Origin of the sequence: Staphylococcus pseudintermedius, from assembly GCF_001792775.2 — a bacterium.
In the GTDB taxonomy this organism is placed as follows: domain Bacteria; phylum Bacillota; class Bacilli; order Staphylococcales; family Staphylococcaceae; genus Staphylococcus; species Staphylococcus pseudintermedius.
Genome location: NZ_MLGE02000011.1, coordinates 1 through 57,671 on the forward strand (window position 1 = coordinate 1; position 57,671 = coordinate 57,671).

Sequence of the window (57,671 nt, forward strand, 5' to 3'; positions counted from 1 at the left end):
CTCACCTTTTCTAATGAAAAATAATAAATAAATAGAGTTTTAAATGGTCCTATCTCTTTTTGTAGAGTGTAGGGCCGTTTTTTGCTGTTAAAAATGCTCACCTTTTTTTAAATATGCATTCTTTCTTTTATTTCAAAGTCAGTCATATACAATCAAATAGGGTAAAAACTTAAGAATGCGATTTTAAAATGACAAATTATTACTAAAATATTAAATATGATTAGATTTCTATTTTGTGGGTACAAATAAACGATAGGTAGAAAAGAATGGGGGTTTATTATGACTGAAAAAAATAATTATAAAGTGAGCGATATCATGCGCCTGGACCAACTGCAAAAAGAAGTTGAAGCCATTTTTGAAGAAATTGAGGGAAAATATCGTTTATCGAAAGAAGAGTTTTTGATTTTACTGACACTTTGGGATCAAGGTTCTATGACGTTAAAAGAAATGGATGACTACGTGAAAGTTAAGACTTATAAGCGTACAAGAACGTACAACAATTTGGTAGAAATGAAATGGATTGTTAAAGAGCGTCCGACAAACGATGAAAGAACCGTTATTATTCATTTTAATGAGGATAAAGAAGCGGACAAGCAAGATTTAATTAATTTTACATGTATGGAAATCGAAAAAAGAGATGCACATTTGAGAACATTATTAAATGACATTGTCAACGGCTGTGATATTTAAAGACCAATGCGACTCTCATTTGATATCAAGATTTAATCCACCCATTCTGAAAAAGCTAAAAAGAATTGAAGAGCTACAAAAGCCCGCAATTCTTGGCATCACCAAAGACGACATTGAATTAAAAAGAGAGTGCAAATGAAAATAAATTATTCATACTACCTATTATAAAACCAACGCTTCCCTAATGAGGATTGTCGTTGGTTTTTCTCGTAGTGAGCGATGAACGTAAATTTGAAATCAATACAAAAGCTTTAATTCACAGCATTCACATCTCTCTTAGTATTTTGAAAGAAGTAATATAGCAATGAATTTTTAAATTTACTTGAAGTAGGATATAAGAATGAAAACGATACGCCCACCTTTTGAAACGCATGACCAGATAGCTAAATATTGAGTGCTAAATCAAAAGGATTGGGGTATCGTTTTCCAATTTAAAATCTACAAAACTGAAACAAACTTAAAAATCTACACATCTTTTACAACGCTTTAACCTCATTTGACACTACGCTCTTTTTTCAATCGCAATCACATATGGTGGTCGATTTTGTTGATTAATAAACTCATACTTCAAAACATGAGCACGTTGTTGATCAAACGCTGCCAAATGCTTCATCAAAGTCATGCTTTCTTCCTTGCCTTCTTCATGACCAGGATAAACGACTAAAACGATGATGCCTTCTGGTTGTAATATATCAAAAATCGTCTGAACAGCAGCAAGTGTAGTCGTTGATTGTGTGACGATAGATTTGTCGCCTTTCGGTAAATAACCTAAATTAAAAATGGCAGCATGTACTTGAGTGAGATGTTCGTCTCTAATATATTGTGTAATCCATTCGTGCCCTGTATGAAAAAGAGAAACATTGTTGTAATCGTGAACACGTTGTTTTGTATTTTCAATGGCTTCTTGTTGGATGTCACAGCCATAAACATGACCATGAGGGACGAGGTCTGCTAAAAATTTTGTATCATGACCGTTACCACATGTTGCATCAATGACGACACTTTCTGATGTAGTATGGCTTCGAATTAATGATTTGGCAAAAGGTAAAATACGTTCGACTATCATATGTGCACCTGAGAACTATAAGATGCGCCTTGAACAGTTCCACGACGTTCAAGTTCTGCGTCAATCTCGTTTAATACTTCCCATTTATTGACACTCCACATGGGACCGACCATTAAATCAATAGGACCATCACCTGTAATACGGTGGACGATCATTTCTGGTGGCAATTGTTCGAGTTGATCACAGACGAGTTGAATGTACTGTTCTTTCGTCATAAATTCAAGTAAACCTTTATCATATTGTTTCATCATAGGTGTACCTTTTAATAGATGTAACAAATGAATTTTAATTCCTTGGACATCCATTTGAGCAACCGCTTTTGCAGTCTCTATCATCATGTCATAATCTTCACCAGGCAAGCCATTAATAATGTGTGAACATACTTTAATGTTGTGACGGCGTAATTTTGCGACGCCTTCGTAATAACAATCCATATCATGTGCACGGTTGATTAAGTCCGATGTTTCTTGATGAATGGTCTGTAAACCTAACTCTACCCATAAATATGTACGTTCATTTAATTCGGCGAGGTAGTCCACGACGTCATCTGGTAAACAATCTGGACGTGTCCCGATAGATAATCCGACAACACCCGGTTCTTTTAATGCAGCTTCAAATTTTTCTCGCAATACAGCAACGGGCGCATGTGTATTGGTAAAGGCTTGGAAATATGCAATGTATTGACCTTCGTGCCATTTCTCGTGCATTTTATTTTTAATCTCTTTAAATTGTACTTCGATAGCATCAGCACGGTTACCCGCAAAGTCACCACTCCCTGCTGCTGAACAAAAAGTACAACCGCCGTGCGCAACTGTACCGTCTCTATTAGGGCAATCAAAACCACCATCTAAAGCAACTTTAAATATTTTTTGTCCAAATTTATTTTTTAGATGATAATTTAAAGTATGATATCGTTTCTTCTCAAAAGCATATGGGAAATAAGTGCCCATCACAATCTTCCTTTCGACTTTCTATGTTTAAACTGTTTTTATCATATCGTATTCGTCATTTTTCTTAAACAGTATTTGAAGATTTTAACATATTTTCATTATAACGTGTTATAGTGTGTGCTAGAGACAAAAAGGAGTGAAACATCAGTGAATATGCCTAAAGAAATATGGTGGCTCGTCATTGGGATGGCGATTAATATCACAGGTGCGAGTTTTTTATGGCCGTTGAATACGATCTATATGAATGAGGAACTCGACAAATCATTAAGTACTGCTGGGCTCGTACTGATGGTCAATTCATTTGGAATGATTGTAGGAAATTTACTTGGTGGGACATTGTTCGATAAACTTGGAGGATATCGGACAATTATGTTAGGCACGATTGTGAGTTTGTGCGCTACCATTTTATTAAATTTCTTCCACGGTTGGCCTTGGTATGCGATTTGGCTCATTATGCTCGGTTTTGGCGGTGGGATGATTATCCCTGCTATTTATGCGATGGCTGGAGCAGTGTGGCCTCAAGGGGGAAGACAAACGTTTAATGCTATTTACTTAGCACAAAATATCGGTGTGGCATTAGGTGCAGCGCTAGGTGGTTTTGTTGCTGAACTAAGCTTTAATTATATTTTTATGGCGAATTTGGCGATGTATGTCATTTTCTTCTTTATCGCATTATTTCAATTTAATATGGACTATCAAGCGACGGTTAAACATCAAGAAACGTTGGAAAATGTGGCGCACATTCAAAACAAGAAACATTTCACAGCACTCATTTTATTATGTGTGATGTTTGCGCTATGTTGGATTGCATACGTTCAATGGCAAACAACTATTGCGTCATTTACACAAAGTATTGGTATTTCTATGAGTCAATATAGTTTGTTATGGACAGTGAACGGGGTGCTCATTTTAGTAGGACAACCTTTAATATTACCGATTATTCACCTCATTAAAGGGCAGCTGAAAAAGCAACTTTACTTTGGATTAGTCGTATTTATATTGTCGTTTTTCGTGACAAGTTTTGCGACATCATTTTCAATTTTTGTTGTAGGGATGGTCATTATGACATTTGCAGAAATGTTCGTTTGGCCTGCTGTACCAACGATTGCTAATAATTTAGCGCCTAAAGGTAGAGAAGGGGTCTATCAAGGCATTGTGAATTCTGCTTCAACAGTGGGGAAAGCTTTCGGTCCATTAGTTGGCGGGATACTCGTCGATGTGTTCAATATGCAAATCATGTTTTTATCAATGATAGGTTTACTCGTCGTCGCTATGGCATTCCTTACGATTTATGATAGAAAAGTTGATCCGAAAACGTTATATCGTTAATCACAGTAAATGACACTTGCATCTTCGTACCAAATTGCATAATATAGTAGATGATTACGAATTAAGCATGTGGTCGTACTGGACTGGAGTAGTAACTTAAAAGGGTTTCCACAGAGAGTTAGTGGTGGTGCGAACTAACGAAAAACTTTAAGTGAACTTGCCAATAAATAATGAAAAATAAATGACATCTCTTACTATTTAAAATGAAGTGCACTTCTAGGAGTGAATGAGGGTGGTACCGCGGCAAAAGTCGTCCCTTAGCATATATGAATAGTTTGAGGTGTCTTTTTATGAATGAGGAGGATTTAATTGTGAGTTACAATCATCAAGAAGTCGAAAAAAAGTGGCAAACGTATTGGCTAGAGAACAAAACGTTTAAAACAGAAGATAATATCGGGCAGAAGAAATTTTATGCATTAGATATGTTCCCTTATCCATCAGGTGCAGGGCTACATGTGGGGCATCCAGAAGGCTATACAGCAACTGACATATTGTCACGTTATAAGCGTATGCAAGGTTACAATGTATTACATCCAATGGGGTGGGACGCGTTTGGTTTACCTGCTGAACAGTATGCACTTGATACTGGAAACGACCCAGCCGAATTTACAAAACGTAACATTCAAACATTTAAGCGTCAAATTCAAGAGCTTGGTTTTAGTTATGACTGGGATCGTGAAGTCAGTACGACAGACCCTGAATATTATAAATGGACACAATGGATTTTTATTCAACTTTATAAAAAGGGATTAGCGTATATTGATGAAATTCCGGTAAACTGGTGTGAAGCGTTAGGCACAGTACTATCTAATGAAGAAGTGGTCGATGGTGTATCAGAACGTGGGGGCTACCCAGTGGTGCGACGCCCGATGAAACAATGGGTATTGAAAATCACAGAATATGCGGATCGTTTACTTGAAGACTTAGATACACTTGATTGGCCTGAATCGATTAAAGATATGCAACGTAACTGGATTGGTCGTTCTGAAGGGGCGAAAGTGAACTTTAAAGTCGAAAATATCAACACACCGATTGAAGTATTTACAACACGTCCAGATACGATTTACGGTGCAACATTTTTAGTGTTAAGTCCTGAACATACTTTAGTGAATCGTATTACGACACCACAACAATATGAAAAAGTGAAACATTATCAAGATGAAGCGGCGAAAAAATCTGACTTAGAACGTACAGATCTTGCAAAAGAAAAAACAGGTGTCTTCACAGGGGCTTATGCGATTCATCCGTTTACAGGAAAGCAAGTGCCTATTTGGATTGCTGATTATGTGTTAGCCTCATATGGGACAGGGGCTGTGATGGCTGTTCCAGCACATGATGAAAGAGACTACGAATTTGCGACAACATTTGATTTACCAGTTGTGACAGTTATTGAAAACGATGCAGAGACACCTTATTACACTGGTGACGGTGCACATGTTCAGTCTGGTGAATTAGACGGTCTGAACAATGAGGCGGCGATTGCAAAAGCGATTGAACTATTAGAAGCAAAAGGCCTTGGAGAAAAGAAAGTGAATTATAAACTCCGTGACTGGTTATTTAGTCGTCAACGTTACTGGGGTGAACCAATTCCAATTATTCATTGGGAAGATGGCTCAATGACAACAGTACCGGAAAACGAATTACCATTATTACTACCTAAAACGGATGAAATCAAGCCTTCAGGTACAGGGGAATCACCACTTGCGAATATTGATGATTTTGTGAATGTCGTTGATCCTGAAACCGGTATGAAAGGGCGTCGTGAAACAAACACAATGCCACAATGGGCGGGTAGTTGTTGGTATTACTTACGCTATATCGATCCTAAAAATGATCAAATGTTAGCAGACCCTGAAAAGCTTAAACATTGGTTGCCTGTTGACCTTTATATCGGTGGCGTTGAACATGCTGTATTACACTTATTATATGCACGTTTTTGGCATAAAGTGCTTTATGATCTTGGCGTTGTTCCTACGTCTGAGCCTTTCCAAAAATTATTCAACCAAGGTATGATTTTAGGTGAAGGTAACGAAAAAATGAGCAAATCAAAAGGTAATGTGGTGAATCCAGACGATATCGTTCGTTCACATGGTGCAGACACTTTACGTTTATATGAAATGTTTATGGGGCCATTAGAAGCTTCAATTGCGTGGAGTGAAAATGGTTTAGATGGTTCACGTCGCTTCTTAGATCGTGTATGGCGTTTATTTGTCACTGAAGACGGTCAACTCACAGATAAAGTGATTGAAGGTGACACACCAGCATTACAAACGGTTTACCATCAAACAGTTAAAAAGGTCACTGAAGACTTCGAATCATTAAGTTTTAATACGGCAATTAGTCAATTGATGGTCTTTATTAATGAATGTTATAAGGCTGACAACATTTCTAAAGCTTATGCAGAAGGTTTTGTGAAAATGCTAGCCCCTATTGCACCGCATGTCGGTGAGGAATTATGGTCTATTTTAGGACATGATACAACGATTACTTACCAACCATGGCCAAGTTTCGATCCATCGCTATTAGAAGAAGATGTGGTTGAAATTGTCGTTCAAGTGAATGGTAAAGTTCGTGCTAAAATCGAAATTCCTAAAGATATGAGTAAAGCAGATATGGAAGCGACAGCGTTAGCCAATGACAACATTAAAGCTGCAGTTGAGGGTAAAGATGTTAAGAAAGTTATTGCAGTTCCACAAAAATTGGTGAATATTGTCGCGAAATAAAGAAGAATGAGGGAGCGTAGAGGATAATGAAAGAAATTACTACAGATGAATTAAAAGAGATTGTTTTAAGTTCAGAACCAGTAAATATTGTCGATGTACGCGAAGATGAAGAAGTGGCAATGGGAATGATTCCTAATGCTGAACATATTCCGATGAATGACATTCCGGATCATGTGGATGATTTCAAAAAGGATACGACGTACTACATTGTTTGTGCTGGCGGTGTGAGAAGTGCGAAAGTGGTTGCGTTTTTGAATGATCACGGGATTGATGCGGTGAATGTTGAAGGTGGTATGCGTGCTTGGGGTGAAGAAGGATTAGAGTTTAAGCGTATTTAGAATATGATGATGCACTGTTATTGTTGTGTGGGAGACCATGCGATAATAGCAGTGTTTTTGTGTTGTTGTTTGGTGAACATTTCGATTACATTTGAGTGTGTTTGTAGGTTGTTGAACATTTCGAAAAGTTTAGTTTAATATTTCTTGATTGCAGCACTTGCCTTCCCTTTCCTAGGGGCTGATCCTTCAAGTAAATTCGGCTGGATTAAAGCATACACTTGATGGAGGCCGAATTGGATTTTGGGAGCAGTACAGAAATCTCATGTACAACAAAGATTTCGTCGTACTGCCCCCGCAAGGCTGACTCGACTTCTCACCGGCAAAAGCATTGAGAAGTCAGATAGCTACTGCGTTAAAAAGTAGCCACTCTCATAATTCAATGATTTGATTTTGCTTTCAACTTTCCTCTCAGGAGTCTTGCACGGTCTTGCAATATGTAGGGGGGTGGGGGGGACAAACAACAACACAAACTATCAAAAGCCACCACTCACCTTAACATAGCTCTTTGTACGCGTTGAGACGGCCAAATGCGGAGATTAATGATGTTAACATTTGAATGGATACAGCAATCAAAACCCCCAGCTCGTTATCAATTTGAGATGGGGGAATGTTGTGTGGCAGGGTTAATTTTTATTCTACAAAGCCAGCGAAGTAACCTGCGACGTAACCCGTAACAAGGGCGCTCGTAATGTTGTAACCCCCCGTATATCCATGAATATCCAATACTTCACCGCATAAATATAGGCCAGGTGTGATTTTAGATTCCATAGTCGTGGGTACGATTTCTTTGATGGAAACGCCGCCGCCGGTTACGAAAGCTTTTTCTAACGGTAATGTGCCGTAGACTTCGAAAGTAAATGCTTTGAATTGATGTGCGAGTGTGCTAAGTTGTTGTGCACTGATATGATGGTATGTCGTTTCAAACGGAATATCGGCGCTATCAATGATCAGTGTTAAGTAGCGTTCTTCAATCAACCCTTTGAGTGCATTTTTAATATGCTTATCGGGTTGTGATTTGAGCTGCTTCGTGATTTTTTGTTTAAGTGCTTCTTCATTGATTTCAGGAAAGGCATCAATTTGCATTTGAATGTTTTGTTGCTTCTGACTTTTTTGCTCGTGATAAATAAACTGACTACATCTCAGTGCGGCAGGGCCACTAATACCGAAATGTGTAAAGAGCATGTCCATTTGATGAGTAATGCGTTTTTTGCCATTTTTCTTTAAGACAGATAGACCGACGTTTTTTAGACTCAACCCTTTAAGTGATTGGTTTTTAATAAATGGTGCGTTTGATTTAATCGGAACTTCTGTAGGGAAAAGTTCTGTAATGTGATGACCTAGTGATTGTGCAAAGCGATAGCCATCGCCTGTTGACCCAGTTTGGGGTACACTTGTGCCACCAGTCGCAATAATGACTGTTTTTGCTTTATACGTATCACCATCTTGAAGTTGGACTTGGAAATGGTCTGAATCCACTTTTTTCACGTCCACTACAGTTTGTTCTTCTTTGACTGTAACCTTATTTTGTTTCAATTCACGAATCAATGCATCGAGTACATCTTGTGACTGATTTGATACAGGGAACATACGACCATGGTCTTCCTCTTTTAATGCAACACCACGCGATTCAAAAAATTCGATAATAGATTGGTTATCGAAAATTGAAAAAGGACTGTATAAGAATTTTCCATTTCCAGGAATGTGTTGAATAATTTCAGCATAGGGCAAGTTGTTCGTCACATTGCAACGACCCCCGCCGGATATTTTTAATTTTCGTCCTAAACCTTTCTTTTTTTCTAACAGGAGTACGGGTTGCCCGTTTTGACTTGATGAAATGGCAGCCATTAATCCGCTCGGCCCGCCACCGATCACAATTGTTTGATACATTTTATAAAAACCCCTTAAAATTGATATTTTGATTTTAACATATTCTCAATCAGTGTATAATATCCGTATTGTGTTATAATTAAATCTTGAAAAAATGTAGAGTAGGTAGGTTATCTATGAGTGAAAACAAGGAATTAGTAAGGGGAACATTTTTACTAACTTTAAGTATTTTAATTACAAAAGTTTTAGGCATTATTTACGTTATCCCGTTTTACCAAATCATAGGCGGTGCAGATAATCTTGCACCTTTTAACTATGCTTATGGACCTTACAATGTTGCGATAGCTGTTGCCACTGCAGGTGTACCTCTTGCGGCGTCGAAATACGTTGCGAAATACAATACATTAGGTGCATATCGTGTCAGTCAAAAACTGTACAAATCCAGCTTTATCGTGATGAGTATTACAGGTATATTAGGCTTTGTCATTTTATATCTCTTGTCTCCAATGATTGCGTCTGTCACGATTGCGCATAATATGGATAAAAATGCGGGTTGGACAGTCGATCAAATTACTGCTATTATTCGTACGATTAGCTTTGTCGTTATTTTTATTCCAGTGTTAGCCACTTGGCGAGGGGTCTTCCAAGGTTACAAATCGATGGGACCGACAGCATTATCCGAAGTTACAGAACAAATTGCACGTATCATTTTTATTTTAGTCGGTAGCTATCTCGTATTAAATGTCTTTGATGGCTCTGTATTATTAGCAAATGGTATCGCGACGTTCGGTGCTGCGATTGGTGCGATTGCAGGTATTTTAACACTTTGGTGGTATTGGATTAAGCGGCGTCGCGGTATACATGAAATGGTGGCTTCGGATATGACGGGGATTGATGTGTCATATTCAAAAATGTACAAAGAAATTCTCTCATACAGTATTCCATTCGTCATTGTAAGTCTTAACTTCCCATTGTTTATGATTGTGGACCAATTGACGCACAATAATGCATTATCCATTGCAGGCGTGGAAACGAGTTTACAAGGTACATTTTTTACGATGCTCAATATGACAACGAATAAAATTGTTATGATTCCAACGTCTTTAGCTGCTGGATTTGCGATTAGTTTAATTCCATTTATTACTAAAACATATGAAAAAGGCGATTATGTTGAAATGCATCGTCAAATTCGTACGTCATTAGGTGTTTTGATGTACATTACCGTGCCGGCAAGTTTAGGGATTATGGCCTTAGCTGTGCCACTTTATACGGTGTTTTATGAATACAGTATGGATGGCAGTCGTCTATTGTTCTACTATGCACCTGTCGCGATTTTGATTTCACTATTGAGTGTGACGGCATCGATGCTACAAGGGATTGATAAGCAAAAATTAACGGTGTTCGTCATTGTTGGTTCAGTCGTGTTGAAATTCATTTTAAACATGCCTTTAATTATTATGTTTGAAACAGCTGGTGCGATTTTAAGTACAGCGATTGCATTAACTTTTGCGATTGTATGTAACTTTTTCATTCTTAAAAAATATGCGCGTTTCAAATTTAACGAGACGATTATCGATGTATGTAAAATTTTATTATATAGCTTTATGATGATGATTATTGTTGAAATCATTTATTTTGGCTTGCAATTCGTGATTTCACCAGCAAGTCATGTCGGCGCATTTATTATTACAGTCATTTGTGCTATCGTCGGTGTTATTATTTATGCAGTATTAACGATGAAAACACGCTTGGCAGATAAGTTTTTAGGTGAGATTCCAAACAAAATTAGACGTAAAGTGAGCTTTTTATAATGCGTATTGATAAATTTTTAGCGCAAATGGGTGTCGGTACACGTACAGAAGTTAAAGCATTGTTGAAAAAAGGGCATGTATTGCATAATGGCGCGAAAATCAAGTCCTCTAAAACACAAATTGATCCAGAGCATGATGTGGTCGAAGTGAAGGGGCGTGTGATTGCTTACGAACCGTTTGTGTATTTGATGATGAATAAACCTCAAAACGTCATTTCTGCAACGGTAGATGATCAACATCAAACAGTGATTGACATAATTGAAGGCTACCGACATTTAGACTTATTTCCAGTAGGTCGGCTTGATAAAGATACAGAAGGGCTTTTGTTAATTACGAATGATGGTCAATTTAACCATGCGTTGATGAATCCAAATAAGCATGTATCGAAAACGTATTGGGTTAAAGCGAAGTATGCATTGAAAACAAATGATCCAAAACGTTTTGAAGAAGGTATCACATTAAAAGAGGGAAGGCTACAACCTGCACATCTTGAAATTTTGGATGATTCAATGACGGCATTCGTTACAATTCAAGAAGGGAAGTACCATCAAGTGAAGCGAATGTTTCATGCGATTGATAATGAGGTTGTCGGGTTAAAAAGAGTGTCTATTGGTGACCTCACGTTAGATTCATCACTGTCACCAGGTGCTTATCGATCTTTAACAGAGGATGAGCTGAAATTACTGAATTATCGTTAATCGGTCAAATATTTAATTGAAAGAGGTTTAACTTGCATATCTGTCGGGTAACCTTACATTAAAAGTATTTGAGGTGATTAAAGATGGCAAAATCAGGAAAACTGTTTAAAGCGATTCTTGGTATTGGAGGTGCAGTGGCAGCAGTTGTACTTTCAAATAAACAAAACCGCGAAAACTTGAAGCAAGAATATCAAAAATATAAAGAAAATCCGGAAGACTACAAAAAGCGCGCACAAGAAAAAGCAGCACAAGTGAGTGAAGCTGCAACGCAAGAATTTAATAAAGTGAAAGAGGATCCAAAAGCTTATATTAACGAAGCAAAACAAGATCCGAAATCATTTATTAATGAGAAAAAAGAACAGTTATTGAATAGCGAACAACAGGATAACTTAGATGACAGAGAAGCTTTGTTTGATGATGAAGGTGGCGGAGATTCTTCACACAATTTACATGTGGTGCGTGATAACGAACCGAACAAGTAACATTTTTAAAACCAGACGTTAAGGTGTCATGTCGATGCCCTTAGCGTCTGTTTTTTAATTTTACTGTCACAGTTTTGAGGACATTTGTAGCATTGTTATGAATTGACATAGAAGTCATGGTGCCTATGATGACTTGAGTTCTATGTAAGATGTTTTTTCATGATAATTTTTTTAGTATTTCCGCGAGTGTATCGCCATTTTAAAATGAAGGACAATGTTTTATCAGAAAAATTAAAAAACTGTGCAGAAATATTACTGTCGTTTAATGAATAATTCATGTAAAATAAGAAATACAATCATGAAAAAAAGGAAGTTGATCAGCATGTGGAGAGAAAAAGTACAAGAATATGAAACGCAAATGATCGAAGACTTAAAAGGACTTTTAGCTATTAAATCAGTCCGTAATGATACAGAAGCTACGGAAGACGCGCCAGTGGGTCCAGGTCCTAAGGCAGCACTGGAATATATGTATCAGTTAGCTGAGCGCGATGGATTTAATACATTTGATACCGATCATTTAGCTGGCCGTATCGAAATCGGTAAAGGTGAAGAACTTTTTGGTATTTTAGGTCATGTTGATGTTGTGCCAGCCGGTGATGGTTGGGATTCAGATCCATTTGACCCTGTTGAGACGGACGACCGTATTATTGCGCGTGGAACACTTGATGACAAAGGGCCTACTATTGCGGCTTATTATGCAGTAAAAATTCTTAATGATATGAATGTCGATTGGAAAAAGAGAATACATATTATTATCGGAACAGACGAAGAGTCTGAATGGAAATGTACAGAACGTTATTTCAAAACTGAAGAAATGCCGACGATTGGTATTGCACCTGATGCAGAATTCCCACTCATTCACGGTGAAAAAGGGATTACGACATTTACGATTAAACAGCAAACTTTAACGTTAGATGACGATGAACCTGAAATCGAATTGAAGCAGTTCGCTTCCGGTGAACGTTTCAACATGGTACCAGACGTTGCCAATGCAGATATTTTAGTGAAAGAAAATATGACGGATACGATTCAACGTTTTGAAGCATTTTTATCAGAACATCAATTAGAAGGCCACCACGAAATTGATAGTGGCATTTTGAAATTAACTGTTTTTGGTAAAGCTGTACACGGCATGGATCCATCTATTGGTGTGAATGCTGGTTTATATTTAATTCATTTCTTAAACACGTTGAATTTAAATCAATCTGCGCAATCATGGACAGCTTTTGGAGAAAAATACTTATTTGATTCTCACTTTGGTGAAAAAATGGGTATGAAGTTCCATTCAGATTCGATGGGTGATTTAACAACAAATATCGGTGTTATTCGCTATGACTTAGATGAAGGAGGTTCGTTCGGCATTAATTTACGTTATCCAGAAGGTTTTGATTTTGACCGTGCCATCAGCGACTTTACTGCCGAGATTCAAGCATTAGGCTTTGACATTGAAGTTCTTAAAGTACAAACACCTCATTTTGTGAACCCTGAAGATCCATTTGTGCAAAAATTACTCACAGCTTATCGCAACCAAACAGGAGACATGCGCCCATCATTTACGATTGGCGGAGGGACGTATGCCCGTAATTTAGATAAAGGTGTCGCGTTCGGTGCGATGTTTGAGGACTCAGAAGATTTAATGCATCAAAAAAATGAATACATCACGAAAAAACAACTATTTAACGCAACGAGCATCTATTTAGAAGCGATTTATGCGGTTTGTGTGGAGGGATAATCTATGACAAAAGTATTGATTAATGAAAGTTTTGTAGAAGAAAGCGAGGCTAAAGTCGCTTTTAATGACCGTGGATACAATTTTGGAGACGGTATTTACGAATACGTTCGCATTTATGACAACAAATTATTTACTGCTAAAGAACATTTCGAACGTTTATTACGCAGTGCGAGTGAAATCGGTTTAGAATTAAATTATACAGTGGAATCATTGACTGAACTTGTTCGTGAACTCGCACAAGTGAATAATGTGACAAATGGTGGGGTCTATATGCAAGTGACACGTGGTGCTGCACCACGTGACCATGCTTTTCCAACGCCATCAGTAGAACCTGTATTAACAGCTTTCGTAAAATCATACGATCGTCCGTTTAAAGCGCTTGAAGAGGGTGTCTCAGTCGTTACTACGGATGATATTCGCTGGTTACGTTGCGATATTAAAAGTTTAAACTTATTAGGTAACGTATTGGCGAAAGAATATGCGACAAAATACAATGCGACTGAAGCGATTCAACATCGTGATGGTACAGTGACAGAGGGTGCTTCAAGTAATGTTTATGCGATTAAAGATGGCGTTGTATACACACATCCGGCGAACAATTTAATTTTAAAAGGGATTACACGTCAGGTGATTAAATGGATTTGTGATGATGAGCAAATTACCTTTAAAGATGAAGCATTCTCATTAGCATTTTTGAAAGACGCTGATGAAGTAATCATTTCAAGTACGTCTGCCGAAGTGATGCCTGTCGTTAAAATCGATGGTGAAGTGGTTAATGACGGTGAAGTGGGTCCGATTACAAGACGTCTACAAGAAGGTTTTGAAAGATATATTCATTCACATTCACACTAAGTAGGCTGATTTGACAGTATTATGAAGAGTTTGTGAAACTTTCAAAACGGATAAAGGTAAAAAGTCACATTTTGTGTTTCATTTTTGGTTGAAAAAAAGGCTCAATAATTATAAAATCTTAAATGAGTGCAAAACATGAACGTGAATTTAAAATCATTGAAAAAATGATTTAAATATGGCTCTTGAAAAAATTTCTTGAGCCTTTTCTATTTGAAAGTGAGGTGAACGAGTTGTGGAGCAGTTTTATCAGTTAGGATGGACGCTTGACTCGGCTGGTGGTGCGTCTGGTGAAGCTTATATGGCTGAACAAGATGGTCAAAAGTTGTTTCTGAAACGTAATTCCAATCCATTTATTGCTGCATTATCAGCAGAAGGCATCGTGCCTAAATTGGTTTGGACAAAACGTATCGAAACAGGCGAAGTGGTAACAGCCCAACATTGGAAAAATGGGCGTGAACTAGAATCGCAAGAAATGGCCCAAAATCGTGTGGCGCATTTGTTGAAAAAAATTCATCAGTCAAAACCATTGTTAACGATGTTGAAGCGTATGGAGATGGCGCCTATCACACCTGAAATTATGTTGCATAAAATTAACGCCTCTTTGTCTCGTGATGTGTTAACGCATCATATCGTGAGAAAGGCTTTAACGTATTTGGAAGACCATATGCCGGAGTTTGATCCACGTTTTTATACGGTAGTTCACGGGGATGTCAATCATAATAACTGGCTTTTATCAGATAAAGATGAACTCTTTCTCGTCGATTGGGAGGGTGCGATGATTGCTGACCCTGCCATTGATATCGGTATGCTGCTCTACAACTACGTGCCTGAAGCGCAATGGTCGAGTTGGTTTGACACATATGAAGTGAAAGAAACGATGAATTTAAAAAAACGTATGAAATGGTATACGGTGATTCAGTCTATTGGTATGATTCAGTGGAACGAAGAACATAAACGTTATAAAGATATGAATACTTGGCTCAAATTCTTAAATGAAGTCATGAAGAGTAATGTATTTATTTAGGGAGTATGAATAATCATGAGAATGCGAAATAAACCGTGGGCTGAGTCTTACTTAACTGAGCATAACGATATTGTGGATTTAGAAGCCGTGCATGCCCATCAAGTGAGTGAGTGGTTCGAACGACAACAGCCGATTCACATAGAAGTCGGTTCTGGCATGGGCAAGTTTATTACGACCTTAGCTCAGCAAAATCCACATATTAACTATGTTGCCATTGAAAGAGATAAAAATGTGATGATTCGTGTGTTGGATAAAGTACGCGAACATAACTTAACGAATATTAAATTATTATGTAACGATGCGGTCATTTTAACAGACTATTTTCGTCAAGGCGAAGTGGACCGAATTTATTTAAACTTTTCTGATCCATGGCCGAAAAAACGGCACGCCAAACGTCGATTAACTTACCGTAGCTTTTTAGCGCTCTATCAACAAATCCTTCGTGAAGATGGTGAGCTTCATTTTAAAACAGATAATCGCGGATTGTTTGCATATAGTCTTGAGAGTATGTCTCAATTCGGCATGTATTTTACAAAAATTAACTTGAACCTCCATCAAGAAGACGAAGGGGATAATATTCCGACTGAGTATGAACATAAATTTGCCGAAAAAGGTTCACGTATTTATCGAATGGAAGCAAAATTTCATTCTAAACAGACAACCGAATAATTTATAAAAGCAATGTGTGTGACTCCAAATCGCCCGCATTGCTTTTTTGATTTGGATGGGACATAAAAATTTTGATGCTATTGATGCAATTTTTTGTATCTCATTTCCTGACATTTTCCATCTACTTTAAAATTACTAATGAATCATAAATCTATGAATAGATTGAAACTCAAACGTTTCTATGTCCCAACCTCACGAGTGTTGAGAGTTGAAACCGGACTATGCTTTCGTTGATAATGGAAATGCGTAAAATGAAATTGAGGTGTTCGATATGCAATTAGGCAAGTTACAAATTGATCCACTAAACGGAGGATTCACACAGATGGACGGTGGGGCGATTTTTGGTGTCGTTCCTAAACCGTTATGGGAACGTGAATATCCAGTGAATGATAAGAACCAAGTCCCATTAACGACTTCCCCCATACTGATTCGAACTGAAGATAAAAATATTTTAATAGACACTGGGATTGGTAAAGGAAAATTAACCGAGAAGCAGTTGCGTAATTATGGTGTACGCTATGAATCGGATATTGATGCATCACTCGCACAATTCTCACTAACATGTGAGGATATCGATATTGTGTTAATGACGCATATGCATTTTGATCATGCGACAGGGTTAACAGATGCGAACGGTCAAGCGCAATTTCCTAATGCGTGGCACTATGTTCAACAAGATGAATGGTATGAATTTATTGCACCTAATATTAGAAGTCAAGCGACGTATTGGCCTATAAATAGAGGAACCTATGAAGCGAATTTGATTTTATTTGAAGATACTATTGAGCCTTATCCGGGAATTAAAATGAAACATACCGGTGGTCATAGTTTTGGTCATGCTGTCATCGAGATAGAAAGTGAAGGTGAAAAAGCTGTGCATATGGCGGATATTTTAAGTACGACTGCACATCGCAATCCATTATGGGTCTCTGCTTACGATGATTATCCTATGCAATCTATTCGTGAAAAAGAGCGACTCACACGTTACTATGTCGCACATCAATATTGGTTTCTGTTTTATCATGATGTTCAACATTTTGCGGCGAAATTGAGCAAAGACTTAAAAAGTGTCGAAGCGTCAATTTTACGTGAGCATGTTGATTAAAAAGAAAGTGAACCAACATACCACAATAAATGTGACTATGCTGGTTCACCTTTGAGATGAGCAACGTTAGATTTCTATAATATCAATGATTTGGCCATTATATGCATCTGCAATAAATTCATAGTTAAATGTTTTTCCGTGTCGCTCAGCAGTGATGCCGCCTTTATAAACCTCATATTCAATACCGAATTTACGATATGTCGTTGGTTCATACAAAATATAAGAGCCTGTGACATGTCTGAAATAGCCCTTCACAGATTGGATGACTTTATCTGCTGATATGTATTTTTGCTTGTTCATATTCAGCGCGTAAAAATAACTTCCTGCTAAAAGGCTAAGGATTAAAATGGGAATCAATAAAGGCCAGTTTTTTTTCGATATCATTTTCTACATCTCCTTATTGAAGACTTAATTATAGTTTACCACAATAAAGATGATATACTAAGTAAAGAGAATAAAAATTCAGAGGAGTGTGTGTCATGTCGAATCATACAATAGATAAAATCAAAACATTAACGGAAATGCATGGTGCTCCTAACTTTGAACAGCATGTCCGTGAGTATATGAAAAAAATGATGGCACCTTACGTAGATACGTTTGTAGATGATCGTATGGGTGGTTTTTATGGTGTAAAAAGAAGTGGTAAACCGAATGCAAAACGTGTCATGGTGGCGGCACATATGGACGAAATCGGCTTTATGATTACTGAGGTGACACCACAAGGCTTTATTAAGTTTACTGCACTTGGAGGCGTTGCAAACGATATTTGGCAAGGTCAACGCTTGAAAATTATGACGCAACAAGGTGAAGAAATTATTGGTGTTGTTGCGAATATCCCAAAACATTTTAGAAGTGGTCAGGAACAAGCGCCACGTATTGAAGACTTGCTCTTGGATATCGGAGAAAGTGATGCTGACGCTGTATATAACAGAGGTATTCAAATTGGAGATGCGATCGTACCTTATACAGAACTATTGCAATTGTCCGAATATCGCTATGCTGCGAAGGCTTGGGATAATCGTTATGGTTGCGTCATTGCGTTAGAATTGTTAGAACAGTTAAAAGATGTGACACTAGACTTTGATTTGTACGTCGGTGCGAATGTTCAGGAAGAAGTTGGTCTCCGTGGTGCAGAAGTGGCAGCACGTTTAGTGGATCCGGATGTAGCATTCGTTGTGGACTGCTCTCCTGCAAATGACATGAAAGGTCGACAAGGTTTATCCGGTGTGCTCGGAGAAGGAGCATTATTACGTATTAAAGATGGAACGATGTTGTTAAAACCGGCATTTAAAACATTTTTACAAGATGTTGCGTTACGTCATGATGTTATGTATCAACATTACATTTCACCCGGCGGTACTGATGGTGGTGCAATTCATAAAGCGAATATCGGTGTCCCTACAGCTGTTATCGGTGTATGTGCACGCTATATTCACAGTACGGATGCCGTATTTGATATTCGAGATTATCAAGCTGCAAAAACGTGGTTAACGGCATCGATTCAAACATTAAATCTTGAAACGATAGAACAATTACAATACCAATAGGAGTGACGAAGATGATTCAATTAGAAAGCGAACAACAATTTAAAGACTTTGCTAACGACAATACTGTATTTTTATTTAGCGCAAATTGGTGTGGTGACTGTCGTGTCATTGAACCAGGATTACCAGAGTTAGAAGAGAAATATGCACAGTTTAAATTCGTGAAAGTCGACCGCGATGAATTTATCGATTTAGCGATTGAACATGATATTATGGGCATTCCAAGCTTCCTCGTATATCAAAATGGACAACAAGTCGGTTCATACATTGGTAAAGAAAGAAAAACAATTGAACAGATTGACACATTTCTCAGTCAATTTTAATGAGATTTTAACCCTTAGGACATGGTTTTTTTCTAGTCCTAAGGGTATATTTATTGTAAACTAATATAAGGCGTGTAATTAGGAGTGAAAACATGAATGTCTTTAAAATGAGAGACTTAATCAAATCGCGATTAACACATTTAGAAGTGGATTATCAATTTAATCGCGACGAAGAATCATTAAGAATTTATCGACAAGATAATCATAAAGGGATCACTGTTAAACTTTCTCCAGTTGTTGCCAAATATAATAAAGGACAGGAAAAGATTGTTGATGAGATTATTTATTATGTAGAAGAAACGATTCAACAAATGAAAGATGAATCACATAAAACATTAGATGAAATTCGTGTCATGCCTGTGATTCGTGCGACAAGTTTTGATCAACAGACGAAAGAAGGGAAGGCATTTATTACTGAACCTCATACCGCTGAAACACGCGTGTATTATGCACTCGATCTCGGAAAGTCATATCGTTTGATTGATGAAGATTTAATGCAGTCTTTAAATTTGTCCCAGCAACAACTTAAAGAAATGGCGATGTTTAATGTTAGAAAATTAAACAATTCATTTACGACTGATGAGGTCAAAGGGAACATTTTTTATTTTATTAATAAAAATGATGGCTATGATGCAAGTCGAATTATGAATGCAAAATTATTAGCTGAATTTGAAGAACGGTGTGAAGGGGAAATGCTTGTTGCGGTTCCTCATCAAGATGTGTTGCTGATTGCAGATATTCGTAATAAAACAGGTTACGATATTATGGCACACATGACGATGGATTTTTTCGCAAAAGGGCTTGTACCAATTACATCACTTTCTTTTGCCTATGAGAACGGTCATTTTGAACCGATATTTATTTTAGGTAAAAACAATAAACAAAAACCGAATGATAATCCTAACGTTGTTCATCATCTACGAGCAACGAAAGATATTAACAATAACAATGAGGAGTAATGAAGATGAATTTGTTTTTTAATCCAACTGGTGTAGGAAATGTGGCATTTTTACAACTTGAACAAGGTGAAGGGCCATTTGAATATGAACGTCACGGTGATGTCGTCGCTATTAAAGACAATCAAAAAATTGTAGGTTTTAATTTATTTGAAGCGACAAATCATTTGAATATTGAGGGCATCGGGCATATTAAATTGACGGAGACGTTGCTTACAGAAATTCAAAAGATGATTGATCATACGGACCTTGATTATCAAATTGAGGTAGACTTGTCACCAAAATTTGTCGTAGGTTATGTTCAATCGAAAGAAAAACACCCGAATGCTGACAAATTAAGCATTGTTCAAGTAGATGTTGGTACTGAAACATTACAAATTGTTTGTGGTGCACCTAATATTGATCAAGGTCAAAAGGTCGTTGTCGCAAAAGTAGGTGCGGTAATGCCAAGTGGAATGATCATTAAAGATGCTGAATTAAGAGGTGTACCTTCAAGTGGAATGGTATGTTCAATGAAAGAGTTGAATTTACCGAATGCACCACAAGAGAAAGGCATTATGGTATTAGATGATCATTATCAAGTAGGTCAACCATTTTTTGATGAATAGAGGAAGGTTGTGAAATTAAATGAGCTGGTTTGATCAATTATTTGGTGAGAATGATAAAGACCAATCGTCACAACGTTCAACACGAAGAAGAAAAAGTGAAGCAACGCGCGAAGAAAAACATGCGTCTTTCGTTCAACAAAGTCAAGATGTTTATCAACGCCCTCGTGGGAAGTTTCGTTTTCCGATTGAGATGCATGACGAAGTGGTTGAACGTCACCATCAACAAGCAGACACGACGCAAACACAAGATGTGACCATGCATACACAACTACACGAGCGACGTCCTTCCTTTACTGTTGATCGTCAACATCGTCGACATCGTGGTGTACAACAAGCGCGTTGCTATGAACAACAGCAAACACGTGGTTCAAATTCAACGCATAGTAATTCTCATCAGAACGACTATACATTCGCTGCACAATCTTCACAACATTCAAAAAAAACAAAACGTCATCGTGATGATATTGTTGCTAAGCCGAATTATCATCAAAAACCATTCCAAGCGAGTGAAGTACCGTCAGCTATTTTTGGTACGAAACAACCAAAAAAAATTGAAAACAGTGGATTGAATCAACCACCTGGAGCACGTAAAGCTATGCCTCAGTTGCAAAAGAATGAACGTGTAGTCCAAGAAGCAACACAACAAGCAGAGTCAACAACAACGAGACAGAACCGAACAATAGAACGTTCTGGGACATCAAAATCACCAACACGCCGTCATAACACAATTCATATCGAAAATATTTATGCTTCTCAAATTGTAGAAGAGATACGTCGAGAACGTGAAAAGAAAATGTTGCAGAAGAAAAACTTCAAAGAGGCGCTTAAAAAGAAACGGGAATCTTATGAACAACATGCAAATCCCGATATTCAAAAAGCGATTGATGAAATGTATTCTGCACAAGCACGTCAATTGTTAGGTGACCAGTATACTGAATCGACTGATGAAACCATCTCTGAGGATTTACTTAACGAAGAGACAGTAGATGCAACAACTGAACAAAATAAGGATACCACTACATTGACGTCTAACTTCGAATATGAAGAGGTCGATTTATCGGAAGTTGAGTCAGAAAATCATGATGAGAGTGACTCGTCAACGAATGAAGAGATTGCTGAAAATGAATTAGATATTGAAGCGCTGTCGTTTGAAGATGAATCGGGTATATCTCAAGTGGAAGATGCACAACAACATCGAGATACTCATGCGCACACAACAACATCGGATGAAACCACAGCGAACAAAGTTGAAACTGACGCTTCGGATATTGAGTTTGAAGTCGTTGAAGTTGATGATGATAACGCACTTGATGATATGATCACTGATGAAACGGATGGTGAACGTATTGACAGTGAAATTGAAAGCGACTCAGTAGATGTAGACATAGAAGATGAGGACGTAAACGAACAACAAGGACAACAGGTTGGCTCCATGCCGAAACTTGAACCTGAGTTGAAGCCAGAACTTGTACAATCTAATGAAGCGCTTGAGAAGTCTGTTGAAAAGGTGACGCCACAACAGAATGATACGGTAACAGCGGAACAACTGTCTGAGGCGACTGAAGTATCCCAACAGACTGAACAACCGAAGCCGTATAAAGTACCGATTCGAAAAGGTAGCAAACCGTTTAACGTCGTCATGACACCTTCAGATAAAAAGAGACTGATGTCACGTCAACAACAGGCGAAAAAAGAGGAAGCAACTGAGCAACCAGTGCGTCCTGTACAACCAGTTGAACAACAATCATCATCTCAATTGACAACGCAACATGTACATAACGAAACGCAAACGGGAGACAGTCAGCAGCCCCAGTCACAACAAGAAGTGAAAACGATTCGCCGTGGTCCAAACTTAAAGTTACCGAGTCTTGATTTGCTCGAAGCACCTGAAGAACAAGAACAAGATGAAAATTGGATTGCTGAGAAAAAAGAAGAGTTGAACAACGCATTTTACTACTTTAATGTACCTGCAGAAGTCGTAAATGTTGTCGAAGGACCAAGTGTGACGCGTTTTGAATTGTCGGTGGAACGTGGCGTCAAAGTTTCGCGCATTACTGCATTGCAAGACGATATTAAGATGGCACTGGCAGCAAAAGATATTCGTATAGAAGCACCGATTCCAGGTACAAGTTTAGTCGGAATTGAAGTGCCAAATCCACATACCACAAAAGTGAATATTAGTTCTATTTTAAGTCATCCGGCGTTCAAAAATGCAGAATCTAAACTGACAGTGGCGATGGGGAATCGTATTAATAATGAACCATTGTTGATGGATATTGCAAAAACACCGCATGCCTTAATTGCAGGTGCGACAGGTTCAGGAAAATCTGTATCGATAAACAGTATTTTAATTTCCTTATTGTATCGCAATCATCCAGAAGAGCTGAGACTGTTACTTATTGACCCTAAAATGGTAGAGCTTGCACCGTATAATGGCTTGCCACATTTGGTTGCGCCTGTCATTACTGATGTGAAAGCTGCAACTCAAAGTTTGAAATGGGCTGTCGATGAAATGGAACGTCGTTTTAAATTGTTTGCACATCATCACGTTCGTAACATTTCTGCATTTAATAACAAAGTAAATTATGATCAACGTATTCCAAAAATTGTCATCGTGATTGATGAATTGGCTGACCTGATGATGATGGCACCGCAAGATGTCGAACAATCTATTGCGCGATTAGCTCAAAAGGCACGTGCTTGTGGGATTCATATGCTTGTTGCGACTCAACGTCCATCAGTGAACGTCATCACAGGATTAATTAAAGCAAATATTCCAACTCGTATTGCATTTATGGTATCATCTAGTGTGGACTCTAGAACAATACTAGATAGTGGCGGTGCTGAACGTTTACTTGGTTATGGCGATATGCTGTATTTAGGAAGTGGTATGAACAAACCGATTAGGGTACAAGGCACGTTTGTATCAGATGAAGAAATTGATCAAGTTGTAGAATTCATACGTGCGCAACGCGAGCCAGAATACTTATTCCAAGAAAAAGAGTTGTTAGAAAAAAATGATGCACCGAGCAGAGATGAACTCTTTGATGAAGTGTGCCAATTTATGGTGAGAGAACAGCACATTTCAACGTCATTAATTCAACGCCACTTCCAAATCGGTTATAACCGTGCAGCACGCATTATTGATCAACTTGAACAATTGGGTTATATCTCAGGGGCAAATGGTTCTAAACCACGTGATGTTTATTTGACAGAGTCGGAATTAAGTGAGCTTTAATGGAAATAGAGAAAGGAGCGATGACACAATGACACGATACCATTTTGTTGGTATTAAAGGTGCTGGTATGAGCTCATTAGCACAGATTATTTATGATCTTGGTTATGAGGTCCAAGGATCAGACATCGATCAGTACGTTTTTACTGAAATTGCATTAAAAAATAAAGGCATTCAAATTTTACCTTTTGATGAGGATAATATTAAAGAAGGGCTAACGATCATTCAAGGTAATGCCTTTAAAGATACCCATGAAGAAATCGCTCGCGCACATGAACTCGGATTAAAAGTTATTCGCTATCATGACTTTTTAAGTGAAGTGATTAATGAATATGTTTCTGTGGCAGTGACAGGTGCTCACGGTAAAACATCTACAACGGGGCTACTTTCTCATGTCATGAATGGGGATAAAAAGACATCCTTTTTAATTGGCGATGGGACTGGCATGGGCTTGCCGCAAAGTGAATATTTTGCATTTGAAGCGTGTGAGTATCGACGTCACTTTTTAAGCTATTCACCGGATTATGCCATCATTACGAACATTGATTTCGACCATCCAGACTACTTTAAAGATGTAGATGATGTCATCAATGCATTCCAAGGTATGGCGAAAAATGTTAAAAAAGCGATTATTGCATGGGGCGATGATCCATACGTTAAAAATATTGAAGTAGATATTCCAGTCTATTACTATGGTTTCGATACGTCGATGGATGTTTATGCACAAAATATTGAAGTGACAGGTAGCGGTACAGAATTTGATGTTTATGTTAAAGGTGAATTCTATGGCCATTTTGTTTCACCGCAATATGGGGATCACAATATTTTGAATGCATTAGCGGTATTAACGATTAGTTATCTTGAAAACTTAAATCTTGATAACATTAAAGAAGCATTAATCACTTTTGGTGGCGTGAAACGTCGCTTTAATGAAACATTTGCTCAAAATCAAGTGTTGGTTGATGATTATGCACACCATCCGAGAGAAATTAGTGCTACAATTGAAACAGCTAGAAAAAAATATCCAAATAAAGAAGTAGTGGCTATTTTCCAACCACATACTTTCTCAAGAACGAAAGCATTTTTACAAGAGTTTGCAGATGTGTTAAACCTTGCTGATCAAACGTATCTCTGTGATATATTTGGTTCAATTCGTGAAAATCAAGGCGAGTTGTCTATTAATGATTTATTAAAATTAGTCGATGGCGCGCATTTGATTGATGAAAATAGTGTGGAACAACTGCAAAAACATGACAATGCTGTACTTTTATTCATGGGTGCGGGAGATATTCAAAAAATTCTTAAAGCATACATGGAAAAAATTGGTGTTGAACAGCAGTTTTAATGTTTGAGTTCGCATAGGTTGGGTATTTAATTAAAATAAATAGCATATTATTTTAAGTCAATTAGGAGGCGTTTAGGAATGGAATGGATTTTACCTATCGCGGGAATCATCGCAGCAATTGCTTTTCTTATTTTAGCAATCGGTATCGTTGCTGTATTGGTTTCTGTTAAAAAGAACTTGGATCATGTGGCTAAAACACTTGATGGTGTGGAAGGTCAGATTCAAGGGATTACACGTGAGTCAACAGACTTGTTACACAAAGCGAATCGTTTAACTGAAGACGTTCAAGACAAAGCCAATCGCTTAAACTCTGTTGTAGATGCGGTTAAAGGTATTGGTGATTCAGTACAAACATTAAATGGTTCTGTTGATCGAGTAACACACTCAATCACGCATAACATTTCTCAAAATGAAGACAAAATTTCACAAGTTGTTCAATGGTCAAACGTTGCAATGGAAATCGCTGACAAATGGCAAAATAGAAAAAGCCGTCGCGGTAGTGCAGCATACAAAACGAACAACGTAGCAGCTGATGCAAGTCGTAATGCAAGCCATAATGGTCAATCTTTATCTAATGAAGAATTAGTAAACAACCAATATGAAAACAAAAACATTAACGATTTCGCAACAAATCCGAGTGATGTAAACACAAAATACACAACATTGAATGACACAGATTCAAAATAAGTGTTGTCATGTTAAATAAGCTTTAAACAGAATGCACTTAAATGAGTTTTCATACTTGATTTAAGTGCATTTATTATAGGAGGCGCAAATAGAAGATGGAAAAATATAACCGTGATTTATATACGAAAGGTCTAGAAAGCTATGAAGTTCCCCAGTACGAACCAGGATATAAGCCTTTAGACTTTGTATTTGGCTTTGTTGCTGGCGCTGTTTTAGGAAGTGCACTAGGATTAATTTTAAAACCAGGTTCTGCACAACAACGACGTAAAAGTTCACAACAAACAGTAAATGCTGAGCCATCTTCTGCACTTAAGGAAGAAGCAATCCGTAAAGCAGAAGCATTAAAAGCACAAGCGCGCCGTGTTAGAGAAGAATCAAAAACATCAACGGGCGAACCGACAGCTGATGAATTGTCAGCACAACAACGTGCCATTCGTAATGAAGTGGACTCAGATCGATTAGAAGGTCAAACACCACGTGAACCATCGACTTCAGAAACAACTGTTGCGACATCAACGACAGAAGCTGTAACGGCAACAGGTTTGGCTCAAGCTGCAAATCAAAGACAATCTCAAAAGCAACAAGAGACTGAAGTATCAGCGTTATCAACGCCATCAACAGAAAATAGTACAGTAGCTGCACAACAACGTGCGATTCAAAGTGAAGTGGATTCAGACCGTTTGCAAGATACGTCTGTACGTGGCAAAGATGCAAATGTAAAAGTGAGTGATAAAGGTGAATCTGAAGCCCAGTCAACTCAAGACAGTACAGTAAAAGCTCAACAGCGCGCCATTCGTAGTGAAGTCGATTCGGACCGTTTACAAGACAAAGGTCAAAGTACGAATGCACAAGTGAACGATCAAGGAAAAACAGTCGACGCTGTAAAAGCAGACCCAACTGCAGCAGTACCAAAAAATTCCCACAGTCAAGCGACATTTGAGAACGGTGTGATTACACACGATCGTCAAGGTGCGACAACAGAAAAAACTACGTCACAACAAGGTGCTACAAAAATTGCAAACGATCAACCAACAGTTGGCAAAACTAAAGCATCGGCTTCAACGTCAAAATCAAACAGCACTTCAACTGCCAAAAAAGCAACGTCATCTAAGAAAACAAATGGTAGTAAAAAAGTAACGGAAAAAGCTAAAAAAACAAATCAAAAAGTAGAAAAGCATACATTTAACGATTAATCATGAAGTGTATGATAAAATGATAACTTAATATCTCATTGAGCTTGTGAGCGATATATGATCTCATAAGCTCAACTTTTTACTATTTTTAGTTATCTTAATTTTCAAAATACATAATATGAGAATTAAACAACAAAGTTTCTGTTCATTGACATATGACAATGGATACTTTACATTTTATAACATACTAGAAAAATATTTTAACCAAATTAAGCGTAAAAGGTTGAAAATGCTACATATTATTGTTAGTATACTCAATATCTACTTTTAAATTTTACTGCTTTAAAGCAAGTTAGAAAAATGGTTGGGGTGAAAAATGATGACAAGTAAATTAGAAACGTACAGAAAACAGATTGAAGACATTAATGATCAAATTTTGGACTTATTATCAAAACGAGGCGAGTTAGCACAAAAAATCGGTGAGGAAAAACGCAAACAAAGCACTGTAATTTATGATCCTCAACGTGAAAAAGAAATGCTCAACACGCTGATTGATAAAAACCAGGGCCCATTTAATGATAATGTAATTAAACAACTGTTTAAAGAAATTTTTAAAGCCTCAACAGATTTACAAAAATCAGATAATGAAAAACATTTGTATGTCTCACGTAAGTTAAAACCTGAGGATACGATTGTACATTTTGATAATGGTGGTATTATTGGTGAAGGCCAAAAATCGTTTGTCTTCGGTCCATGTTCGGTTGAATCTTATGACCAAATCGATGCAGTGGCTAAAGACTTGAAAGCGAAAGGCGAAAAATTTATCCGTGGGGGCGCATTCAAACCGCGTACATCACCGTATGACTTCCAGGGCCTCGGTGAAGAAGGATTAAAAATACTTAAACAAATGAAAGATAAATATGACCTTAATGTTGTCAGTGAAATTGTTCATCCAAACGATTTTGAGCTTGCTGATCAATACTTGGATGTTTTCCAAATTGGTGCGCGTAACATGCAAAACTTCGAATTATTAAAAGAAGCAGGTCGTACACGTAAACCAATTTTATTAAAACGAGGCTTGTCTGCAACGATTGAAGAGTTTGTATACGCTGCAGAATACATTGCATCAGAAGGAAACCAAAATATTATTTTATGTGAACGTGGTATTCGAACATACGAAAAAGCAACACGTAACACATTAGATATTTCAGCAGTGCCAATCTTGAAACAAGGTACGCATTTACCAGTCATGGTTGATGTGACGCACAGCACAGGTCGCAAAGACATTATGTTACCAGCAGCGAAAGCAGCACTTGCAGTAGGGGCTGACGGCGTAATGGCAGAAGTACATCCAGAACCTGCAGTTGCTTTAAGTGATAGTGGTCAACAAATGGACTTAAACGAGTTCAATGAATTCTACAATGTGATCAAACCTTTAGCTGATATGTACAATGAGAAAAAATTGAAATAATAGGTTGATTGAAAAAAGGGCAAAATCCTACAATGTGCGTAGGAGCTTGTCCTTTTTATTTGTCTATTGATATGTATAAAAGAAATCGTGACATTTGATTAAGTGCTTTAAATTAAAGTTTTTCTATGTGTAAAATTGCAGTGATATGATTTCCAATCGTACGACCTTCTGTTTACAAACATCATATCATCAAATATGGATATCATTCGTATCCTCACAGTGCATGATTTATCATTATTTTTGTTATAAAAAATGAATTTGCTAAAAATAAAGCTTGATATAAATTTGACAAATCAATGACAAGAAAGCGTTTTAGATGTTTTGATCATTGAAATTATGATACACTTTGAAAATGACATGAAAACTTATTATAATACTAAATAAAGCGTTTTCTAGGAGGAACGATTATGACTGTAACCATTTATGATGTGGCGAGAGAAGCAAGAGTATCTATGGCGACGGTATCACGTGTAGTGAATGGTAATCAAAACGTGAAACCCGAAACAAGAGATAAAGTGAATGAAGTAATCAAACGTTTAAACTATCGTCCAAATGCTGTAGCAAGAGGGTTAGCAAGTAAAAAAACAACGACAGTAGGTGTGATTATACCGGATATTTCTAACATCTACTACTCACAATTAGCACGAGGATTAGAAGATATTGCGACGATGTATAAATATCATACAATTATTTCTAATTCAGATGATGACCCTGAGAAAGAAAAAGAAATCTTTAACAATTTATTAAGTAAACAAGTGGATGGTATCATTTTCCTTGGTGGTACTCTGACAGATGAGATTAAAGAACAAATTAGCCGTGCATCTATTCCAGTTGTCGTATCAGGAACAAATGGTAAAGACGACGGTATTGCATCGGTTAACATTGATTTCGTGCAAGCAAGTAAAGAAGTGACAGCGCAATTAGTTAAAACCGGTTCTAAAAAGTTTGCTTTCGTTGGTGGTGGCTATTCTAAAAAGGCTCAAGAGGATGTCTATGAAGGCCTTAAAGAAGTGTTAGAACAACATCAGCTCGCGGTTGATGAACATTTACTATACGTTGGTAATGAAACGTATACAGATGGGTTACGTGCATATGAAAAGTTAAGTCATTATCAACCAGATGCGGTATTATCTATTAGTGACGAACAAGCCATTGGTATTGTTCACGGTGCGTTAGATCATGGGTTGGAAGTACCGAAAGACATTCAAGTGGTGAGCTTCAACAACACACGTTTAGTTGAAATGGTGAGACCACAATTATCAAGTGTTATCCAACCTTTATATGATATCGGAGCGGTAGGGATGCGTCTCTTAACAAAATATATGAACAATGAAGATATCGAGAATCCAAATGTAATTTTGCCACATAAAATTCAATACCGTGGCACAACACGTTAATCATGAATTAAACGACAAATATGAAAAAAGGCTAAGATAACATGATTGTCTCAGCCTTTTTTCATGGTTATAAATAGTGCCCCCATGTCAGTGATGTTGTTTCAATGACTTATTCCCTTTAAAACCAACTTAATATATTTTCAGCAACTTGGTTATTTTGTTTTGCAATTTCTGGACGTCGAGGTATGTCTTGATAATCATCATACTGTTCTTCCCAATATTCAGGGATAGGAACTGGGCTATAATGACGCCATTTGTTCAACCAGTCTTCAGGTAAGCGACCATGTAGTCGAGGTTGGTGGATTAAGCTAAGGTAAATATGGCTCCATGCTCTTGGGACAACACGCCAAATGTTGTAACCTCCGCCACCTAACATGATTTGCTTGCCACCACAATATTTTTCAGCAATTTCTGTAATGATGTAAGGAATTTGATAAAGTGTATTTAGATCACAACTCATATGGGTTAATGGGTCTAAGTAATGAATATCTGAACCATTCACACTGACAATAAAATCAGGTTGAAATGATTCAGCGACTTGATTCAATGTCTTTTTAAAAACTTCTAAAAATGAGTCATGTTCTGTATACGGTTCGAGTGGAACATTGATTGAATAACCAAAGCCTTGGTCTGTGCCTCTCTCTGTGTAATGACCAGAACCTGGAAATAAAAATTTACCTGTTTCATGAATAGAATAGTTCATTACTTGGTTGGATGCATAGAACGTCCATTGCACGCCGTCACCGTGATGGGCATCTGTATCGATATAAAGTACGCGCTGTTGATATTTTTCATTTAAATATTTAATATAAATCGCTGCATCATTGTAGACACAAAAGCCACTCGCGCGTCCTTCATGTGCATGGTGTAAACCGCCAGCTAAATGACAGCCATTGCGAAACTTGCCTTCCATAATGGCATCAACTAAATTTAAGCCACCGCCGATAATGGTCGCAGTACTCCGATGAATGCGAGAAAAGACATGTGTATCTTCATCATCTAAGCCGTATTTTTGTTGTTCATCAGGAGTGAGTAGATTTTTTTCACCACGCATCACTGCTTGAATGTAATCATATTTGTGAACCATCGCAATTTCATCAATAGTGGCTTGTCTTGGTGTAATAATTTGTGATTCAGATAAATATCCTGTCGATAGCAAGAGTTCTGTCGTTAGTTTAACCCGCATTTGATTAAATGGATGCTTATTATGGAAGCGATAACGCAGTAAGGCATCAGAATAAACATACCCCGTTTCTTGTTGTGAATGATTTGGCATATCACATCCCCCCTTAGAAAAAGAAACGATTCATAAACCTAATATCATCAAAAGCTTCCATTTGGTCGACTGTGATGTTCTTGCCAATACGTGCCATTAAACAGTTAGCAGGGTGACTTGTAATTTCAGGGTCGTCAGTCGCAAATACTTCTAAGCCACCATTCGACATCATCCGCTGCATTAATTTTTTGTATTCAAAAACGTCTAATTTTGAGTTTTTCAAATCCCAATGCCAATAATACTCTGTCGTAATGATAATATAATCTTCTAATTCAGGACTCCGTGTGCTTACTTTTAACAACATGCGTCCCAAACCTAATCCACGATACGCTAAACTGATTTCAATCGCACCGAGTTCTAACAAATAGGGAAGGTGACCTTCAGACCACCTCTCCATAGGGTCCGGATATAAATACGTCACGTAACCGATGATGTGATTTTCTTTTCGAATGATATAAATGCGCCCCTCATCTAACGTACTGATATCCTGTATCGCCTCAAATTGCTCGATAGGAATTCGAAATGCGTCAAGACCCTCGTCAAAAGAATAAGTTTGTAATTGTGTTTTAGAAACCGGGCCTTCAATGATAAAAGTTTGACCATCAACTGTATAGCTTTCATGTTCATAGGTTTTAATATGTTTCATGGGCACATCTCCTTTCTTACATATTGCACTATCGTTATTATATGACAATGCTTACTTAATTTCACCTTAAATTCTGAATAAGTACAATTTTTTGAAAACAATACGCGTATAGGGTATAATGATATTAGTTTTGAAAGCGATTACATAATGCAAGGGGGTTCTTGTGATGAAAGTCGAAGTTTACAAAGGGGAGCAAGGCAACTTCAATTTAACTAATTATCAAGCAACATATGATCAGTTTGATTGGAAAGAGGTAGAGAAAGTATTTTCTTGGAACGAAACTGGAAAAATTAACATGGCATATGAATGTATCGATCGTCATGTCAATGAAGGAAAAGCAGATAAAATTGCTTTAAATTATAAAGATAATCGACGAAAAGAAAGCTATACATTTAAAGATTTACAAGAAAAATCGAACCAAGCTGCCAATGTGTTGAAAAATAAGGCGAATGTACAAAAAGGGGATCGTGTCTTCATTTTTATGCCTCGTACACCAGAACTTTATTTTGCATTTTTTGGCATCTTAAAATTGGGCGGTATTGTAGGTCCTTTATTTGAAGCATTTATGGAAAAGGCAGTGAAAGACCGTTTGGAAAATAGTGATGCGAAAGTCATTATTACGACAAATAGTTTATTATCGCGTATTCCCCAAGAGCAACTGCCAAATTTAGAAACGATTGTTATTGTCGATGATGAAGTTGATGTGAAATATGTAGACTTTAATAAAGCATTGGCAACCGCATCGACAGCGTTTAATATAGAATGGTTAGACCGTGAAGATGGCTTGATTTTACATTATACATCTGGTTCAACAGGTCAGCCAAAAGGGGTATTGCATGTTCAAGAAGCAATGTTGTTGCATTACATTTCGGGTAAATACGTACTCGATTTTCAAGAAGATGACGTGTATTGGTGTACTGCTGACCCAGGTTGGGTGACAGGCACATCTTATGGCATTTTCTCACCATGGCTGCACGGTGTAACGAACTGTATCGCTGGAGGTCGTTTTTCACCAGAGAATTGGTACGCAATGATTGAAGACTTTAAAGTCACGATTTGGTATACTGCACCGACAGCGTTACGTATGCTCATGAGTGCAGGTGATGACTTAGTCGAAAAGTATGATTTATCGTCTGTACGTAGCATTTTATCTGTTGGGGAGCCCCTCAATCCAGAAGTCATCAAATGGGCGAAAAAGGTCTATGGTAAACGTGTACTAGATACGTGGTGGATGACTGAAACTGGGGGACATATGATTGTGAATTACTTGGCAGAAGATATTAAGCTCGGTTCAATGGGTAAACCGCTGCCTGGTATTGAAGCGGCAATTATCGATAATGAAGGTAACGTTTTACCACCGAATCGCATGGGTAACTTAGCGGTTAAAAAAGGTTGGCCTTCTATGATGCGTCAAGTTTGGAAAAATCCTGAAAAGTATCAATCATACTTTATTGGTGATTGGTATGTATCTGGTGACTCTGCTTACCAAGATGAAGATGGTTATTTCTGGTTCCAAGGTCGAGTCGATGATGTGATTATGACTGCTGGTGAACGTGTCGGTCCATTTGAAGTAGAATCTAAATTAGTGGAACATGAAGCAGTGGCAGAAGCGGGTGTCATTGGTAAACCTGATCCAGTGCGTGGTGAAATCATTAAAGCATTCGTCGCATTACGTCAAGGGTATGAACCTTCTGATGACTTAAAAGAAGATATTCGTAAATTTGTTAAAGAAGGGTTAGCTGCTCATGCTGCACCGAGAGAAATTGAGTTTAAAGATAAATTACCGAAAACACGTTCAGGTAAAATTATGCGCCGTGTGTTAAAGGCATGGGAGCTCGATTTACCGACTGGTGATTTAAGTACAATGGAAGATTAAGACAAAACAACTATGAAAGGGCTTGGACTATTTTGATGTCTAGGCCTTTTTAAATTTTGAAAGAGCAATCACCAATCACTTAAGAAGGTGTCTTCGGTATACAACGTAGCTTTATATGTTACAGATGTCGTTGTTTAATAATGACGCAAATCAATCGTTTGAAAGAAGCGTTAAATTAAAAAGAAGTCTCCCTGTTTTTGTTCGACAATCACCCCATTGTTCGTTATGATAAAAATTGAAAGAACTTGATATACTTTATTTGTATGCGTTTACATAACGCCATCATTTCTCAAATTGATTAAGGGGTTGAATAATGTGAGTCATTTATCAGATTTAGAAATTGCAAATCAATCAACATTAAGACCAATTAAGGAGATTGCTGAAAAAGCAGGTATTTCCGAAGAAGCGCTCGAACAATATGGACACTATAAAGCAAAAATTGATATTTCCAAAATTCAAACTCAAAATGGAAAAGGGAAAGTCGTTCTTGTGACAGCGATGAGCCCAACACCTGCTGGAGAAGGGAAATCAACAGTGACAGTCGGCTTAGCTGATGCATTCCAACACATCAATCAAAACGTGATGGTCGCTTTACGTGAGCCAGCACTTGGACCAACGTTTGGTATTAAAGGTGGCGCTACGGGCGGTGGATACGCACAAGTGCTCCCAATGGAAGATATTAACTTGCACTTTAATGGTGATTTCCATGCAATTACAACAGCGAATAATGCACTCTCAGCTTTTATAGATAACCATATTCATCAAGGTAACGAACTCGGTATTGATCAGCGTCGTATTGAGTGGAAACGTGTGTTAGATATGAACGACCGTGCTTTGCGTCAAGTGATCGTCGGTATTGGTGGTCCTACACAAGGGGTCCCTCGAGAAGATGGTTTCAATATTACTGTAGCTTCAGAAATTATGGCGATTCTTTGTTTAAGTACAGGTATCAAAGATCTTAAAGAAAGTATTTCGAAAATTACGATTGGTTATACACGTGACCGTCAACCTGTCACTGTTAAAGATTTAGGTGTAGAAGGCGCGTTAGCTATGATTTTAAAAGATGCGATTAAACCGAACCTTGTACAAACCATCGAAGGGACACCTGCATTGATTCACGGTGGACCTTTTGCGAACATTGCGCACGGCTGTAACTCAATTATCGCAACAGAAACAGCACGTGATTTGGCAGATATCGTCGTGACAGAGGCTGGTTTTGGTTCTGATTTAGGGGCTGAAAAATTCTTGAATATTAAATCACGTAAAGCCAATTTTGAACCAGATGCAGTCGTGATTGTTGCAACGATTCGTGCGCTTAAAATGCATGGGGGCGTCGCTAAAGATCAGCTAAAAGAAGAAAATGTCGTTGCACTTAAAGCAGGGATTAAAAACTTAGAACGTCACGTTGAAAATATTCGCAAATTCGGTGTTGAACCTGTTGTTGCGCTCAATGCATTTATTCATGATACGGATGCTGAATTTGAATTCGTACAACAATGGGCAAAAGAGAATGGTGTACGTTTATCGTTAACAGAAGTATGGGAAAAAGGTGGTAAGGGGGGGACGGATTTAGCAGAAAAAGTGCTTGAAGTCATCCGCGAACCGAAACAATTCAAACGCCTATATGAACTCGAAATGCCGCTTGAAGAAAAAATCGAAAAAATTGTTAAAGAGATTTACGGTGGTTCTAAAGTGACGTTTACATCAAAAGCACAAAAACAATTGGCGCAGTTTAAAGCGAACGGTTGGGATCATTATCCAGTATGTATGGCAAAAACGCAATATTCATTCTCGGATGATCAAACACAACTCGGTGCACCATCTGATTTTGAAATTACGATTCGTGAACTCGAAGCTAAAACAGGTGCGGGCTTTATCGTTGCGTTAACAGGTGCCATTATGACAATGCCAGGATTACCGAAAAAACCAGCAGCACTAAAAATGGACGTAACAGAAGACGGCCATGCGATAGGATTATTCTAATTCTTAACGTGAATGAAGTGAATGTCAAACGAAAGGTCTAGGTTATATTTCAACCTAGACCTTTTCTTTAATGGTTATTCATCATACAAATGTGCATAAATATCGTAATGGACTGCTTTGTCATATGCATCTTTAGAAATCATCTGTTCTACTAACATCCGCTTCAAAACGTAATGTTGACGATGGATTGAAAAAATGACGTCATCTTCATGTTTAAGTGAACCGTCATGATTGAATGGTGTATAGGCGTAGGGACTTTGCAATAATCCTATCAAATAAGCCGATTCAGCTAAGTTCAATGTTTTAGGAGGTTTGCCGAATAAACCGTATGACGCTGAAGTGATTCCTGTCACATTTTGGCCGTTCGTGTCGAGTCCAAAAGGCACAAGATTCAAATACGTATAAATGATTTCATCTTTCGTTAAAATGTGTTCAATTCTCATCGCATACATAATCTCTTTTGCTTTACGATCATATGTCCGTTCTTTTGTGAGGACTTGGTTTTTAATCAGTTGTTGTGTAATCGTACTGCCACCTGTTGGGAATTGGGTATCAAAAATATCTTGGAACATCGCTCTTAATATCGCTTTTGGTAATACACCATGATGCACATAAAAATCAGCGTCTTCTGAAGCAACTAATGCTTTTGTCACATAGGGCGAGACTTCTGCAGGTCCTGCGATTAAGCTCGGTTCTTGTTCGTTATAGAGTGCAATGTAATCTGTGTTGTCAGGTTGGTCGTTATCAAGTTCTGGGAGGCGTGTGACTTGTTGGACTAGGTCATGATCATTCAGTGATTTTGAATCTGACACAATACTTGCAAAATAGCCGAGTAATAAGCCGCACACAAAAATTAAACCGATGAGCATGAAAAGAACGAACGAGATGATGAATTGTTTCGTTTTTCGCATGTAAAAGTCATAGCGAGCGAATGAAGTATGCGTTGTTAAATCACGTTGTTCTTTTGTCTTCATCAGTCACAAGCCTCCTTTTATTTTTATCAACAGTATATCATATTTAAAAATGTGAGTAGAAATAGGTTGACATTTGATGATTGACTTTAAAATTATAAATCTATATAATGAATAGCAATCACATTAAGCATTGAAATCGAGGACAAGTAATAAATTTGTAGATTTTAAGAGAGTCAGTGGTCGCTGTGAACTGATAATCGCATATTTATGAATACACCTCAGCTACAGATTTCAACGTTAGCAATGAACGTATCATTGTAAGAGTTCCAAGTATGGTGGTACCGTGCAAATTGCGCCCTTACGTCGATGTAAGTGGTGTTTTTTTATTTTTAAGGAGGTTATTTTATGGCAAATGCATTGTTAGAAGAATTAAGTTGGAGAGGTCTCGTTTATCAACAAACAGATGAAGAGGGCATAGAAACACTTTTAAATAAAGAAGAAGTGAAAATTTATTGTGGCGCAGATCCAACTGCTGATAGTTTGCATATCGGGCATTTATTACCTTATTTAACATTACGTCGTTTTCAAGAAGCTGGTCATCGTCCGATTGTGTTGGTGGGTGGCGGTACAGGTATGATTGGTGATCCGTCTGGTAAATCTGAAGAACGTGTACTCCAAACAGAAGCGCAAGTTGATAAAAACGTTCGCGGCATTCAACAGCAAATGGAGCAACTGTTTGATTTCAATGTTGAAAATGGTCCGATTTTAGTTAACAACTATGATTGGTTGAGCCAAATTTCATTAATCGAATTTTTACGTGATTACGGTAAACATGTCGGTGTAAATTACATGCTCGGTAAAGATTCAATTCAATCACGTCTTGAAAATGGTATTTCATACACTGAATTTACGTATACCATTTTGCAAGCGATCGACTTTGGTCATTTGAATCGCGTACATGACTGTAAACTTCAAATTGGTGGATCAGATCAATGGGGTAACATTACGAGTGGTATCGAATTAATGCGTCGTATGTACGGTGTGACGGATGTTTATGGGTTTACGATTCCATTAGTGACAAAAGCTGACGGTAAAAAGTTCGGGAAATCTGAATCTGGTACGATTTGGTTAGACCCTGAAAAAACAAGCCCATACGAATTTTATCAATTTTGGATTAATACTAGTGACGATGATGTGATCAAGTTCTTAAAATACTTTACATTTTTATCTAAAACAGACATTGAAGCTTTAGAAAAATCTGTTGTAGAAGAACCCCATTTAAGAAAAGCACAAACGACACTTGCTGAAGAGGTGACACGTTTCATTCACGGTAACGACGCGCTAGCCGAAGCACAACGTATTTCACAAGCCTTATTCAAAGGTGACTTGAAATCATTATCAGCGGAAGAGATTAAAGCAGGTTTCAAAGACGTCCCTCAAGTGACATTATCCAATGAGACGACAAATATAGTGGACGCGTTAGTGGAAACAAAAATTTCTTCTTCAAAACGTCAAGCGCGTGAAGATATTACGAACGGTGCGATTTATATTAATGGTGAACGTCAACAAGACTTAGCGTATACATTATCAAGCGATGACCGTTATGATGATACATTTACGATTATTCGTCGTGGGAAGAAAAAATATTTTATGGTGAATTATCAATAATAGATAAGATAAAGGCTGGGAAGCTTTCAATTGCGTCCCAGCCTTTATACCTTTTATGAAGATGAATTTGATTCTGTTAATGTAACATCAACATCTTTTGTTTTACCATTGCGGTTGACTTTGAGTGTAATATGATCACCAGGTTTTTTATCTTTGTAGAGATAAGATCTTAAATCTGTATCATTTTCGACTTTATGGCCGTCTATGGAAACGATGATGTCGCCTTTTTCAATATCAATGCCACGTCTTTGTACTTGAGCAACATACACACCAGAATCTACGCCACTATTTGTTTTATATTGTTCTGGAATATCCGCAACATTAATCATGCCGATACCGATAGAAGGACGTTTGACTTCACCGTGTTTCACGAGTTCACCAATAATCAATTTCACTTCATTACTTGGAATCGCAAACCCAATACCTTCAACTTGTGGTGCTGCAATTTTCATTGAGTTAATACCGACAAGGTTACCATCAATATCAACTAATGCACCGCCTGAGTTACCAGGGTTAATCGCTGCATCTGTTTGAAGCACTGTCACTTTGTTTGCACCTGCAGACGTATCCGCTTCAATTGTTCGTTCACTTGCAGAAATAATACCTGAAGTCACGGTATTCGCAAATTCGAGTCCAAGTGGATTACCCATCGCGAAAACAGAATCGCCTGTTTTAACTTTTGATGAATCGCCAAATGTGATTGCTTTAATATCGTCTCTGTCTTTAATTTTAAGTACTGCAATATCTGTCAATGGGTCTGTACCGACAAGTTTCGCATCGACTTGTTTAGAATTGTGTAAATGAACTTTAATTGAAGAAGCACCTTCAATAACATGGTTGTTTGTAACTATAAAGGCATCGCCATTATTTTTTTCATAAACGACACCCGAACCGATACCTGTGGGTTCAGCTTTAGCAGATTTGCCTTGTAATAAATCACCTAAATTTTGGGCGCGTTGTTCGTTGATGACACCTACAATGGCGGGTGCTTGGTCATTGATCATCTCGTGCACTGATTTGTATTTATGACTTTTGCCATCAAGCGAATTACCACCTTTTTGATCGCTTGCTACTTTGACATCCGAGCCATTTTGATTGCCCCAAGGAAAGATGTTTGAAAAGCCGCCCGTAGCCCCGACTACAATGAGCGCACCTAAAATACCAGCAAGTAGTGAAACGAGAATCACTTTAAGCCATGGGAAATGAGGTTGCCTTGGAGGGGGTGACGTACGATAAGATGAAGCACGTTGACCATCATCTATCTGTTTGTTTTGATGCATTTCTTGTTGTTCTTTAGGTTGTTGTTCATTATCGTTTTCTCGCATAAAATTCCTCCTTTAATCATATTATGATAAATTTTTCAACGATTTACCAGTAGGATACTATCCAACTTTAGACCGATTTTAGAGAATGCTTGTTGAAAAGGTATGGAGATGATAGAATTTAAAGGATTAATCTAAAGTAAAAGCAGGTGTGAACATGTTATATCATATTATCGGCAAGATCATTGAGCTTATCGTAGTGAAAGTTTTGAAAAATTTAGAAGTGATAGGGCGTGAACATCAACCTAAGACGAATCGTTATGTCGTGACGTGTAATCATGAAAGTTATAACGAAATCATATTGTTAGGTGTATCATTATTGCCAAATCAAATTCACTACATGGCAAAGCAAGAGTTATTTAAAAACAAATATTTTGGCGGATTATTAACACGATTAAATGCCTTTCCAGTAAATCGTGAAAATCCTGGGCCAAGTACTTTGAAAACACCGGTAAAATTATTAAGAGACAATAAAATTGTAGGTATTTTTCCACAAGGGCATCGTACGACAGGAGAAACACCTTTAAAACGTGGTGCTGCGACGATTGCGATTTTAGCGAAACAACCGATTTTACCAGCTGCCTATGTTGGTCCAACGAAATTGCTCGGTTTATTTACTGGCAAAGCTTACATTAAGTTTGGCGAACCGATTGATACGACAGATCTTCCAAAAGATTTAAATCGCCAAGAGAAAGTGGATTATGTGACGCAGCAAATCAGTGCGCGTACGAAACAGTTGCAAGACGAATTAAATGTTTATGTAAGAAATAAATAAGATGATAAAGCGATATGAGTTATGATGACTTGTATCGCTATTTTTATTTTTCAATGTCATATCAAATTGGATAGTGTGGGTGTTTCTCATGACTGATTGTACCGTAACAAGATGGAAATTCTTGGTGTGTAAAATCATGTTTACGCATCTTGAGTCATTCATGTTATAATGTTTTTATCTGAATTTTCTGCAATGGAGGGTCTAAGTATGACGAAAGCGATACTTTTTGACGTGGATGGCGTGTTTTTAGATGAATCACGTTGTTTTGACGTTTCAGCTTTAACGGTGTACGAATTGTTATATAGTACGGATTATTTGGGATTAAAGTCACATATAGATTTGTCACAGTTGACGGACGTACAAATCACTGACATTCGTGCAACATTATTTAAAAACGATGTGATTTTAAACCGATTAAAATCTATGGGGATAAATTCGAACTGGGATATGTTATTTGTAGTGTTTTCGGTGCATTTTATTGAATGTTTAAAACAGATATCACATGAGGCACGCATAGATTTTTTAAATTCTGTACAATTCGATGAGACGACTTTGCGGAAAGTTGGTCAACAACTTACAAATAGCATTATCAATTATGAACGACCGCTTCAATTTATTGAAAATGGTTCAGAAGGACGTTCACAAATTTATCAATCACTACAAAGTTACGCGATGACAGAACTTAATGTTGAGGAAGCAACACTTTTTGATATTAATAGTCCGTTATGGCAGTTAGCACAAGAAATTTATCAAGAGTGGTATTTAGGGACAGCACTTTATGAAGAAGTTGAACAAAAAGTAGCGAAAACCGATTATAAGCGCGGATACATTTATCATGAAATCGCATTGGCACCGATAGAGGATATCAAACAGTTGTTAACAAATTTAAAAGCGGCAGGTTACCAATTGGCTATCGCGACAGGGCGACCACGAACAGAAACGCTTGTGCCTTTTGAAACATTGGATTTATTGTCCTATTTTGATGACGCGTTTATTGTTTCAGCGAGTGAAGTGTTAGAGGTGGAATCACGATATCCGGAGTTAAAACCACTCGGAAAGCCGAACCCATTTAGTTATATTGCAGCATTCAATGGTAATCAAAAACAAGACTATTACGATTATGCTACGAACCAAACGAATCGAATGAATCCTGAGAAAGTCACGATTGTCGGCGATTCACTTGCGGATTTGTTCAGTGCGCAAACAGTTAATGCACAATTTATCGGGACATTGACGGGCTTGAAAGGGAAGTCCGCTGAAGCAGAATTAAGGGCACACGGAGCGGAAATCATCGTCGATAATGTGTTAGACATTCAAAAAGTCTTATTATAATGATAACGAAGAGGCTGGGAACACAATTTTCCCAGCCTCTACTCATGAAATTTATGATTCATCTAGTGTGACTTGTAAAACGCTTTGGAAGCCGTCGATTTTTAATAATGCTTCACGAACAGTTTCGTTAATCGGATGGTCGATAGATAAGATCATCATTGCATCGCCACCAATTTGAGAACGACCTAAATGCATAGAAGCAATGTTGACACCGTGTTCACCTAAAATTTGTCCTGTTTTACCGACAATGCCAGGGCGGTCAAAATGATGGATGACGAGCTGATAATGTTCCGGTTTAAAGTCAACAGGATAGTCATTAATCCGTACTATGCGAGGACCAAAACCATTTAATACCGTTGCACCAATCTTCACCACATCTCCTTTATTGATGAGTTCTAGCTCGATATAATTACTGAATCCTTTTTTCTTTTTCGTTTTTTCAATCGTATACGTCACATTTTGTTCATTTAATAACACGAGCGCATTAATTAAGTTCACGTGATCGCCCATATCTTGTTCGAGTACACCTTTAACGAGTGTCCGCGTGATGAGACTTGTATCATCTAACGCAATGTCGCCCGCATATGTAATCTTAAGCGTACGAGGGGCTTTTGGAAGGAGTTGAATGCCGACTTTACCTGTCGTTTTAGCCAAATCGACAAAAGGTTTAAGCTCTTCATCTTCATTGAATACACCACTTGGCGCATTGACTGCGTTGGCGACATTTTCATGTTTAATAATGTCGATAATTTCCTGTGCAACAGACACCGCTACTTTTTCTTGTGCCTCAAGTGTAGACGCACCTAAATGAGGTGTGACAATGATTTTTGGGTGTTTCGTTACCGGTGAATCAATTGCAGGTTCGTTTTCAAAGACATCCAATGCAGCACCGGCAATTTTGTTTTGATCTAACGCTTCAATTAATGCATTTTCATCAATGATACCGCCACGTGCTACGTTAATAATCTGCAAGTTCGGCTTGGCTTGATTGAAAAAGTTAGCATTAACGATCCCTATTGTTTTTTCTGTAAGCGGTGTATGCACGGTCACAAAGTCTGCTTGTTGTGCGATTTCATCTACTGTTGCTCTCGTAAATTCTAACTCTTTCGCTTTTTCCTCACTTAAATAAGGATCATAGGCTAGAACGCGCATCCCAAAGCTTTGTAAACGTTTTGCGACACCTGTACCGATACGACCGGTACCAATGACACCGAGCGTTTTTTGATACAATTCAGTCCCACGAAATGTTTTACGATCCCATTCACCATGACTAAGTGAAGCGTGGGCTTGTGGAATATTCCGTGCCATACTTAAAATCATAGCGACAGAATGTTCTGTAGCAGAAATCGTATTGCCATCAGGTGCATTAATGACGATAATACCTTCTTTTGTCGCAGTTTCCGTATCGATATTGTCGACACCGACACCCGCGCGAGCAACAACTTTTAATTTTTGGCCTGCTTTCAAAATGTCCGCAGTCACTGTCGTTTGGCTTCGAACAATTAGAGCATCATAGTCTTGAATAGTATCGATTAATTCTGCTTCAGATAAACCTGTTTGGTGGATGACTTCAAAATCGGCATCGTCATTTAAACTTTTTAACCCTTCTACTGAAATAGGGTCCGCGACTAAAACTTTATAACTCATGATGAATAACCTCCAAAAATACTTTTGTTGCACTACCAATATACGAATGCTGGCGATACTGGGTTAAAATAACTTCGAGTGCTGAGATAAAAGATAATAAATCAAATGGCGAAATAAAGCCCATATGACCGACACGTAAAATGTGGCCTTTTAATTTACCTTGTCCCCCTGCAATCGTAATGTTGAATTGTGACTTTAATTCATTTTTAATCTGTTTTAATTCTGCTTCATCTTTCGGTATAAAAGCTGTGACAGTAGGGGAGGCATCATCATCAGCAACAAGTAAATCTAATTCTAATTGTCGCAATGCCGCGCGCACAGCATCTCTAATCAAATAGTGGCGTTGAATCACGTGTTCAAATCCTTCTTCTTCAACCATCTGGCCATATTCAACGACCCCTCTAAAAGTCGACACGTTAGGGGTAAATGGTGTCGAATGCGCCTCTAGTGAAGCGTGATGTTTCGCTAAGTCTAAATAAAAACGTGGGGTCGTTACTGATTTGAAACGTGCCAAAGCGCGATCATTATATGCTACAAAAGCGACACCGGGAGGCAACATTAACGCCTTTTGACTGCCAGAAACGAGCACATCGATTTGATCACGTTCAATGTCAACATCTACTGCACCGATACAACTCACACCATCCACGACGAAATAAATGTGCTCATTGTGAGCTTTCAATGCATGTCCGAGTTCAGCTACAGGGTGAAGGACAGCTGTCGACGTTTCACAATACTGAGTGAATACTGCAGTAATGGGGACATCAAGATGTTGAATCGTTGTGATCACTTCGTTGACATCGAGCGCTTGACCCCATTCAACTTGAAGGACGTGGACGTGTTCGTAATACGTTTCTGCAATTTGTTTGAAACGATTACCGAATGCGCCTGACACAATGACGAGAATGTGATCATCAGGATTGACGATATTCAACATACTTGCTTCTAATGCACTCGTACCACTCGACGTTAAGATCATGACATCATGTTGACTGCCGAAAATCGGTTTTAATGAACGAAATGCAGCCTCAGCAATATGTTCAAAGTCAGGTGAACGATGTCCCACCATGGGTAAATTCATTGCGGCTTGGATACGTTGGGGGATAGGGGTAGGACCAGGTGTTAAAAGTAATGAATGATGAGTATACATAGAAAACCTCCTCCAGTAATATTTTTACATTTTACCAAATTTTCTGACATATTAATAGATAGAAGATGTGAAAATTCTGTAAATCATCATGGCATTTGAAGAAAATACTTTTAAAGAGACCATACCGAGCTTGCGAAAGATGACTCAGTATGGTTTAAAATTAATGTTCAGCGGCTACAATGACAATAGGATGCGCTTCAATTTCGACGTTACCTCTGATGCTATTGGAAATCATGCAATTTTTATCCGCAATCGCAAGCAGCTTCGATAAACGCTTTTCTAGTTGTGCTTGTTGGGTGTCATCTTGTACATAAATTTTAGGTTCATGCACAATACGGTTCATTTTAAAGCGTTGCCCATCAAATTGTACTTCGCCGTAACTATTCATCTCAATTTTAGTAGCGGTGAGGTGTGCACGTTCTAACGTAGCTGCTAAAGAAATCGTCATACAACTTGCGGCAGCACCCACGAGAAGTTCGTCAGGATTTGTACCTGTTCCAATGCCACCGAGTGAAGCGGGAATTGAGACGCGATGTTGAATAACGTCACCTTGCATTTGGCCGACTTCATTGCGACCACCTTGCCATGTGACTTGTACTGGAAATTGATGTTCAATCAAAACACTTCACTCCTTTATCATTTATGTTAAGTTAAGTGTAGTAGAAAGAAGATAGAATTGAAAGGAAGACTCTTATGACCAAATTGTTTAAACCAACGAAAGACTTTCAAGTGATTGCGCATCGTGGTCTTTCAAACATTTATCCTGAAAATACGCGTTCAGCCTATCAAGCCGCGTTAGGGAAGCATATTGACATGTTAGAAATAGATTTACATATGACCAAAGATCAAGTCCTCGTAGCAATTCATGATGATACCATTGACCGCACTTCTACTCATTCAGGTGCGATTAAAGATTTAACGTTGGATGAATTGCGGACGTATGACTTTGGAAGTTGGAAAGAGGGCTGTCAACCTGAAGCAATCATGACATTTGATGAGGTGCTGACGTTAACGAAAAACTATTCTAAAACATTGCTCATCGAAATTAAAAAACCCAAGCAATATCCAGGTATTGAAGAAGCGGTTATTGCGACGATTAAACAACATCACTTTCCGTTTAATCGGGTTATTTTACAGTCATTCGACCAACAAAGTGTCCAAAAATTACATCAATTGGCGTCTTACATTCGATTAGGTGTGTTACTCAGTTTACGTCAATATCGTTTTAAACAACCGCCATTAGAAGAGATTGCGACATATGCTGATTTTGCGAATCCTAACTTCAAATTGATTAATAAAAAATTGATGAACCGGGCACATCAGCATGGGTTAAAAGTAATGCCTTATACCGTGAATCGGGTGGAAAACGCGAAACGACTCATTACATTAGGGGTAGATGGACTGATTTCCGATGCCCCGCATATATTATTTAAGTTGTAATAGAACAAGGGCGACACATCCAATTAAAAGATGCGTGCCCTTGAATCATTACTGTTGAATTAAACGTTCATATGCACCTAAAGCGACAGCAAGATCGAAATGTGCTGCACCGACGCATTTGAACACTGTGATACTCTCGTCATTTGTGCGTTGAAGTGTGCCATTCAGTGACAATGCTTTTAAATCACCGTCGACATCTTCAAATTTAAAAATACCTTTTTCATTCGCTTCAATGATTTCACCAGCTTCTTCTTTGACGCCTTCAATATCATCAAAAAAGACTTTATCTGCTCTCGGTAAGATACGATTATCAATTTCTTTCATATCAGGTCGATACGAACCAATGCCATTAATGTGCGTTCCTAGTTGAATCGTATCCGCATCAAAAACGGGTTCAGCAGATTGGGTTTGGCAGTTAATAATGTCTGCTTGTTCGACAAGTTGCTTCACATCATCAACCACTTCAACAGTTAAATTTGGAAATGCCTCTAGCACTCGTGATTTAAAATTTTCTGCTTTAGAAATGGTACGGTTATAGAGAATAACGCGATCAATGTCTCGAACTTCAATATTTGCAAGTAGTTGCTCGAATGCCATACCACCTGTGCCAATCATACCTAATATTGTCGCGTTTTCACGGCTTAAATATTTCGTCGCAATACCACTGAGCGCGCCTGTACGTAAACGCGTTAAATAACTCCCATCCAAGCTTGCGACATGTTCACCCGTTTCAAGGTCAGTCACAATGATAGTACCTTGTGTTGTTGGTCGACCATTTTGCGGGTTTTCTGGCGTAATCGACGTGATTTTCACAATACCCAGTTGGCGTCCGGTATGAACACAAGGCATGTAAAGCATCGATTTTGCGCCATCACCTGTTGGAATCACAGTTCGTTGAGCGAGATGAATGCCATCCATATCTGTAAATAATTGTTCAATGTCTTGAATCGCATCAGACATTTTGTAAGTATTTTTCACTGTTGCTTCATTAAAAACTTTCATCAGTTCTGCACGCCTCCTTTGTTAAGTTCATTATCAGTATAGTGGAAATACGACATGATGTAAAAAGAGCAAGTTTCGCTTGAAGGTTATCATTTGTGGGTTGAGATATAAGATATTTGTGTTTAAACAATTTGAGGTTTGAACATTAATGTCTCACATTTACAAGTCGCACTACAAAAGAGCGTCAATGAGACAACCTTTATTCATAAAGATAATATGATGTAATTATAAAAGAATATGATAAAACATCGTTAAATATATAGCAATATGATGGAGCTCCAAATAAAAAGTGTTTCTTTTATATGGTGACATTAATAGAAAAGACGATATAAAGTCATTTGGACAATTAAAATTAGACTATGTGAGATGATAATCAACCCTAAACAGAAGTCAAAACAGCGCTGCTAATATTGTAATTGAAATAAATTAGTTAAGAGCGCATGCTGTTGCGAATGCAGCACCACAAATCACTTCACACCCTGCGCCTGCTATTGGGCTTACAATTGCTCACATTCCGCAATAATGAGCACATGCATAAAACCTTCCCATACTACATGTATATGCTTTACCATTCCATCTAAACCCTACTGCTTGAGGTTCATTTTGTTTTTCTTTTCTAATTGAATAATGTCATTGTTTTTGATATTAATCTTTCAAGATCTTCTTTTTCAATCATTTTTGTTATTTCAACATTCTCATTTTTGAGCTTTTCTTTTTGAGTCTCTAGAAGTATTGGTTATCATTTTGCGTATAGGGTGTTTGAATTTAAGGCGATAAATAATAGTAGTAATCCAATAATGATATTATTTATATTTTTATAAAGGTGATATTTTATGAAGAATGCAAAAGAGAATGTAAACAAGTATGTTAGAAGTTTACCTGTATTAGGTTTAATTATTAGTATTATTTTGATTGTTTTATTTTTCTTCATTTGGAAAGTTGAAGGTAATTTTGTTGTAATTTTTATATATTGCTTATTACCTGTTATTGTGAATACATCTGTTTATGGAGCGTACTTAGTTGTTAGAAGTAAGTAGTATTTTAATAATTAAAACTTTTTTCTTTAACAACTTTACTGACCACACCCTCAACGGTGTTGTATTCAATCCATTTATTATGGATACTAAGATAAGAAGTATTGATGTTGTACAATCATTGTTTAGCTTTACAGATGATATGCTTACTATTGAAATCAACTTACAAAGCACCTTGTATAGTGTTTATTTCATAGTTATTTTAACTTAAAATAAATGATTATTAATTGTTTTTAAGCTTTATTTTCAAAAGAGTTAATAGCATTTTAATTGTATGTTTTAATAATTAGTGTATAGTTGGTATTGTAAGAAATGATTTAAAAAAAGGAGTTATTCATTATGAAAGCAAAAAAATTATTAGCTACAGGTTTAGCATTAGGAATTTTAACATCTACAGCATCTTTATACACTGATCATGAAGCACAGGCAGCGAGCAAACAACATCATCAAGTTAAGACAAGTAGTATTCCGTATTCAACAACAATTGACGGCGCAACACCTTTTGTCCAATCATATCTTAAATTATCAAATGAAAACGTTAGCAACTTTAAGCAATTAAATCAAAAAGTTAAATCAACTTTAAAGCAAGATTACAAAATTTCAGCTACTCAAATAGAAAAATCTAAAACAGCGCAATATACTGTTACATGGAAAAACGGCAAAAAGCAGACAATAAGTTTGAAAAATGATGCAGCACTATCAGCGCAAAAGCTTAATGTCAAAGATATTCAGCAAATTGATATCGTAGTTAAAAACCAAACTGCAAAACAAGATGTAAAAAGTGTTCCGTATACTGTCACAATAGATGGTCAAACAGCATATGTTCAATCATTTTTAAATATCTCTAATAAGAACGTAACTAACTTTTATCAATTAAATCAAAAAGTTAAATCAGCGTTAAATAATGAATATCAATTGTCTAACAAAGATATTAATCGCGCTAAAACAGCAAAATATACAGTGACTTGGAATAATGGTAAGAAACAAACAATTAATTTAAAATCACATGCACAATCACCTGGTAATCAAATTAGTGGTAAAGACATTAAGAATATTGATATTGAAGTGGTAAGTGCGAAATAATTATAATTCAATTATAGTCCCATAATGCTATGAAAAAGCTAAAGGAATTTGACATTTAAATTGTCATTTTTCTTTAGCTTTTTGTTTATCCTGCTCCATTTCATAGTATATAGCTATAAATAAGAGCAAGTGTAGTTCACACCATGCAATGACATAAAACTTGCAAGAGTAGATTTAAATGAGGTGCGAAATATGAAAGTACAATGATTAAAGTTAAGCTTACAATTTTTTAATGATGCAGGAACTGAGGAAAATACGGAAACAGATAACACTGGAGAAAATAATAATTAGACTGAAAAAATAAAGACAGGGCATTTGGACTTAGATGTTGAAGAAGTGAAAAAGATGCGTAAGTCACGTATCATCCTCGCTAAGACAAAAGCGGATGCATCAGGCCGTATGGGTAATGCGAATGTGGACTTTATTTACAAGCAATATGATGTTGCGGGTGTTGAAGCGTATAAGAAACGTATTCAAAAAGACATCCATAAGTTTACGAATACGCCTGATTTATCAGATGAGAACTTTGGCGGTGTGCAGTCAGGTGAGGCGATGAAATACAAGTTGTTTGGGCTCGAACAGTTACGCTCAACAATCGAAAGGCAGTTGACGAAAGGTTTTAAACGTCGATTTGCGATTATTCAGAGTGTGCGAAATCAACTGAACGACCCGATTGATTTGACGCATATGCGTATCGAATATAAGCCGAACATCCCGCAATCGCTATCAGAATACGCGGACATCTTTATTAAACTTGGTGGTCGTGTGAGTCAAGAGACGTTGTTATCGTGGTTACCGAATATCGAGAACCCGAAAGAAGAACTTGAAAAAGTGAAAGCGGAGGAACAAGAGGCCTCAGAAAATCACGACTACCACGACGCCATGCCTGTGCAACAAGAGAAAGCGGATATAAACGATGTCGAACTTGAGTGATTACTGGTTAGAGCGGGCACAACAAGCGATACAATCTGAGACGCTTGAGGATGCAGCTAAAGTAGCTGAAATAGAGCGTATCGTTGCGATGATGATTGCGGATATCTACAAAACATTATTAGCGTATTATGGGAAGCTTGCGACGGCTGAAGGAATTGATTGGCGAGAAGCGAAGCAAATCGCGGATAAGTTTGATGTTGAAGCGTTCCAAATGCGAGCTAAGGCCTATGTAGAGAATAAAGATTTTAGTGATAAGGCGAATAAAGAGCTTAAACGCTACAATACAGCGATGTATGTAAACCGTGAGCAGTTATTAAAGCATGAGCTCGGTTTGATTGTCACAAAAGGCTATGCAGAACAAGAGAATGTGGTGAATCATCACTTACAAGATAGCGTGACACGTACACTGAAACATCAAGCAGGGATGTTAGGTGCGGATGTGCATGTGAAGCAATCAGATGTTGAAGCGATTGTGTATTCTAACTTTGGCAAGCTGAATTGGTCTGAGCGACTCTGGAATAATCAAGATGAACTCAGAAAAGATGTTGAGCGGATGGCAAGCCATGTGATGTTACGTGGGCGTCATCCGTATGAGTTTGTGCCAGAAATACGTAAGAAACAACAGCAGACAGTCGCTAATACGAAAAGGTTATTGATTACCGAAGCTGCCCGAGTGCAAACTGAAGCGCAGAAAATGCATTATTTAGAGACATTAGGCGATGATGCTGAATATGAGTTTGTGGCGAAACGTGATGAAAAGACGTCTAAAATCTGTCGTCATTATGATAAAAAAGTGTTTAAAGTGAAAGACATGGTGCCTGGTGTTAATGCCCCGCCGATGCATCCCCATTGTCGAAGTACGACAGTGCCACATGTAGGTAACTGGCGTGACAAGTTCTTTAAGGATAGACAAGGGAAATACAGCGTTGAGTACGATAAAGTTTTACAAAAATCAGCTAAAGATGAAATGACGGATGCCCTGGATAGTGGTAGAATAAAAGTTGAATTAAACCCTAACAAACAGAATAGGCATCAGCTAGGTCATAAATTGTATGAAGATTATAAGAAAAAGAATTTACAAAAAGGTAAGGCAATACCAAGTTATACGCTATTAGATAACAGTGAATTAAATTCATTAATACATCAAAAAGCGGGTAAAGGTAGTTTAATCGCGGATGACTTTGGGAACTGGAAAAATAAAGAAATTATTGATTTTGGTAAGATTATCGGTAAAGATTATATTGACGGTGAATTTATAGAAACAAAACGAGGAACGGTACACTACTCGAAAACTGGAAGTCATATAATACCGAACGGAAAGGGTGAAAAGCGATGAAACTATGGACATATGTAGGAAAAAANGTAAAGATAGAGTTAACTAACGGAAAAATATTCATCGGGAGAGCCGCTGGTTACGATGATGAAATGGATAATGAAAGTGGAGAAGATTCTATACATTTAGATAGTGGCAAACTATTATATGATTTTGATGAAAGCCAAATTAAATCGATTGAAGTTTTAGATTAAGCACCTAACCGATAAAAATGGTTGAGGTGCTATTTTTATACGCAATTTTAAGCTACTGTGCTGCAGTGGCTTTTTTTATGCCCAAACCGTGCTTATGGCGTTAAAAGATGCAAGTGTAGTCCAAACCATGCAATGACATTAAACTTGCAAGAGTAGATTTAAATGAGGTGCGAAATATGAAAGAACAATGGTTAAAGTTGAAATTACAATTTTTTAGTGATGTAGGAACTGAGGAAGCCGTGAGTGATGAGAATGTTGAAACTGAACCGACACAAGAAGTTGAAGAACTGTCTGAGTCTCAAATGAAGTTAGTGAATGAGCGTGTGAATGAAGAAATGGCACGTCGTACGAAAGAGATGCGTCAACAAATTCAAGATGAATTGACTGAGAAGCAAAAAGAAGCTGATAAATTACGTAAGATGAATGCCGAACAAAAGCATCAATACGAGCTTGAAAAGGCTGAAAAAGAACGTGATGACTATAAGCAACAACTTGAGTCATACAAGATGCGTCAAGAGGCGATGGCGATGTTTAATGAGGCAGGTATGCAAGCCCCTGAATCTTTATTGAATATGGTCGTTCAAGATACAGCAGAAGCAACAAAAGAAGCTGTGGATAGCTTTGTTTCGATGGTCAATCAGGAAGTGCAGCGTCAATTAGAAAGTAAAGCGACACAAAACCATGTTGCAGGGAATCATGTGACGACACCGAATAATAATAAAAATACACCCCAAAAAGTAGAATTGAATTCTCCTTTTTAGGGCGTATTACAAAATATCACTTTGAAAATATTTGAATTATTGATATATCAAATTTAAATTATGATGGGTTTTTTTCATCAGAATATGTTTTGATTAGTTTTACTGTATGCTGATCCCAATCAATTTCATAAAATGATGTAAATGTGGCATTGTTTTGATTTTTATAGTTTGTACCCATCCAATGAAAGCCATTCCAATAATTTGTATACTCATCCATTTCTCTTTGATACGTGACTTTAATTTTTGATGTTTTAGCGCCATTTGGTTTATGTGATAATACACTTAAAAATTCAGGATTAAAGTTACCTCTTGCTAAAAGTGGCATTTGACTCGTAGGTAAGAAGTTTTGTCCAGCGTTTAATTTACTTTGTCTACCACCTAAAAACAATTCATTTCCATATAGGTCATGGAAGCTATCTCGACCATATGGGCCCCAACCAGCATTCATGATTTTATGTGCTTCAACGCCCCAGCCAATAGTTTTATTATCTGTGTGTTTATCGATAGTTGTTCTATAACTTTCCTGTTTATAGTTTATTGTTTCTGAAAATGATTCTGAGCCGTTCAAACCGCCTGACAAACCTTTGGAGATACTAATGTCTCCTCCAAAAGAGTAGCCTAGAGTGTTTTGAACTTGAAACTCTTCATTTTGATTTTTTGGTGCATAATCAACTACGTTAACAGCACCTTTTGATTCTGCACTGATTGACACATTATACTTAGCCCCCCAATAAAAACTTGAATAGATATAGTCGTTAGGGTTAGGGCTTTTATAACCTGAGTTAATATTACCTGCAGCTTTAAGTACTAAGGTATCCTTATCATAGCTCTTATCCTTAATAAAATTAAAAGTTAAGAGTTGAGAAATATTTAACTTATCTGAATCTGCAGTAGCGGTAGTCTTATATAAAGTGATTTTATCGTCTACTTTTTTTTCAGATACAGGTGTAATTTGATTAGCGGCATAGACAGGATTAGAAAATAACATCAATGCCACGGATGTTGCAGTAGCAGCTTTGATAACTTTGCTTATTTTCATATTAATTATGCCCCTTTACTTTAATTTCGTGTGTTTTCCAGTTCACTTCATATTTAGTGACAAGATTTCGATTCATTAAAGCATTATGACGTCTTTCAGCAAATATGCCAGTTCTTGGGAAGAAAGTTGCATACGTAATGTCTAGATTTCTACCATAAGCAATTTCGAATTCACTTGTATCGCCTTTATCTTTTTCATGAGATACAGTTGCAATAAACGATGGATTAAAACCACTTTGAATTAAAGGAGGTAACTCATCATTTGGCACAAAAAAGTCTCTTGCATTTGGCCCGATAGGACTTCTTACAAATAAGTGTCTGTCATATGCTGATACTTGTCCATTTTCTGTATTAAATGAATTTGCTTTGACTTCCCATCTGATATTTTTTGAATTTTGTTGTGCGACTTCACTAATATAATTCTTTTGAGTATAGCTAATTTTCTTTGAATAATTAAATGCGCCTTTACCCCCAAGTAATGGTGCACTTTGGAAGTTACCGCCAACATTGTAACCTAATGTTTGGCTCACATCTATTGATTCAATTTTATTTTTAGGGAGATAATTAATTAAAGAGACATTAGGATCATTTGTTTTTAGAGCAATATTATATTGAAAAGGCCAAAGCATTCTTTTTGTTGATTCATATCCTTTCCCTTTAACATCAGTAAAACTTGTTCTAGATTTGATAAAACCTTGCATTTTAATAATTAATGCATCTTTGTTGTATTTAGGGTCTTTAACAAAGTCAAACTGAATGTTTTGAGTAACGCCCCATTTTCTGCTGCTTACATCCTCAGTTCTTTTAATAATTTGTGCTCCTTCGCCGATTTCTTCTATAGTGTTTGCAGCTTTGGCTTCTTCACTGTATGGGGTAATAAGTGGAAGAACTAAACTTATAGATAGTGTTGCGGCTAATAATTTATTTTTTACCATAAGAACCACTTTCTTTCTATATATACTTTTAATGCAATTTCATCATAATATATTTTTCGGGAATTTAAAATTAACTATTTATTAAAAGAGGAGTTAGCCTAACTATTTCGTAATAGAATATTCTTTGTTCATTTTTTCACATGAATCTATGTTCAACAATAAAAACAAGATTTTGAAAGGTATATCTAGATCGCGCTATTATCATCATAATGGCAAAAGAAGATGGAAAGAGTAGTTGAAAAGACGAATGTAAACGAAGTAATATTAAAATAAGTTCGGGTTTTATTTAGCGTGGATTAAAATTTGTATTATTAACTATTTATTAACTTTGAATTTTTTCGTATTAAACAGTCAAGTTTTTGATGTGTTAATTCTTGTGTTGATTATTTTGTGTTTTTTATTAGCGAATAGTATTTTAAATAACCATTCATTCATAAAACGCCGGATATTATGATGCAGTCAAATGTGCCATGAAAAAAATTAATGTTGTTAGTGATAAGGTTTTCTAAAGGGAGGTCAAAATGGTAAAAACGATTTATTTTGTAAGACATGCGACGAGGGAGCATACGGTGAAGTCTGATACGGCGCCATTATCAGAAAAAGGGCGACGAGAGGCAGAAAACCTTGTGAAGTGGTTTGAGGGGAAACATGTCGATGCCATTTATGCGAGTCCATATGCGCGTACGCTTGAAACTGTAGTACCACTTGCACGTGTGAACAATATAAATATTCAAGTAGAGGATGGTTTAAGAGAACGCGTCATCGGTGAATGGGTGGATGATTTTGATACATACGCTGCTGAACAATGGATGAATTTTGATTATCGCTTACTTGGAGGGGAGTCGTTGAAACAAGTGCAGAAACGTATCGTATCGAGTTTTCAGGACATTTTGTCACAAGAGAAAGGTGAGACCATTGTGATCAGTGGTCATGGTACGTCACTCGCTGTGCTCTTTCATACGTTGACAGATGGTACATTTGCTTATGAACAGTTCAAACAGATGACGATGCCTGATGTTTATACTTACGACGTTGATACAAAAGTTTTAAAACGCACATATTTGAACTGATGAATGCTTGAAATTGAATATTTTGATGCGCTAACAGTCCAGTGATGTACATGTTTTTTGTACATATATTGGACTTTTTCTTTTATAACAATAGGCATAAACTGAGAATAAGTAAGCGTTTACATATTTTGAAAGGAGTGCATGACTTTGAATCATATTAATGAAGTAACAAAGGAAAAGTGGATTTTGAATACTTTTCCGGAATGGGGCACTTGGCTCAACGAAGAAATAGAAAATGAGGTTGTGGAAGAAAATACTTTTGTCATGTGGTGGTTAGGTTGTACAGGTATTTGGTTGAAATCTCATGAGAACACGAATATTTTGTGCGATATGTGGTGTGGTACGGGTAAGCGTACGCAAAAAGTTGGGAAAATGAAAAAAGGGCATCAGATGCAACGAATGAGTGGTTGTCAAAATTTACAACCGAATTTACGAGCGCAGCCTTTTGTCATTGACCCGTTTGAGATTAAAGGTGTGGATGCTTTAGTGGTGACGCATATTCACTCAGATCATTTGGACATCAATACAGCGGCTGCAGTGATGCAAAATACGAATGAAGATGTCCCGTTTATTGGTCCTCAAGAAGTGGTCAACACATGGAAAAAATGGGGTGTGCCTGAAGAACGCTGTATCGTCGTTAAGCCGGGTGATTCCGTTCAAGTGAAAAGTATTGAAATTCAAGTGTTGGAAGCGTTCGACCGTACCGCACTCGTAACAGCAGATCCTTCTGTAACATTGAAAGGTAAGTTACCTGTGGATATGGACGAAATCGCGGTGAACTACTTATTCAAAACGTCTGGCGGTTCACTGTATCATGCGGGTGATTCACATTATTCGAATACATTTGCGAAACACGGCAATGAACACGATATCAATGTAGTCATCGGTGCATTTGGTGAAAATCCAAGAGGAATTACGGATAAAGTGACATCGGTGGATATGCTTAGAATGGCGGAAAGTTTAAAAGCAGATGTTGTCATTCCAGTGCATCATGACATTTGGACGAATTTCCAAGCAGATCCTAAAGAATTGTTATTACTATGGGAGTTTAAACGTAAAGTATTAAAGTATCAATTTAAGCCTTACATTTGGCAAGTTGGTGGTAAATTTGTATTCCCGAAAGATAAAGATGATTTAGAGTACCATTACCCACGTGGTTTTGATGATGTATTCTCTACAGATACTGATTTACCTTTCCCATCATTTTTATAAGCCATATGCATGATAGGAGGGAATCACATGCAAATATTTATGAATGGGTTTACGTGGTTTAGTAACAATATTTTATCTAAACCAGAGTTTTTCATAGGCATTATTGTATTTATTGGTTACGCATTATTGAAAAAGAAACTTTATGAATGTTTTGCGGGCTTTATTAAGGCAACAGTGGGTTACATGATTTTAACGGTAGGTGCAGGGGGCTTAGTTGCGACTTTCCGACCAATTCTTGCAGGGTTAGGGGAACGTTTTGGGTTGAAAGCGGCCGTTATTGATCCTTACTTTGGCTTAAATGCAGTTGATGGCGCGTTGAAGTCAATCGGTTTAACGACGTCATACACGATGCTAGCGCTATTGGTGGGCTTTTTACTCAATATCGTTGTTGTGTTGTTACGGAAATTCACTAAAATCAGAACATTATTTATTACAGGACACGTCATGGTGCAACAGGCGTCGACGGTGACTTGGATTATTTTCTTAGCATTTCCAGAGTATCGTAACTTTGTCGGTGCCATTTTAGTCGGTATTATCGTAGGGCTATATTGGGCTGTAGGTTCAAATTTAACGGTTGGTCCAACACAACGTTTAACGAATCATTCAGGATTTGCGATTGGTCACCAACAAATGTTTGCGATTTGGATCGTTGATAAAATTGCACCTAAAATCGGCAATAAAGAGAAGAACTTGGACAATATTAAACTGCCGAAATGGTTGTCTATTTTCCATGATAATATCGTTGCTACAGGGACATTGATGTTACTTTTCTTTGGTACGATTTTAGTTATTTTAGGTGAAGACTTCTTGCGTCATTTAGATCCTAAAAAGTTCCCTGAGACATTATCTTTTATGACATATGTCGTTTCAAGTTCGCTATCGTTTGCAGTATATCTTGCAATTTTAATGATGGGTGTGAGAATGTTCGTTGCCGAGTTAACGCAGTCTTTCCAAGGTATTTCAAACAAAATTTTACCTGGCTCACTGCCTGCTGTTGACTGCGCCGCATCTTATAACTTTACACCTCAAAATGCGATTTTATTTGGTTTTAT

The 57,671-nt window shown here is 37.4% G+C and carries 52 protein-coding genes and 1 other annotated feature (1 of these 53 running past the window's edge); of the genes, 37 read left to right on the forward strand and 15 right to left on the reverse strand.

Annotation, left to right across the window (positions count from 1 at the left end):
* Positions 1 to 279 precede the first annotated feature (279 nt).
* Complete coding sequence (locus BJK46_RS08330) at positions 280 to 690, forward strand: transcriptional regulator, SarA/Rot family (RefSeq protein WP_014613606.1); 411 nt, start codon at positions 280 to 282, stop codon at positions 688 to 690.
* Between the two features lie 502 nt (positions 691 to 1,192).
* Here the strand turns inward: BJK46_RS08330 and mnmM are convergent.
* Together mnmM and mnmL are read right to left on the reverse strand one after the other, a co-directional pair.
* Positions 1,193 to 1,756: a tRNA 5-(aminomethyl)-2-thiouridylate-methyltransferase MnmM gene (mnmM, locus tag BJK46_RS08335; RefSeq protein WP_014613607.1), complete on the reverse strand. Its 564-nt coding sequence runs from the start codon at positions 1,754 to 1,756 to the stop codon at positions 1,193 to 1,195.
* Positions 1,753 to 2,706, reverse strand: coding sequence for a tRNA modification radical SAM protein MnmL/YtqA (gene mnmL, locus BJK46_RS08340; RefSeq protein WP_014613608.1), 954 nt, complete (start codon positions 2,704 to 2,706; stop codon positions 1,753 to 1,755). Before mnmL ends, mnmM begins: the two co-directional genes overlap by 4 nt.
* A gap of 147 nt (positions 2,707 to 2,853) precedes the next feature.
* On the opposite strand from mnmL, the gene BJK46_RS08345 reads away from it, so the two are divergent.
* The 3 genes from BJK46_RS08345 to BJK46_RS08355 all read left to right on the forward strand — a co-directional run bounded on the left by BJK46_RS08345 (position 2,854) and on the right by BJK46_RS08355 (position 7,096).
* Positions 2,854 to 4,035: an MDR family MFS transporter gene (locus BJK46_RS08345; RefSeq protein WP_103263514.1), complete on the forward strand. Its 1,182-nt coding sequence runs from the start codon at positions 2,854 to 2,856 to the stop codon at positions 4,033 to 4,035.
* Between the two features lie 69 nt (positions 4,036 to 4,104).
* Positions 4,105 to 4,296, forward strand: a binding site (T-box leader).
* Between the two features lie 47 nt (positions 4,297 to 4,343).
* Entirely contained in the window at positions 4,344 to 6,758 is a 2,415-nt protein-coding gene (gene leuS, locus BJK46_RS08350) for a leucine--tRNA ligase (protein WP_181559405.1), read from the forward strand.
* 26 nt (positions 6,759 to 6,784) lie between these two features.
* Positions 6,785 to 7,096: a rhodanese-like domain-containing protein gene (locus tag BJK46_RS08355; RefSeq protein WP_015729339.1), complete on the forward strand. Its 312-nt coding sequence runs from the start codon at positions 6,785 to 6,787 to the stop codon at positions 7,094 to 7,096.
* A gap of 630 nt (positions 7,097 to 7,726) precedes the next feature.
* Here the strand turns inward: BJK46_RS08355 and BJK46_RS08360 are convergent.
* A complete protein-coding gene (locus BJK46_RS08360; protein ID WP_096548030.1) occupies positions 7,727 to 8,983 on the reverse strand; it encodes a BaiN/RdsA family NAD(P)/FAD-dependent oxidoreductase in 1,257 nt (418 codons plus the stop codon).
* 116 nt (positions 8,984 to 9,099) lie between these two features.
* Here BJK46_RS08360 and BJK46_RS08365 point away from each other — a divergent pair, with 116 nt between their 5' ends.
* From BJK46_RS08365 to BJK46_RS08400, 8 genes are all read left to right on the forward strand, one after another.
* A complete protein-coding gene (locus BJK46_RS08365) occupies positions 9,100 to 10,734 on the forward strand; it encodes a putative polysaccharide biosynthesis protein (RefSeq protein WP_014613613.1) in 1,635 nt (544 codons plus the stop codon).
* Positions 10,734 to 11,432, forward strand: coding sequence for a pseudouridine synthase (locus BJK46_RS08370; protein WP_014613614.1), 699 nt, complete (start codon positions 10,734 to 10,736; stop codon positions 11,430 to 11,432). Before BJK46_RS08365 ends, BJK46_RS08370 begins: the two co-directional genes overlap by 1 nt.
* Positions 11,433 to 11,515: 83 nt before the next feature.
* A complete protein-coding gene (locus BJK46_RS08375; RefSeq protein ID WP_014613615.1) occupies positions 11,516 to 11,914 on the forward strand; it encodes a YtxH domain-containing protein in 399 nt (132 codons plus the stop codon).
* Positions 11,915 to 12,236: 322 nt separating this feature from the next.
* Complete coding sequence (gene pepV / locus BJK46_RS08380) at positions 12,237 to 13,646, forward strand: dipeptidase PepV (RefSeq protein WP_103263516.1); 1,410 nt, start codon at positions 12,237 to 12,239, stop codon at positions 13,644 to 13,646.
* A gap of 3 nt (positions 13,647 to 13,649) precedes the next feature.
* Complete coding sequence (gene dat, locus BJK46_RS08385; protein WP_014613618.1) at positions 13,650 to 14,498, forward strand: D-amino-acid transaminase; 849 nt, start codon at positions 13,650 to 13,652, stop codon at positions 14,496 to 14,498.
* Positions 14,499 to 14,730: 232 nt separating this feature from the next.
* The gene (locus tag BJK46_RS08390; protein WP_014613619.1) at positions 14,731 to 15,522 is read left to right on the forward strand and encodes a phosphotransferase family protein; all 792 of its coding nucleotides are present in this window, start codon (positions 14,731 to 14,733) and stop codon (positions 15,520 to 15,522) included.
* 15 nt (positions 15,523 to 15,537) lie between these two features.
* Positions 15,538 to 16,191, forward strand: coding sequence for a tRNA (guanosine(46)-N7)-methyltransferase TrmB (trmB, locus tag BJK46_RS08395; RefSeq protein ID WP_015729335.1), 654 nt, complete (start codon positions 15,538 to 15,540; stop codon positions 16,189 to 16,191).
* Between the two features lie 271 nt (positions 16,192 to 16,462).
* Positions 16,463 to 17,296: a YtnP family quorum-quenching lactonase gene (locus BJK46_RS08400; RefSeq protein WP_014613621.1), complete on the forward strand. Its 834-nt coding sequence runs from the start codon at positions 16,463 to 16,465 to the stop codon at positions 17,294 to 17,296.
* A gap of 66 nt (positions 17,297 to 17,362) precedes the next feature.
* Here the strand turns inward: BJK46_RS08400 and BJK46_RS08405 are convergent, their stop codons facing one another.
* Positions 17,363 to 17,680, reverse strand: a complete 318-nt coding sequence (locus BJK46_RS08405) for a hypothetical protein (RefSeq protein WP_014613622.1) — start codon at positions 17,678 to 17,680, stop codon at positions 17,363 to 17,365.
* A gap of 95 nt (positions 17,681 to 17,775) precedes the next feature.
* On the opposite strand from BJK46_RS08405, the gene BJK46_RS08410 reads away from it, so the two are divergent.
* The 10 genes from BJK46_RS08410 (at position 17,776) to ccpA (ending at position 29,995) form a co-directional block, all read left to right on the forward strand.
* Positions 17,776 to 18,843 carry a M42 family metallopeptidase gene (locus BJK46_RS08410; protein ID WP_070407624.1) on the forward strand — a complete coding sequence of 356 codons (1,068 nt, stop codon included), beginning with the start codon at positions 17,776 to 17,778 and terminating at the stop codon, positions 18,841 to 18,843.
* Positions 18,844 to 18,854: 11 nt separating this feature from the next.
* The gene (locus BJK46_RS08415; RefSeq protein WP_014613624.1) at positions 18,855 to 19,163 is read left to right on the forward strand and encodes a thioredoxin family protein; all 309 of its coding nucleotides are present in this window, start codon (positions 18,855 to 18,857) and stop codon (positions 19,161 to 19,163) included.
* A 92-nt stretch (positions 19,164 to 19,255) separates the two neighbouring features.
* Positions 19,256 to 20,122, forward strand: coding sequence for a DUF1444 domain-containing protein (locus tag BJK46_RS08420; RefSeq protein WP_015729331.1), 867 nt, complete (start codon positions 19,256 to 19,258; stop codon positions 20,120 to 20,122).
* Between the two features lie 5 nt (positions 20,123 to 20,127).
* Complete coding sequence (gene ytpR, locus BJK46_RS08425) at positions 20,128 to 20,727, forward strand: YtpR family tRNA-binding protein (RefSeq protein ID WP_014613626.1); 600 nt, start codon at positions 20,128 to 20,130, stop codon at positions 20,725 to 20,727.
* A 19-nt stretch (positions 20,728 to 20,746) separates the two neighbouring features.
* The gene (locus BJK46_RS08430; protein ID WP_103263517.1) at positions 20,747 to 23,965 is read left to right on the forward strand and encodes a DNA translocase FtsK; all 3,219 of its coding nucleotides are present in this window, start codon (positions 20,747 to 20,749) and stop codon (positions 23,963 to 23,965) included.
* A gap of 28 nt (positions 23,966 to 23,993) precedes the next feature.
* Positions 23,994 to 25,307: a UDP-N-acetylmuramate--L-alanine ligase gene (murC, locus tag BJK46_RS08435; RefSeq protein ID WP_103263518.1), complete on the forward strand. Its 1,314-nt coding sequence runs from the start codon at positions 23,994 to 23,996 to the stop codon at positions 25,305 to 25,307.
* 78 nt (positions 25,308 to 25,385) lie between these two features.
* Positions 25,386 to 25,994, forward strand: coding sequence for a DUF948 domain-containing protein (locus tag BJK46_RS08440; RefSeq protein WP_014613629.1), 609 nt, complete (start codon positions 25,386 to 25,388; stop codon positions 25,992 to 25,994).
* Positions 25,995 to 26,089: 95 nt separating this feature from the next.
* Positions 26,090 to 27,187, forward strand: coding sequence for a hypothetical protein (locus BJK46_RS08445; protein ID WP_103263519.1), 1,098 nt, complete (start codon positions 26,090 to 26,092; stop codon positions 27,185 to 27,187).
* A gap of 319 nt (positions 27,188 to 27,506) precedes the next feature.
* Positions 27,507 to 28,598 carry a bifunctional 3-deoxy-7-phosphoheptulonate synthase/chorismate mutase gene (locus BJK46_RS08450; protein WP_014613631.1) on the forward strand — a complete coding sequence of 364 codons (1,092 nt, stop codon included), beginning with the start codon at positions 27,507 to 27,509 and terminating at the stop codon, positions 28,596 to 28,598.
* A 407-nt stretch (positions 28,599 to 29,005) separates the two neighbouring features.
* Positions 29,006 to 29,995 carry a catabolite control protein A gene (gene ccpA, locus BJK46_RS08455; protein WP_014613632.1) on the forward strand — a complete coding sequence of 330 codons (990 nt, stop codon included), beginning with the start codon at positions 29,006 to 29,008 and terminating at the stop codon, positions 29,993 to 29,995.
* 118 nt (positions 29,996 to 30,113) lie between these two features.
* Here the strand turns inward: ccpA and BJK46_RS08460 are convergent, their stop codons facing one another.
* Positions 30,114 to 31,271 carry an acetoin utilization protein AcuC gene (locus BJK46_RS08460; RefSeq protein ID WP_103263424.1) on the reverse strand — a complete coding sequence of 386 codons (1,158 nt, stop codon included), beginning with the start codon at positions 31,269 to 31,271 and terminating at the stop codon, positions 30,114 to 30,116.
* A 13-nt stretch (positions 31,272 to 31,284) separates the two neighbouring features.
* Positions 31,285 to 31,917, reverse strand: a complete 633-nt coding sequence (locus BJK46_RS08465; protein ID WP_103263423.1) for a GNAT family N-acetyltransferase — start codon at positions 31,915 to 31,917, stop codon at positions 31,285 to 31,287.
* 166 nt (positions 31,918 to 32,083) lie between these two features.
* On the opposite strand from BJK46_RS08465, the gene acsA reads away from it, so the two are divergent.
* Complete coding sequence (gene acsA, locus BJK46_RS08470; protein ID WP_014613635.1) at positions 32,084 to 33,793, forward strand: acetate--CoA ligase; 1,710 nt, start codon at positions 32,084 to 32,086, stop codon at positions 33,791 to 33,793.
* A gap of 315 nt (positions 33,794 to 34,108) precedes the next feature.
* Positions 34,109 to 35,776 (forward strand): formate--tetrahydrofolate ligase, encoded by a 1,668-nt coding sequence (locus BJK46_RS08475; RefSeq protein WP_015729324.1) that lies wholly within the window; start codon positions 34,109 to 34,111, stop codon positions 35,774 to 35,776.
* Positions 35,777 to 35,850: 74 nt separating this feature from the next.
* Here the strand turns inward: BJK46_RS08475 and BJK46_RS08480 are convergent, their stop codons facing one another.
* On the reverse strand, positions 35,851 to 36,750 hold the full coding sequence (locus BJK46_RS08480; RefSeq protein ID WP_014613637.1) for a biosynthetic peptidoglycan transglycosylase: 900 nt from the start codon (positions 36,748 to 36,750) through the stop codon (positions 35,851 to 35,853).
* Positions 36,751 to 37,095: 345 nt separating this feature from the next.
* Here BJK46_RS08480 and tyrS point away from each other — a divergent pair, with 345 nt between their 5' ends.
* Positions 37,096 to 38,358 (forward strand): tyrosine--tRNA ligase, encoded by a 1,263-nt coding sequence (gene tyrS / locus BJK46_RS08485; protein WP_014613638.1) that lies wholly within the window; start codon positions 37,096 to 37,098, stop codon positions 38,356 to 38,358.
* A 53-nt stretch (positions 38,359 to 38,411) separates the two neighbouring features.
* Here the strand turns inward: tyrS and BJK46_RS08490 are convergent, their stop codons facing one another.
* Entirely contained in the window at positions 38,412 to 39,683 is a 1,272-nt protein-coding gene (locus BJK46_RS08490) for a S1C family serine protease (RefSeq protein WP_020219646.1), read from the reverse strand.
* Between the two features lie 154 nt (positions 39,684 to 39,837).
* Between BJK46_RS08490 and BJK46_RS08495 the strand changes: the two genes are divergently transcribed.
* Positions 39,838 to 40,455, forward strand: a complete 618-nt coding sequence (locus BJK46_RS08495) for a lysophospholipid acyltransferase family protein (protein ID WP_014613640.1) — start codon at positions 39,838 to 39,840, stop codon at positions 40,453 to 40,455.
* Positions 40,456 to 40,662: 207 nt separating this feature from the next.
* Positions 40,663 to 41,787: an HAD family hydrolase gene (locus BJK46_RS08500; protein WP_101457381.1), complete on the forward strand. Its 1,125-nt coding sequence runs from the start codon at positions 40,663 to 40,665 to the stop codon at positions 41,785 to 41,787.
* A gap of 51 nt (positions 41,788 to 41,838) precedes the next feature.
* Here the strand turns inward: BJK46_RS08500 and serA are convergent, their stop codons facing one another.
* The 3 genes from serA to BJK46_RS08515 form a co-directional block, all read right to left on the reverse strand.
* Positions 41,839 to 43,434 carry a phosphoglycerate dehydrogenase gene (gene serA / locus BJK46_RS08505; RefSeq protein ID WP_103263422.1) on the reverse strand — a complete coding sequence of 532 codons (1,596 nt, stop codon included), beginning with the start codon at positions 43,432 to 43,434 and terminating at the stop codon, positions 41,839 to 41,841.
* Complete coding sequence (locus BJK46_RS08510; protein ID WP_103263421.1) at positions 43,424 to 44,584, reverse strand: pyridoxal-phosphate-dependent aminotransferase family protein; 1,161 nt, start codon at positions 44,582 to 44,584, stop codon at positions 43,424 to 43,426. Before BJK46_RS08510 ends, serA begins: the two co-directional genes overlap by 11 nt.
* Before the next feature lie 160 nt (positions 44,585 to 44,744).
* Positions 44,745 to 45,203, reverse strand: a complete 459-nt coding sequence (locus BJK46_RS08515; RefSeq protein ID WP_063278932.1) for an SACOL1771 family peroxiredoxin — start codon at positions 45,201 to 45,203, stop codon at positions 44,745 to 44,747.
* A gap of 74 nt (positions 45,204 to 45,277) precedes the next feature.
* Between BJK46_RS08515 and BJK46_RS08520 the strand changes: the two genes are divergently transcribed.
* Entirely contained in the window at positions 45,278 to 46,024 is a 747-nt protein-coding gene (locus tag BJK46_RS08520) for a glycerophosphodiester phosphodiesterase (protein WP_103263420.1), read from the forward strand.
* Positions 46,025 to 46,072: 48 nt separating this feature from the next.
* On the opposite strand, the gene BJK46_RS08525 is transcribed toward BJK46_RS08520, so the two are convergent.
* Both BJK46_RS08525 and BJK46_RS12475 read right to left on the reverse strand, forming a co-directional pair.
* Entirely contained in the window at positions 46,073 to 47,026 is a 954-nt protein-coding gene (locus BJK46_RS08525) for an ornithine cyclodeaminase family protein (RefSeq protein WP_065354721.1), read from the reverse strand.
* A gap of 507 nt (positions 47,027 to 47,533) precedes the next feature.
* Entirely contained in the window at positions 47,534 to 47,647 is a 114-nt protein-coding gene (locus BJK46_RS12475; protein ID WP_082239544.1) for a putative immunity/bacteriocin fusion bifunctional protein, read from the reverse strand.
* Positions 47,648 to 47,859: 212 nt separating this feature from the next.
* Between BJK46_RS12475 and BJK46_RS12480 the strand changes: the two genes are divergently transcribed.
* The 6 genes from BJK46_RS12480 (at position 47,860) to BJK46_RS08560 (ending at position 52,364) form a co-directional block, all read left to right on the forward strand.
* Positions 47,860 to 48,063 (forward strand): hypothetical protein, encoded by a 204-nt coding sequence (locus BJK46_RS12480; protein ID WP_014613647.1) that lies wholly within the window; start codon positions 47,860 to 47,862, stop codon positions 48,061 to 48,063.
* A 336-nt stretch (positions 48,064 to 48,399) separates the two neighbouring features.
* Positions 48,400 to 49,143 carry an MAP domain-containing protein gene (locus BJK46_RS08540; RefSeq protein WP_103263658.1) on the forward strand — a complete coding sequence of 248 codons (744 nt, stop codon included), beginning with the start codon at positions 48,400 to 48,402 and terminating at the stop codon, positions 49,141 to 49,143.
* Between the two features lie 315 nt (positions 49,144 to 49,458).
* The gene (locus BJK46_RS08545; RefSeq protein WP_103263657.1) at positions 49,459 to 50,076 is read left to right on the forward strand and encodes a phage portal protein; all 618 of its coding nucleotides are present in this window, start codon (positions 49,459 to 49,461) and stop codon (positions 50,074 to 50,076) included.
* The gene (locus BJK46_RS08550) at positions 50,060 to 51,412 is read left to right on the forward strand and encodes a polymorphic toxin type 50 domain-containing protein (RefSeq protein ID WP_112424788.1); all 1,353 of its coding nucleotides are present in this window, start codon (positions 50,060 to 50,062) and stop codon (positions 51,410 to 51,412) included. Before BJK46_RS08545 ends, BJK46_RS08550 begins: the two co-directional genes overlap by 17 nt.
* The gene (locus BJK46_RS08555) at positions 51,409 to 51,603 is read left to right on the forward strand and encodes an LSM domain protein (RefSeq protein ID WP_112424789.1); all 195 of its coding nucleotides are present in this window, start codon (positions 51,409 to 51,411) and stop codon (positions 51,601 to 51,603) included. The genes BJK46_RS08550 and BJK46_RS08555 overlap by 4 nt, the downstream gene beginning before the upstream one ends.
* Positions 51,604 to 51,779: 176 nt before the next feature.
* Positions 51,780 to 52,364: a DUF4355 domain-containing protein gene (locus tag BJK46_RS08560; protein ID WP_103263695.1), complete on the forward strand. Its 585-nt coding sequence runs from the start codon at positions 51,780 to 51,782 to the stop codon at positions 52,362 to 52,364.
* Between the two features lie 58 nt (positions 52,365 to 52,422).
* Here the strand turns inward: BJK46_RS08560 and BJK46_RS08565 are convergent, their stop codons facing one another.
* Together BJK46_RS08565 and BJK46_RS08570 are read right to left on the reverse strand one after the other, a co-directional pair.
* Positions 52,423 to 53,403: a leukocidin/hemolysin toxin family protein gene (locus BJK46_RS08565; RefSeq protein WP_070407634.1), complete on the reverse strand. Its 981-nt coding sequence runs from the start codon at positions 53,401 to 53,403 to the stop codon at positions 52,423 to 52,425.
* 1 nt (position 53,404) lies between these two features.
* On the reverse strand, positions 53,405 to 54,337 hold the full coding sequence (locus BJK46_RS08570) for a leukocidin/hemolysin toxin family protein (RefSeq protein WP_014613568.1): 933 nt from the start codon (positions 54,335 to 54,337) through the stop codon (positions 53,405 to 53,407).
* Between the two features lie 521 nt (positions 54,338 to 54,858).
* Between BJK46_RS08570 and BJK46_RS08575 the strand changes: the two genes are divergently transcribed.
* The 3 genes from BJK46_RS08575 to BJK46_RS08585 form a co-directional block, all read left to right on the forward strand.
* Positions 54,859 to 55,407 carry a histidine phosphatase family protein gene (locus BJK46_RS08575; RefSeq protein WP_014613569.1) on the forward strand — a complete coding sequence of 183 codons (549 nt, stop codon included), beginning with the start codon at positions 54,859 to 54,861 and terminating at the stop codon, positions 55,405 to 55,407.
* A gap of 141 nt (positions 55,408 to 55,548) precedes the next feature.
* Positions 55,549 to 56,619: an L-ascorbate 6-phosphate lactonase gene (gene ulaG, locus BJK46_RS08580; RefSeq protein ID WP_014613570.1), complete on the forward strand. Its 1,071-nt coding sequence runs from the start codon at positions 55,549 to 55,551 to the stop codon at positions 56,617 to 56,619.
* A 27-nt stretch (positions 56,620 to 56,646) separates the two neighbouring features.
* Positions 56,647 to 57,671 carry the 5' portion of a PTS ascorbate transporter subunit IIC gene (locus BJK46_RS08585; protein WP_014613571.1) on the forward strand. Its footprint extends 403 nt past the window's final position, so the window shows 1,025 of its 1,428 coding nt (coding positions 1-1,025); it begins with the start codon at positions 56,647 to 56,649; the stop codon falls past the right edge of the window.

Bases quoted from the DNA above. Each gene is read 5' to 3' on its own strand.
- BJK46_RS08330 (WP_014613606.1), top strand. From the start codon at position 280: ATGACTGAAAAAAATAATTATAAAGTGAGCGATATCATGCGCCTGGAC.
- mnmM (WP_014613607.1), bottom strand. From the start codon at position 1,756: ATGATAGTCGAACGTATTTTACCTTTTGCCAAATCATTAATTCGAAGC.
- mnmL (WP_014613608.1), bottom strand. From the start codon at position 2,706: ATGGGCACTTATTTCCCATATGCTTTTGAGAAGAAACGATATCATACT.
- BJK46_RS08355 (WP_015729339.1), top strand. From the start codon at position 6,785: ATGAAAGAAATTACTACAGATGAATTAAAAGAGATTGTTTTAAGTTCA.
- BJK46_RS08360 (WP_096548030.1), bottom strand. From the start codon at position 8,983: ATGTATCAAACAATTGTGATCGGTGGCGGGCCGAGCGGATTAATGGCT.
- BJK46_RS08365 (WP_014613613.1), top strand. From the start codon at position 9,100: ATGAGTGAAAACAAGGAATTAGTAAGGGGAACATTTTTACTAACTTTA.
- BJK46_RS08370 (WP_014613614.1), top strand. From the start codon at position 10,734: ATGCGTATTGATAAATTTTTAGCGCAAATGGGTGTCGGTACACGTACA.
- BJK46_RS08375 (WP_014613615.1), top strand. From the start codon at position 11,516: ATGGCAAAATCAGGAAAACTGTTTAAAGCGATTCTTGGTATTGGAGGT.
- pepV (WP_103263516.1), top strand. From the start codon at position 12,237: ATGTGGAGAGAAAAAGTACAAGAATATGAAACGCAAATGATCGAAGAC.
- dat (WP_014613618.1), top strand. From the start codon at position 13,650: ATGACAAAAGTATTGATTAATGAAAGTTTTGTAGAAGAAAGCGAGGCT.
- trmB (WP_015729335.1), top strand. From the start codon at position 15,538: ATGAGAATGCGAAATAAACCGTGGGCTGAGTCTTACTTAACTGAGCAT.
- BJK46_RS08400 (WP_014613621.1), top strand. From the start codon at position 16,463: ATGCAATTAGGCAAGTTACAAATTGATCCACTAAACGGAGGATTCACA.
- BJK46_RS08405 (WP_014613622.1), bottom strand. From the start codon at position 17,680: ATGATATCGAAAAAAAACTGGCCTTTATTGATTCCCATTTTAATCCTT.
- BJK46_RS08410 (WP_070407624.1), top strand. From the start codon at position 17,776: ATGTCGAATCATACAATAGATAAAATCAAAACATTAACGGAAATGCAT.
- BJK46_RS08415 (WP_014613624.1), top strand. From the start codon at position 18,855: ATGATTCAATTAGAAAGCGAACAACAATTTAAAGACTTTGCTAACGAC.
- BJK46_RS08420 (WP_015729331.1), top strand. From the start codon at position 19,256: ATGAATGTCTTTAAAATGAGAGACTTAATCAAATCGCGATTAACACAT.
- ytpR (WP_014613626.1), top strand. From the start codon at position 20,128: ATGAATTTGTTTTTTAATCCAACTGGTGTAGGAAATGTGGCATTTTTA.
- BJK46_RS08430 (WP_103263517.1), top strand. From the start codon at position 20,747: ATGAGCTGGTTTGATCAATTATTTGGTGAGAATGATAAAGACCAATCG.
- murC (WP_103263518.1), top strand. From the start codon at position 23,994: ATGACACGATACCATTTTGTTGGTATTAAAGGTGCTGGTATGAGCTCA.
- BJK46_RS08440 (WP_014613629.1), top strand. From the start codon at position 25,386: ATGGAATGGATTTTACCTATCGCGGGAATCATCGCAGCAATTGCTTTT.
- BJK46_RS08445 (WP_103263519.1), top strand. From the start codon at position 26,090: ATGGAAAAATATAACCGTGATTTATATACGAAAGGTCTAGAAAGCTAT.
- BJK46_RS08450 (WP_014613631.1), top strand. From the start codon at position 27,507: ATGACAAGTAAATTAGAAACGTACAGAAAACAGATTGAAGACATTAAT.
- ccpA (WP_014613632.1), top strand. From the start codon at position 29,006: ATGACTGTAACCATTTATGATGTGGCGAGAGAAGCAAGAGTATCTATG.
- BJK46_RS08460 (WP_103263424.1), bottom strand. From the start codon at position 31,271: ATGCCAAATCATTCACAACAAGAAACGGGGTATGTTTATTCTGATGCC.
- BJK46_RS08465 (WP_103263423.1), bottom strand. From the start codon at position 31,917: ATGAAACATATTAAAACCTATGAACATGAAAGCTATACAGTTGATGGT.
- acsA (WP_014613635.1), top strand. From the start codon at position 32,084: ATGAAAGTCGAAGTTTACAAAGGGGAGCAAGGCAACTTCAATTTAACT.
- BJK46_RS08480 (WP_014613637.1), bottom strand. From the start codon at position 36,750: ATGAAGACAAAAGAACAACGTGATTTAACAACGCATACTTCATTCGCT.
- tyrS (WP_014613638.1), top strand. From the start codon at position 37,096: ATGGCAAATGCATTGTTAGAAGAATTAAGTTGGAGAGGTCTCGTTTAT.
- BJK46_RS08490 (WP_020219646.1), bottom strand. From the start codon at position 39,683: ATGCGAGAAAACGATAATGAACAACAACCTAAAGAACAACAAGAAATG.
- BJK46_RS08495 (WP_014613640.1), top strand. From the start codon at position 39,838: ATGTTATATCATATTATCGGCAAGATCATTGAGCTTATCGTAGTGAAA.
- BJK46_RS08500 (WP_101457381.1), top strand. From the start codon at position 40,663: ATGACGAAAGCGATACTTTTTGACGTGGATGGCGTGTTTTTAGATGAA.
- serA (WP_103263422.1), bottom strand. From the start codon at position 43,434: ATGAGTTATAAAGTTTTAGTCGCGGACCCTATTTCAGTAGAAGGGTTA.
- BJK46_RS08510 (WP_103263421.1), bottom strand. From the start codon at position 44,584: ATGTATACTCATCATTCATTACTTTTAACACCTGGTCCTACCCCTATC.
- BJK46_RS08520 (WP_103263420.1), top strand. From the start codon at position 45,278: ATGACCAAATTGTTTAAACCAACGAAAGACTTTCAAGTGATTGCGCAT.
- BJK46_RS08525 (WP_065354721.1), bottom strand. From the start codon at position 47,026: ATGAAAGTTTTTAATGAAGCAACAGTGAAAAATACTTACAAAATGTCT.
- BJK46_RS12480 (WP_014613647.1), top strand. From the start codon at position 47,860: ATGAAGAATGCAAAAGAGAATGTAAACAAGTATGTTAGAAGTTTACCT.
- BJK46_RS08540 (WP_103263658.1), top strand. From the start codon at position 48,400: ATGAAAGCAAAAAAATTATTAGCTACAGGTTTAGCATTAGGAATTTTA.
- BJK46_RS08550 (WP_112424788.1), top strand. From the start codon at position 50,060: ATGTCGAACTTGAGTGATTACTGGTTAGAGCGGGCACAACAAGCGATA.
- BJK46_RS08560 (WP_103263695.1), top strand. From the start codon at position 51,780: ATGAAAGAACAATGGTTAAAGTTGAAATTACAATTTTTTAGTGATGTA.
- BJK46_RS08565 (WP_070407634.1), bottom strand. From the start codon at position 53,403: ATGAAAATAAGCAAAGTTATCAAAGCTGCTACTGCAACATCCGTGGCA.
- BJK46_RS08570 (WP_014613568.1), bottom strand. From the start codon at position 54,337: ATGGTAAAAAATAAATTATTAGCCGCAACACTATCTATAAGTTTAGTT.
- BJK46_RS08575 (WP_014613569.1), top strand. From the start codon at position 54,859: ATGGTAAAAACGATTTATTTTGTAAGACATGCGACGAGGGAGCATACG.
- ulaG (WP_014613570.1), top strand. From the start codon at position 55,549: ATGACTTTGAATCATATTAATGAAGTAACAAAGGAAAAGTGGATTTTG.